The sequence below is a fragment of the Nocardioides coralli genome (genome assembly GCF_019880385.1).
GTDB classification, from domain to species: domain Bacteria; phylum Actinomycetota; class Actinomycetes; order Propionibacteriales; family Nocardioidaceae; genus Nocardioides; species Nocardioides coralli.
This window is the reverse complement of record NZ_CP082273.1, coordinates 899,553-956,018: the sequence shown is the minus strand read 5'-3', so window position 1 is coordinate 956,018 and position 56,466 is coordinate 899,553. Positions and strand designations below refer to the sequence as shown.

General features: G+C 72.5%; 57 protein-coding genes (2 of these 57 running past the window's edge). 34 read left to right on the top strand and 23 right to left on the bottom strand.

Annotated elements, in window-relative coordinates; all coding sequences use genetic code 11:
* From K6T13_RS04655 to K6T13_RS04620, 8 genes are all read left to right on the top strand, one after another.
* Positions 1-1,323, top strand: the 3' portion of a protein-coding gene (locus K6T13_RS04655; RefSeq protein WP_222897363.1) for an acyl-CoA carboxylase subunit beta. 297 nt of this gene lie to the left of the window's left edge; only the last 1,323 of its 1,620 coding nucleotides appear in the window; its start codon lies beyond the left edge, outside the window; it ends in the stop codon at positions 1,321-1,323.
* Positions 1,323-1,586 (top strand): acyl-CoA carboxylase subunit epsilon, encoded by a 264-nt coding sequence (locus tag K6T13_RS04650; protein ID WP_222897362.1) that lies wholly within the window; start codon positions 1,323-1,325, stop codon positions 1,584-1,586. Before K6T13_RS04655 ends, K6T13_RS04650 begins: the two co-directional genes overlap by 1 nt.
* Positions 1,586-2,032 (top strand): methyltransferase family protein, encoded by a 447-nt coding sequence (locus K6T13_RS04645; protein ID WP_222897361.1) that lies wholly within the window; start codon positions 1,586-1,588, stop codon positions 2,030-2,032. Before K6T13_RS04650 ends, K6T13_RS04645 begins: the two co-directional genes overlap by 1 nt.
* Position 2,033: 1 nt before the next feature.
* On the top strand, positions 2,034-3,041 hold the full coding sequence (locus tag K6T13_RS04640; protein ID WP_222897360.1) for a P1 family peptidase: 1,008 nt from the start codon (positions 2,034-2,036) through the stop codon (positions 3,039-3,041).
* 9 nt (positions 3,042-3,050) lie between these two features.
* Positions 3,051-4,727 (top strand): DUF885 domain-containing protein, encoded by a 1,677-nt coding sequence (locus K6T13_RS04635; protein WP_222897359.1) that lies wholly within the window; start codon positions 3,051-3,053, stop codon positions 4,725-4,727.
* Positions 4,724-5,329 carry a Maf family protein gene (locus K6T13_RS04630; RefSeq protein ID WP_222897358.1) on the top strand — a complete coding sequence of 202 codons (606 nt, stop codon included), beginning with the start codon at positions 4,724-4,726 and terminating at the stop codon, positions 5,327-5,329. Before K6T13_RS04635 ends, K6T13_RS04630 begins: the two co-directional genes overlap by 4 nt.
* A gap of 106 nt (positions 5,330-5,435) precedes the next feature.
* Positions 5,436-6,023 (top strand): CDP-alcohol phosphatidyltransferase family protein, encoded by a 588-nt coding sequence (locus K6T13_RS04625; protein WP_249423934.1) that lies wholly within the window; start codon positions 5,436-5,438, stop codon positions 6,021-6,023.
* Positions 6,020-6,484 carry a hypothetical protein gene (locus K6T13_RS04620; RefSeq protein ID WP_222897356.1) on the top strand — a complete coding sequence of 155 codons (465 nt, stop codon included), beginning with the start codon at positions 6,020-6,022 and terminating at the stop codon, positions 6,482-6,484. Before K6T13_RS04625 ends, K6T13_RS04620 begins: the two co-directional genes overlap by 4 nt.
* Here K6T13_RS04620 and K6T13_RS04615 read toward each other — a convergent pair.
* Together K6T13_RS04615 and K6T13_RS04610 are read right to left on the bottom strand one after the other, a co-directional pair.
* Entirely contained in the window at positions 6,428-6,931 is a 504-nt protein-coding gene (locus K6T13_RS04615; protein WP_222897355.1) for a GtrA family protein, read from the bottom strand. The two genes, K6T13_RS04620 and K6T13_RS04615, sit on opposite strands and share 57 nt — an antisense overlap.
* A 68-nt stretch (positions 6,932-6,999) precedes the next feature.
* Positions 7,000-8,196 (bottom strand): acyl-CoA dehydrogenase family protein, encoded by a 1,197-nt coding sequence (locus K6T13_RS04610; protein ID WP_222897354.1) that lies wholly within the window; start codon positions 8,194-8,196, stop codon positions 7,000-7,002.
* Between the two features lie 117 nt (positions 8,197-8,313).
* Between K6T13_RS04610 and K6T13_RS04605 the strand changes: the two genes are divergently transcribed.
* From K6T13_RS04605 to K6T13_RS04590, 4 genes are all read left to right on the top strand, one after another.
* Entirely contained in the window at positions 8,314-9,321 is a 1,008-nt protein-coding gene (locus tag K6T13_RS04605) for an iron ABC transporter substrate-binding protein (protein WP_222897353.1), read from the top strand.
* A gap of 95 nt (positions 9,322-9,416) precedes the next feature.
* Positions 9,417-10,889 (top strand): ABC transporter permease, encoded by a 1,473-nt coding sequence (locus K6T13_RS04600; RefSeq protein WP_249423933.1) that lies wholly within the window; start codon positions 9,417-9,419, stop codon positions 10,887-10,889.
* A complete protein-coding gene (locus tag K6T13_RS04595; protein WP_222897352.1) occupies positions 10,886-11,932 on the top strand; it encodes an ABC transporter ATP-binding protein in 1,047 nt (348 codons plus the stop codon). The genes K6T13_RS04600 and K6T13_RS04595 overlap by 4 nt, the downstream gene beginning before the upstream one ends.
* Before the next feature lie 24 nt (positions 11,933-11,956).
* On the top strand, positions 11,957-14,452 hold the full coding sequence (locus K6T13_RS04590) for an AMP-binding protein (protein ID WP_222897351.1): 2,496 nt from the start codon (positions 11,957-11,959) through the stop codon (positions 14,450-14,452).
* Between the two features lie 25 nt (positions 14,453-14,477).
* Here the strand turns inward: K6T13_RS04590 and K6T13_RS04585 are convergent, their stop codons facing one another.
* Complete coding sequence (locus K6T13_RS04585; RefSeq protein ID WP_222897350.1) at positions 14,478-15,275, bottom strand: S1 family peptidase; 798 nt, start codon at positions 15,273-15,275, stop codon at positions 14,478-14,480.
* A 123-nt stretch (positions 15,276-15,398) separates the two neighbouring features.
* Here K6T13_RS04585 and K6T13_RS04580 point away from each other — a divergent pair, with 123 nt between their 5' ends.
* Positions 15,399-17,171, top strand: a complete 1,773-nt coding sequence (locus tag K6T13_RS04580) for an acetyl/propionyl/methylcrotonyl-CoA carboxylase subunit alpha (protein WP_222897349.1) — start codon at positions 15,399-15,401, stop codon at positions 17,169-17,171.
* A 71-nt stretch (positions 17,172-17,242) separates the two neighbouring features.
* Entirely contained in the window at positions 17,243-17,530 is a 288-nt protein-coding gene (locus K6T13_RS04575; protein ID WP_222897348.1) for a DUF4287 domain-containing protein, read from the top strand.
* 38 nt (positions 17,531-17,568) lie between these two features.
* On the opposite strand, the gene K6T13_RS04570 is transcribed toward K6T13_RS04575, so the two are convergent.
* Positions 17,569-19,326 carry an LVIVD repeat-containing protein gene (locus K6T13_RS04570; RefSeq protein ID WP_222897347.1) on the bottom strand — a complete coding sequence of 586 codons (1,758 nt, stop codon included), beginning with the start codon at positions 19,324-19,326 and terminating at the stop codon, positions 17,569-17,571.
* Between the two features lie 106 nt (positions 19,327-19,432).
* Here K6T13_RS04570 and K6T13_RS04565 point away from each other — a divergent pair, with 106 nt between their 5' ends.
* The 5 genes from K6T13_RS04565 (at position 19,433) to K6T13_RS04545 (ending at position 27,802) form a co-directional block, all read left to right on the top strand.
* Positions 19,433-20,647 (top strand): hypothetical protein, encoded by a 1,215-nt coding sequence (locus tag K6T13_RS04565; protein ID WP_222897346.1) that lies wholly within the window; start codon positions 19,433-19,435, stop codon positions 20,645-20,647.
* 25 nt (positions 20,648-20,672) lie between these two features.
* Positions 20,673-21,155: a PH domain-containing protein gene (locus tag K6T13_RS04560; protein ID WP_249423932.1), complete on the top strand. Its 483-nt coding sequence runs from the start codon at positions 20,673-20,675 to the stop codon at positions 21,153-21,155.
* Positions 21,152-22,705: a PH domain-containing protein gene (locus K6T13_RS04555; RefSeq protein ID WP_222897345.1), complete on the top strand. Its 1,554-nt coding sequence runs from the start codon at positions 21,152-21,154 to the stop codon at positions 22,703-22,705. The genes K6T13_RS04560 and K6T13_RS04555 overlap by 4 nt, the downstream gene beginning before the upstream one ends.
* 128 nt (positions 22,706-22,833) lie before the next feature.
* Positions 22,834-24,342, top strand: a complete 1,509-nt coding sequence (locus K6T13_RS04550) for a SulP family inorganic anion transporter (RefSeq protein WP_222897344.1) — start codon at positions 22,834-22,836, stop codon at positions 24,340-24,342.
* Between the two features lie 73 nt (positions 24,343-24,415).
* Positions 24,416-27,802, top strand: a complete 3,387-nt coding sequence (locus tag K6T13_RS04545) for a pyruvate carboxylase (protein WP_222897343.1) — start codon at positions 24,416-24,418, stop codon at positions 27,800-27,802.
* A gap of 51 nt (positions 27,803-27,853) precedes the next feature.
* On the opposite strand, the gene K6T13_RS04540 is transcribed toward K6T13_RS04545, so the two are convergent.
* Together K6T13_RS04540 and K6T13_RS04535 are read right to left on the bottom strand one after the other, a co-directional pair.
* Positions 27,854-28,369, bottom strand: a complete 516-nt coding sequence (locus tag K6T13_RS04540) for a GNAT family N-acetyltransferase (protein WP_222897342.1) — start codon at positions 28,367-28,369, stop codon at positions 27,854-27,856.
* Between the two features lie 47 nt (positions 28,370-28,416).
* On the bottom strand, positions 28,417-28,845 hold the full coding sequence (locus tag K6T13_RS04535; protein ID WP_222897341.1) for a helix-turn-helix domain-containing protein: 429 nt from the start codon (positions 28,843-28,845) through the stop codon (positions 28,417-28,419).
* 28 nt (positions 28,846-28,873) lie between these two features.
* Here K6T13_RS04535 and K6T13_RS04530 point away from each other — a divergent pair, with 28 nt between their 5' ends.
* Entirely contained in the window at positions 28,874-29,710 is an 837-nt protein-coding gene (locus K6T13_RS04530) for an NAD(P)/FAD-dependent oxidoreductase (RefSeq protein ID WP_222897340.1), read from the top strand.
* A 54-nt stretch (positions 29,711-29,764) separates the two neighbouring features.
* Positions 29,765-29,905 (top strand): hypothetical protein, encoded by a 141-nt coding sequence (locus K6T13_RS04525; RefSeq protein WP_222897339.1) that lies wholly within the window; start codon positions 29,765-29,767, stop codon positions 29,903-29,905.
* Positions 29,906-29,937: 32 nt separating this feature from the next.
* Here the strand turns inward: K6T13_RS04525 and K6T13_RS04520 are convergent, their stop codons facing one another.
* The 12 genes from K6T13_RS04520 to lpdA form a co-directional block, all read right to left on the bottom strand.
* Positions 29,938-30,330 (bottom strand): hypothetical protein, encoded by a 393-nt coding sequence (locus tag K6T13_RS04520; protein ID WP_222897338.1) that lies wholly within the window; start codon positions 30,328-30,330, stop codon positions 29,938-29,940.
* Between the two features lie 32 nt (positions 30,331-30,362).
* A complete protein-coding gene (locus K6T13_RS04515) occupies positions 30,363-30,512 on the bottom strand; it encodes a hypothetical protein (RefSeq protein WP_222897337.1) in 150 nt (49 codons plus the stop codon).
* Positions 30,513-30,578: 66 nt separating this feature from the next.
* Positions 30,579-30,905 (bottom strand): PadR family transcriptional regulator, encoded by a 327-nt coding sequence (locus tag K6T13_RS04510; RefSeq protein WP_222897336.1) that lies wholly within the window; start codon positions 30,903-30,905, stop codon positions 30,579-30,581.
* 116 nt (positions 30,906-31,021) lie between these two features.
* A complete protein-coding gene (locus tag K6T13_RS04505; RefSeq protein ID WP_222897335.1) occupies positions 31,022-31,771 on the bottom strand; it encodes an ABC transporter permease subunit in 750 nt (249 codons plus the stop codon).
* Entirely contained in the window at positions 31,771-32,697 is a 927-nt protein-coding gene (locus tag K6T13_RS04500) for an ABC transporter ATP-binding protein (RefSeq protein WP_222897334.1), read from the bottom strand. The genes K6T13_RS04505 and K6T13_RS04500 overlap by 1 nt, the downstream gene beginning before the upstream one ends.
* Complete coding sequence (locus K6T13_RS04495; RefSeq protein ID WP_222897333.1) at positions 32,694-33,575, bottom strand: ABC transporter permease; 882 nt, start codon at positions 33,573-33,575, stop codon at positions 32,694-32,696. Before K6T13_RS04495 ends, K6T13_RS04500 begins: the two co-directional genes overlap by 4 nt.
* Positions 33,572-34,459: an ABC transporter ATP-binding protein gene (locus K6T13_RS04490; RefSeq protein ID WP_249423931.1), complete on the bottom strand. Its 888-nt coding sequence runs from the start codon at positions 34,457-34,459 to the stop codon at positions 33,572-33,574. The genes K6T13_RS04495 and K6T13_RS04490 overlap by 4 nt, the downstream gene beginning before the upstream one ends.
* A gap of 37 nt (positions 34,460-34,496) precedes the next feature.
* Positions 34,497-34,784 (bottom strand): hypothetical protein, encoded by a 288-nt coding sequence (locus K6T13_RS04485; RefSeq protein WP_222897332.1) that lies wholly within the window; start codon positions 34,782-34,784, stop codon positions 34,497-34,499.
* Positions 34,785-34,868: 84 nt separating this feature from the next.
* Entirely contained in the window at positions 34,869-36,044 is a 1,176-nt protein-coding gene (locus K6T13_RS04480) for a SpoIID/LytB domain-containing protein (RefSeq protein WP_222897331.1), read from the bottom strand.
* A 184-nt stretch (positions 36,045-36,228) separates the two neighbouring features.
* On the bottom strand, positions 36,229-38,634 hold the full coding sequence (locus K6T13_RS04475; RefSeq protein ID WP_222897330.1) for an immune inhibitor A domain-containing protein: 2,406 nt from the start codon (positions 38,632-38,634) through the stop codon (positions 36,229-36,231).
* 154 nt (positions 38,635-38,788) lie between these two features.
* Positions 38,789-40,183: an NAD(P)H-quinone dehydrogenase gene (locus tag K6T13_RS04470; protein ID WP_222897329.1), complete on the bottom strand. Its 1,395-nt coding sequence runs from the start codon at positions 40,181-40,183 to the stop codon at positions 38,789-38,791.
* Between the two features lie 18 nt (positions 40,184-40,201).
* A complete protein-coding gene (gene lpdA / locus K6T13_RS04465; RefSeq protein WP_222897328.1) occupies positions 40,202-41,605 on the bottom strand; it encodes a dihydrolipoyl dehydrogenase in 1,404 nt (467 codons plus the stop codon).
* 69 nt (positions 41,606-41,674) lie between these two features.
* Here lpdA and K6T13_RS04460 point away from each other — a divergent pair, with 69 nt between their 5' ends.
* The 5 genes from K6T13_RS04460 (at position 41,675) to K6T13_RS04440 (ending at position 44,708) form a co-directional block, all read left to right on the top strand.
* On the top strand, positions 41,675-42,127 hold the full coding sequence (locus K6T13_RS04460) for a gamma-glutamylcyclotransferase (protein WP_222897327.1): 453 nt from the start codon (positions 41,675-41,677) through the stop codon (positions 42,125-42,127).
* A gap of 47 nt (positions 42,128-42,174) precedes the next feature.
* Entirely contained in the window at positions 42,175-42,969 is a 795-nt protein-coding gene (locus tag K6T13_RS04455) for a purine-nucleoside phosphorylase (RefSeq protein WP_222897326.1), read from the top strand.
* A gap of 2 nt (positions 42,970-42,971) precedes the next feature.
* Entirely contained in the window at positions 42,972-43,760 is a 789-nt protein-coding gene (locus K6T13_RS04450) for an NAD-dependent epimerase/dehydratase family protein (protein ID WP_222897325.1), read from the top strand.
* A gap of 106 nt (positions 43,761-43,866) precedes the next feature.
* Positions 43,867-44,367, top strand: a complete 501-nt coding sequence (tpx, locus tag K6T13_RS04445; protein WP_222897324.1) for a thiol peroxidase — start codon at positions 43,867-43,869, stop codon at positions 44,365-44,367.
* Between the two features lie 32 nt (positions 44,368-44,399).
* Entirely contained in the window at positions 44,400-44,708 is a 309-nt protein-coding gene (locus K6T13_RS04440) for a hypothetical protein (protein WP_222897323.1), read from the top strand.
* Here K6T13_RS04440 and K6T13_RS04435 read toward each other — a convergent pair.
* Positions 44,684-45,136, bottom strand: coding sequence for an SRPBCC family protein (locus tag K6T13_RS04435; RefSeq protein WP_222897322.1), 453 nt, complete (start codon positions 45,134-45,136; stop codon positions 44,684-44,686). The two genes, K6T13_RS04440 and K6T13_RS04435, sit on opposite strands and share 25 nt — an antisense overlap.
* A gap of 71 nt (positions 45,137-45,207) precedes the next feature.
* Here K6T13_RS04435 and K6T13_RS04430 point away from each other — a divergent pair, with 71 nt between their 5' ends.
* On the top strand, positions 45,208-46,869 hold the full coding sequence (locus K6T13_RS04430; RefSeq protein ID WP_222897321.1) for a phospho-sugar mutase: 1,662 nt from the start codon (positions 45,208-45,210) through the stop codon (positions 46,867-46,869).
* Positions 46,870-46,878: 9 nt separating this feature from the next.
* Here K6T13_RS04430 and K6T13_RS04425 read toward each other — a convergent pair whose 3' ends face one another.
* Entirely contained in the window at positions 46,879-47,688 is an 810-nt protein-coding gene (locus K6T13_RS04425; RefSeq protein WP_222897320.1) for a DNA-formamidopyrimidine glycosylase family protein, read from the bottom strand.
* Positions 47,689-47,758: 70 nt separating this feature from the next.
* On the opposite strand from K6T13_RS04425, the gene deoC reads away from it, so the two are divergent.
* Genes deoC through K6T13_RS04410 form a run of 3 tightly spaced genes read left to right on the top strand, consistent with a single transcriptional unit; the run spans position 47,759 to position 51,044 of the window.
* Complete coding sequence (gene deoC, locus K6T13_RS04420) at positions 47,759-48,733, top strand: deoxyribose-phosphate aldolase (protein ID WP_222897319.1); 975 nt, start codon at positions 47,759-47,761, stop codon at positions 48,731-48,733.
* Between the two features lie 5 nt (positions 48,734-48,738).
* Entirely contained in the window at positions 48,739-50,175 is a 1,437-nt protein-coding gene (locus K6T13_RS04415; RefSeq protein ID WP_222897318.1) for an aldehyde dehydrogenase family protein, read from the top strand.
* Entirely contained in the window at positions 50,175-51,044 is an 870-nt protein-coding gene (locus K6T13_RS04410) for an aldehyde dehydrogenase family protein (RefSeq protein ID WP_222897317.1), read from the top strand. Before K6T13_RS04415 ends, K6T13_RS04410 begins: the two co-directional genes overlap by 1 nt.
* Before the next feature lie 5 nt (positions 51,045-51,049).
* Here K6T13_RS04410 and K6T13_RS04405 read toward each other — a convergent pair whose 3' ends face one another.
* The gene (locus tag K6T13_RS04405; RefSeq protein ID WP_222897316.1) at positions 51,050-51,436 is read right to left on the bottom strand and encodes a hypothetical protein; all 387 of its coding nucleotides are present in this window, start codon (positions 51,434-51,436) and stop codon (positions 51,050-51,052) included.
* A gap of 187 nt (positions 51,437-51,623) precedes the next feature.
* Here K6T13_RS04405 and K6T13_RS04400 point away from each other — a divergent pair, with 187 nt between their 5' ends.
* The 3 genes from K6T13_RS04400 to K6T13_RS04390 are packed head-to-tail and all read left to right on the top strand — an operon-like array spanning position 51,624 to position 53,695.
* Positions 51,624-52,529, top strand: coding sequence for an oxygenase MpaB family protein (locus K6T13_RS04400; RefSeq protein ID WP_222897315.1), 906 nt, complete (start codon positions 51,624-51,626; stop codon positions 52,527-52,529).
* 19 nt (positions 52,530-52,548) lie between these two features.
* Positions 52,549-53,163: a uridine kinase family protein gene (locus K6T13_RS04395; RefSeq protein WP_249423930.1), complete on the top strand. Its 615-nt coding sequence runs from the start codon at positions 52,549-52,551 to the stop codon at positions 53,161-53,163.
* Entirely contained in the window at positions 53,156-53,695 is a 540-nt protein-coding gene (locus K6T13_RS04390; protein WP_222897314.1) for a hypothetical protein, read from the top strand. Before K6T13_RS04395 ends, K6T13_RS04390 begins: the two co-directional genes overlap by 8 nt.
* Here K6T13_RS04390 and K6T13_RS04385 read toward each other — a convergent pair.
* A complete protein-coding gene (locus K6T13_RS04385; RefSeq protein ID WP_222897313.1) occupies positions 53,685-54,773 on the bottom strand; it encodes an adenosine deaminase in 1,089 nt (362 codons plus the stop codon). The genes K6T13_RS04390 and K6T13_RS04385 overlap by 11 nt on opposite strands.
* Before the next feature lie 32 nt (positions 54,774-54,805).
* Between K6T13_RS04385 and K6T13_RS04380 the strand changes: the two genes are divergently transcribed.
* A complete protein-coding gene (locus K6T13_RS04380; RefSeq protein ID WP_222897312.1) occupies positions 54,806-55,258 on the top strand; it encodes a MaoC family dehydratase in 453 nt (150 codons plus the stop codon).
* 7 nt (positions 55,259-55,265) lie between these two features.
* Here the strand turns inward: K6T13_RS04380 and K6T13_RS04375 are convergent, their stop codons facing one another.
* A protein-coding gene (locus tag K6T13_RS04375) for a thymidine phosphorylase (protein WP_222897311.1) crosses the window boundary here: on the bottom strand, positions 55,266-56,466 show its 3' portion. 89 nt of this gene lie beyond the right edge of the window; the window shows 1,201 of its 1,290 coding nt (coding positions 90-1,290); its start codon lies beyond the right edge, outside the window — the gene reads right to left on this strand; its stop codon occupies positions 55,266-55,268.

The following is a 56,466-nucleotide window of genomic DNA, read 5'->3' as shown; positions in this document are numbered from 1 at the left end:
ATCGACGGCCGCCAGGTGTGCGTGTTCTCCCAGGACTTCACCGTCTTCGGCGGCTCGCTGGGCGAGGTCTACGGCGAGAAGATCACCAAGGTCATGGACCTCGCGATCAAGACCGGCTGCCCGATCATCGGCATCAACGAGGGTGCGGGTGCGCGGATCCAGGAGGGCGTGGTCTCCCTCGGGCTCTACGGCGAGATCTTCCGCCGCAACGTCCACGCCTCGGGTGTCATCCCGCAGATCAGCATGATCATGGGCAACTGCGCCGGCGGCCACGTCTACTCCCCCGCCGTCACCGACTTCACCGTGATGGTCGACCAGACCTCGGCGATGTTCATCACCGGCCCCGACGTCATCAAGACCGTCACCGGCGAGGACGTCACGATGGAGGAGCTCGGCGGCGCCCGGACCCACAACACCAAGTCCGGCAACGCCCACTACATGGGCCACGACGAGGACGACGCCATCGAGTACGTCAAGGCGCTGCTGTCGTTCCTGCCGCAGAACAACCTCGACCCGGCGCCTGCCTACGACGAGGTCCCCGATCCCGAGTTCACCGACCTCGACCGCAGCCTGGACAGCCTGATCCCCGACGGCGCCAACCAGCCCTACGACATGCACGACGCGATCACGGCGGTCCTCGACGACGAGGAGTTCCTCGAGGTGCAGGCGATGTTCGCGCCGAACATCATCGTCGGCTTCGGCCGCGTCGAGGGCCACTCGGTGGGGGTGGTCGCCAACCAGCCGCTGCAGTTCGCCGGCACCCTCGACATCGACGCCTCGGAGAAGGCTGCGCGCTTCGTGAGGTTCTGCGACGCGTTCAACATCCCGGTGCTGACCTTCGTCGACGTCCCCGGCTTCCTGCCCGGCACCGACCAGGAGTGGGACGGCATCATCCGCCGCGGCGCGAAGCTGATCTACGCCTACGCCGAGGCCACGGTGCCGCTGGTCACCGTCATCACCCGCAAGGCCTACGGCGGCGCCTACGACGTCATGGGCTCCAAGCACCTCGGCGCCGACATGAACGTGGCGTGGCCGACGGCACAGATCGCGGTGATGGGCGCACAGGGAGCGGTCAACATCCTCCACCGCAAGACGCTGGCGGCGGCCCAGGACGCCGGCGACGACGTGGAGGCGAAGCGGGCCGAGCTGATCGAGGAGTACGAGGACACCCTCGCCAACCCCTACATCGCCGCCGAACGGGGCTACGTCGACGCGGTGATCGCCCCCCACGAGACCCGGCTCGAGATCGTCAAGGCGCTGCGGCTGCTGCGTTCCAAGCGCGAGGTGCTGCCGGCCAAGAAGCACGGGAACATCCCGCTCTGATGTCCGGCGAGGAGAAGGACGCGGCCACCTCGGCCGAGCCTGCCGCGACCCCGCTGCTGCGGATCATCACCCCCGACACCACCCCCGAGGAGGTGGCCGCGATCGTGGCCGTCCTCTCCGCGCTCGGGTCCGGGGAGACCGCAAAGCCGAAGCCGGCCTCGGAGTGGAACAGCCCCTACCGGCAGGTGCGGCCCTTCTACTCCCACGGCCCCGGAGGCTGGCGCTCCTCCGGCCTGCCCAAGCACCGGGGGCGCGGCAACTGATGCCGGTCCTGGTGCCGCCGGTGCAGACCGCCCTCTGGGCGGTCGGCCAGCAGGTCGCGGCCCGGGCACTGGGCGGTCGGCGGCGTCCGGGCCGGCTGTCGGCCGCGGCCGCGGTCACCTGCATCGGCGTGGGGGCGGCCACGGCGGCCACCGCGGTGCGGCGCTTCACGGGGGCCGGCACCACCTACGAGCCCTGGGAGCCGGAGCGGGCCAGCGTGCTGGTGACCGACGGCCCGAACGCCTTCACCCGGAACCCGATGTACCTCGGCCTGACGCTGGTGCTGGTCGGGAACGGGCTGCTGACCGGGCGACCCGCGACCTGCCTGGCCGCGGCCGGGTTGGTGACGACGCTGACGCCGCAGATCCGGCGGGAGGAGGCCGCGCTGGCCGGGATCTTCGGGCCGGAGTGGACGGCGTACTCCGGCCGCGTCCGGCGCTGGCTCTGACATGCGGAACGCGATCACCGACGTACCGGGCATCCGGGTGGGCCACGCCCAGCGGACCGGCGGCGGCTGGCTGACCGGCACCACGGTGGTGGTGGCGCCCGACGCCGGTGCGGTCGGTGGGGTGGACGTCCGCGGCGGGGGGCCCGGCACCCGCGAGACCGACCTGCTCGACCCCCGCAACCTGGTCGACCGCGTGCACGCGGTCGTGCTGACCGGGGGCTCGGCGTTGGGGCTCGCCGCGGCCGACGGCGTCACCCGCGGCCTGCTGGAGCGGGGCATCGGCTTCCCGGTCGACAGCGAACCCGGGCACGTCGTCCCGATCGTCCCGGCCGCGGTGGTCTTCGACCTCGGGCGCGGCGGGGAGTTCGGCAACGTCCCGGACGCCGACCTCGGCCGCGACGCGCTGGCGGCGGCGTCCGCCGACGTCGCGGAGGGTTCCGTCGGCGCCGGCACCGGCGCCCGGGTGGGCGGGCTCAAGGGTGGCGTCGGGACCGCCGCCACCCGGCTCGCGGACGGCACGACGGTCGGCGCCCTCGTGGTGGTCAACGCGGTCGGGTCCGCCGTCGACCCGGAGACGGGGGAGCTCTACGCCGCCCGCCACTGTGTCGTGGGCGACCTCCCCGACCTGCGGCGGCCCGACCCCGAGGACCTCGAGGCCGCGTGGCAACGGGCCCGGGAGCTCCCGGAGCCGCGACCACCGCTGGCCACCACCCTCGCCGTCGTCGCGACCGACGCGACGCTCACCAAGGCGCAGTGCCAGAAGGTCAGCGGCATCGGCCACGACGGCATGGCCCGGGCGCTCAACCCGGTCCACACCATGCTCGACGGCGACACCGTCTTCACCCTCGCCACGGGTGAGCGGGAGGTGCCCGATCCCCCGGTGTTCCACGCGCTGCTGGTGGCCGCCGGCGACGCCGTCACCCGGAGCATCGCCCGGGCGGTGCTCGCGGCGGAGTCCGCGGGCGGGATGCGGGGGTTCCGCGACGCCTTCCCCTCGGCGCTGCCCTAGGGTCGTCGGGTGACCGAACGCCGCGTGGACGCCATCGCCGACACCTATGTCGAGGAGTACGCCGCCCTCGACCCCATCACCGCCACCTACGTGGGCATTCCCGGCCACGAGCACCGCCTCACCGACCTCTCGCCGGACGGGTTCGCAGCGATCGAGGGACTCACCCGCAAGGCCCTGGCGGACGCGCGCGACACGGCCCCCGTCGACGAGCGCGAGCGGGTGGCGCGCGAGGCGTTCCTCGAACGGCTCGGCCTCGAGGTGGAGCTCATGGACGCCGGCGAGAGCCGCCACCAGGTCTCCGTGCTCGCCAGCGCGATCCACGCGGTGCGTCAGGTGTTCGACCTGATGCCCACCGAGGGCGAGCAGGCGTGGGCCGCCATCGACGCCCGGCTCGCCGCCGTGCCCGACACCCTGGCGGGGTTCCGGGCCACCCTGCTCGAGGAGGCGGGCCGTGGCCGGGTCAGCGCGCAGCGCCAGTACCGCGAGGTGGTGGGTCAGATCCGGGGCTGGACCGGTCAGTCCACGCACGGGCGCACCGTGTTCGGCGACCTGGTCGCCGGCTGCCAGGTCGACGCGCTTCGCACCGACCTCGACCGCCACGCCGCGGCCGCCACCGAGGCGATGGCGGAGACGGGCAGGTTCCTGGAGGAGGAGATGCTCCCCCGGGGTCGCGAGAAGGACGCGGTCGGCCGCGAGCGCTACGCCCTGGCGTCGCGCTACTTCCTCGGCGCCGAGATCGACCTCGAGGAGACCTACGCGTGGGGCTGGCGGGAGCTCAAGCGGCTGGCCGACGACATGGCCGCGACCGCCGAGCGCGTGAAGCCGGGGGCGACGTACGCCGAGGCCGTGGCCCACCTCGAGGGCGACGCCAGCCGGCGCGTCACCGGCCGCGAGGCCTTCCGCGACTGGATGCAGCAGCTGGCCGACCGCACCGTCGCCGAGCTCGCCGGCGTCCACTTCGACATCCCGGAGGAGGTCCGCCGGATCGAGTGCATGATCGCGCCCACCAACGACGGCGGGATCTACTACACGGGTCCGTCGGAGGACTTCACCCGGCCGGGCCGGATGTGGTGGTCGGTGCCCGACGGCATCGACGAGTTCCACCCCTGGCGCGAGGTCACGACCGTCTTCCACGAGGGCGTCCCCGGCCACCACCTGCAGGTGGCGCAGACGTCCTACCGCAGCGAGCTGCTCAACCGCTGGCAGCGCCTGATGTGCTGGGTCAGCGGACACGGCGAGGGCTGGGCGCTCTACGCCGAGCGGCTCATGGACGAGCTCGGCTACCTCGACGACCCGGCCGACCGGCTCGGGATGCTCGACGCCCAGAGCTTCCGCGCGGCACGTGTCATCGTCGACATCGGGATGCACCTGGAGCTGGAGATCCCCCGCGACAACCCCTTCGGCTTCCACCCCGGCGAGACCTGGGACCCCGACCTCGCCCTCGCGTTCCTGCGCGACCACTGCGCCATGGAGGACGCCTTCCTGCGCTTCGAGGTGAGCCGCTACCTCGGCTGGCCGGGGCAGGCGCCGTCCTACAAGGTCGGCGAGCGGATCTGGCTCGACGCGCGCGCCCAGGCGCAGGCGCGGGCCGGCGACGCCTTCGACCTCAAGACCTTCCACCGGCAGGCGCTCGACCTGGGAGCCCTCGGACTCGACCCGCTGCAGCGGGCGCTGGCCCGGCTGTGACGCCGCTCGTCCTGGCCTCGCAGTCGCCGGCCCGGCTGCAGGTCCTGCGCAACGCGGGCGTCGAGCCGACAGTGATCGTCTCGGGGGTCGACGAGTCCCAGGTCGACGGCATCGCGCCCGCCGAGCTCGCCCTGCAGCTGGCCGAGCTCAAGGCGGCGGCCGTGGCCGGCCGCAACGAGGTCCCGACTGGTGCGCTGGTGCTCGGGTGCGACTCGGTGCTCGAGCTGGACGGCGACGCACTCGGCAAGCCCGCCGACGCCGACGAGGCCGTACGCCGGTGGCAGGCGATGCGTGGACGCAGCGGGGTGCTCCACACCGGCCACGCGCTCCACGACACCGCCTCCGCGCGGGTGGCTGCCGCCACCGCCTCGACGACGGTCCACTTCGCCGAGGTGGACGACGACGAGATCGCTGCCTACGTCGCGACCGGCGAGCCGCTCCACGTCGCGGGCGCCTTCACGGTCGACGGTCTCGGCGGGGCGTTCGTCACGGGGATCGAGGGCGACCACCACAACGTGGTCGGCCTCAGCCTGCCGCTGCTGCGCGAGCTGGTGACCGAGCTCGGGCACCGGTGGACCTCGCTCTGGCGGGACCCGTCGTGACGGGGACGTCCGCGCAGCCCGAGTCGACCCCGGGCTCCGCCGTGACCAGACCCGGACCGAGCCGGTGACGCGTCCCGCCGACGTCGGTGTCCACGACGAACGTCTGTTGACCTCGGCAACCGTCATCACCGGGGTGCGGACCGTGGCCTCCCTGGCCCTGTGCCTCGCGGCCGCGACGGAGCAGAGCCTCGTGCTGCTGGTCGCCGGCCTCGCGGTCTACTGGGTCGGCGACATCCTCGACGGCGCCGTGGCCCGGTGGCGTGGCTGCGAGACCCGGATCGGCGCGGTCCTCGACATCATGTCCGACCGGCTCAACTGCGCGGCCTTCTACCTCGGCCTGTGCTGGTTGGACCCGGGCGTCGTGGTGCCGGTCGGCGTCTACCTCACCAGCTTCATGGTGGTCGACTCGTTCCTGTCGCTGGCCTTCCTCGCCTGGCCCATCCGGAGTCCCAACTACTTCTACGCCGTCGACGAGCGGATCTGGCGCTGGAACTGGTCGAAGCCGGCCAAGGCCGTCAACTCCTCCCTCTTCGCGGTGCTGCTGCTGGTCGACCAGCTGTGGTGGGTGGCGATGGTCACCGCCGTGGCGCTGCTGGGCCTCAAGCTGGTGTCCCTGCGGTGGCTCGGGCAGCTCGGGCTCCCGGTCCCGGACGCTCCCGTACCGGGCGGGGCCGACCCGCTCACCAGCCGGTGAGGGTGCTGCTGGCGGTCCTGGCCGTCTCCTTCGCCGGCGCGCTCGTCCCCCTGATCAACACCGAGGCCTTCCTCACGTGGGTCGCGACCCAGGAGCGCGGCACCCTCGTGGGCGCGGCCCTGGTGGCGGCGGTCGGCCAGGTCTCGGGGAAGCTGGTCTGGTACGTCGCGGGGCTGCGGACCGTCCAGTCGGGCTGGGTGCACCGCAAGCTGGCGAAGAGCGGGGGCGAGAGGACGCTGGCGCGCTGGCAGGCACGGACCCACGAGCGACCCTGGGTCGCCGGCGGGCTGCTCTTCGTCGCCGCGTTCGTCGGCCTGCCGCCGTACCTCGCCGTGGCGGCGGTGGCCGGGCCGCTGGGCATCGGGGTCCGCCTGTTCGTGCTGACCGGCCTGGTCGGCCGCTTCCTACGCTTCTGGCTGGTGCTCGAGCTTGCCGCGTGGAGCTGGCTCCTGCTCGGGTGAGGTCCGGGCCCGGCGCCGGAACACGAAGATCCGGAACAGCGCGAAGCGGGACACGAAGCCCAGGAACAGGCCGACGACGTTGGCCGCGATGTTGTCGGCGAGGGCGCTGTCGTAGCCCAGCAGGTTGCGACTCACCCACAGGCAGGTGACCGGGATGAGCAGGCTGAGCCCGCTGATGAGGAAGAACGGGACGACGCCTCCCGCGAACCCGACCGGCTCGCGGTGGCGGAAGGCCCAGGACCGGCTCAGCTGGTAGGTCAGCAGCGTCGACAGCACGTTGGCGATCACGAAGCCCGTGATCGCGTGGTCGTTGAGCACCGCGTTGTCGTAGCCCGGGTCCCAGTGGACCAGCAGGTTGAAGAGGACGAAGGCGACGATGGACGCGATCGTCCCGGCCACGGCGGAACGGCCGAACTCCCCCGCGAGCCGCTGCGACCTCTCTCCCATGACAGGAAGCGTATCGAGGCGCAGGAACCCGCCGGCGCCCTCAGTCCCTCCGTCGTCGGCTGTCCGGGTCACTCGACGGGCAGGCCGAGGCCGCGCGCGATGAGCATCCGCTGCACCTCGCTGGTGCCCTCGCCGATCTCGAGCACCTTGGCGTCGCGGTAGAAGCGGACCACGGGGTACTCCTCCATGAAGCCGTACCCGCCGAACACCTGGGTGGCGATCCGGGTGGCGGTGACCGCCGACTCGGTCGCGTAGAGCTTGGCCACGGCCGCGGCCTGCTTGAACTCCTGCATCGACACCGAGCGACCCGCGTCCATGGCGTCCTTCATCGCCGCGGCCTTGTAGACCAGCAGCCGCGACGCGTCGAGCATCACCTGCAGGTCGGACACCTGGAAGGCGAGCCCCTGCTTGCGCCCGATCGGGACGCCGAAGGTCTGCCGCTCACCGGCGTACTGGAGCGAGTGGTCGAGGCAGGCCTGGATGCAGCCGACCGCGAGGGCGGCGATGGCGACCCGGCCGTCGTCGAGCGTGGCGAGGAACTGCGCGTAGCCGCGTCCGCGCTCGCCGAGCAGGTTGGCCTCGGGCACCCGGCAGTCGGTGAAGGTCAGCGGGTGGGTGTCGGAGGCATGCCAGCCGAGCTTGTCGTAGGCCTTCTCGGCCGTGAAGCCCTCGGTGCCGGAGGGCACGATGATCGCCGAGATCTCGGCGCGGCCGTCCTCGCGCTCCCCGGTCCGCGCGGTGACGGTGACGCAGGAGGTGATGTCGGAGCCGGAGTTGGTGATGAACTGCTTGGCACCGTTGACCACCCACTCGCCGTTCTCGAGGACGGCCTTGGTGCGGGTGGCGCCGGCGTCGGACCCGGCGCCCGGCTCGGTCAGGCCGAAACCGGCGAGCCTGTCGCCGCTCACGAGGTCGGGGAGCCAGGACTGCTTCTGCTCGTCGGTGCCGAAGGTGAGGATCGGGTTGATGCCGAGGCCGACCGCCGCCTCGAGGGTGATGCCCATGGACTGGTCGACCCGGCCGATCTCCTCGATCGCCAGGCAGAGGCTCGTGAAGCCACCGTCGTCGCCGGCGAGCCCGGCGCCGCCGTACTCCTCGGGCGCCGTGAGTCCCATCAGGCCGAGCTGCCCCATCTTCTGCACGACGTCGGTGGGGAAGTGGTGGTCGCGGTCCCACTGTGCGGCGTGCGGGGCGATCTCCTTCTCGGCGAAGTCGCGGACCGTGCGCCGGAACTGCTCGTGCTCGGGAGACAACTCGAAGCTCATGTCGCCGATGCTACCGCCGCCGGTTAGCGCTTGTTAACCAGCCGCGTCCCGGATGTGTGAGCCCGGAGGGCCAGCGATAAGGTAAGGCGATCCTAATCCCGTCCCCGGAGGAACGCCGTGAGCAAGCGCGTGATCGCGACCGCCCTCGTCGCGCTGGCCCCTGTCCTCAGCTCCTGCGGCCTGCTCGGCGGGCCCGACCTCGTGGTCTACAACGCCCAGCACGAGGAGCTGATGACCGAGATCGTGCCGCTCTTCGAGGAGGAGACCGGCCTCGAGGTCGAGCTGCGCAACGGCAAGGACCTCGAGCTGGCCAACCAGCTCGTGGCCGAGGGCGACCAGTCCCCCGCGGACGTCTTCCTCACCGAGAACTCCCCCGCGATGAGCATCGTCGACAACGCCGGCCTCTTCACCGCCGTCTCCGAGGACGCGCTGGCCAACATCCCGGACGACTACGTGCCGAGCTCCCAGAACTGGACCGGCATCCTCGCCCGCTCCACCGTCGTCATGTACAACACGGGCAGCTCCTCGGCCGCGGAGATGCCGGAGTCGATCCTCGACTTCGCCGACCCCGAGTGGGAGGGGCGCGTGGGCTTCTCCCCGACCGGCCACGACTTCCAGGCGATCGTCAGCGCGGTGCTCGAGGCCGAGGGCGAGGAGGCGACCCGCGACTGGCTCGAGGGTCTGGCCGCCAACGGGACCGTGCTCGACAACAACCTGGTCGTGATGCAGGCCGTCAACGAGGGAGAGGTCGAGGCAGGCATCGCCTACCACTACTACTGGTACCGCGACCAGCAGGAGGCCGGCGACAACTCCGACAACGTGCAGCTGCACTTCTTCGACGGGCAGGACCCCGGCGCCTTCATCAGCATCTCCGGTGCCGGTGTCCTCGCAGCCAGCGACCAGCAGGAGAACGCCCAGCGCTTCGTCGAGTACCTCACCGCCGCCGAGGCGCAGCAGGCGATGGCCGACTCCTACGCGCTGGAGTACCCCCTCAACCCGGAGGCGAGCATCTCCGGGGACACCGGCGTCAAGCCGTTCGACGAGCTCGAGCCCCCGGCCATCGACCCCGCCACGCTCAACGGCCCCAAGGTCACCGAGCTCATGACCGAGGCTGGCCTGCTCTGACGGTCCTCACCACGCCCGATCCCGCCCGGCTGCAGCGTCCTCGCGCCGGGCGGGCGACGCCCGCCCCCCGGCTGCTGCTGGTCCTGGGAGCGGCGGTGGCCGTGCTGGCGCTGGTGCCGCTCGGCTTCGTGGCGACGTACGCCGTGGCCATCGGGCCGGCCGAGGCCTGGGACCTCGTCGCCCGGCCGCGGGTGGGCATGCTGTTCTGGAACACGGTGCGCGCCGCCGTCGGCTGCATGGTGCTGTGCGCCGTGCTGGGGGTCGGGCTCGCGTTCCTCGTCGAGCGCACCGACGTCCCGGCCAAGGGCCTGTGGCACGGCCTCCTCGTGGCCCCGCTGGCGGTGCCGGCCTTCGTCAACAGCTACGCCTGGGTCTCCCTCGACCGCTCGTGGACGGGGTACGACGGGGTCCTGCTCGTGGTCTCCCTCTCCTACTTCCCGCTGGTCTACCTCCCGGTCGTCGCGTCGCTGCGGGGCCTCGACCCCGCGCTGGAGGAGGCCGCGTGGTCCCTGGGGCACTCCCGGCGCCGCACCTTCCTCACCGTGCTGCTGCCGCAGCTGCGACCGGCCCTGCTCGGCGGCGTGCTCCTCGTGGGGCTGCACCTGCTGGCCGAGTTCGGCGCCCTCCAGCTGCTGCGTTACCCCACCTTCACGACCGCCATCTACGACCTCTACGGCTCCACGTTCAACGGCGCTGCGGCCAACATGATCGCGGGCGTCCTCGTGCTCTGCTGCCTGCTGCTGCTGCTGGGCGAGCTGCGGCTGCGCGGCCACCAGCGCCTGGCGCGCGTGGGCCAGGGCGCGGCGAGGACCCCCGAGCCCGTGCGGCTGGGCCGAGCCCGGGTGCCGGTGACCGGCCTGCTGGCCGGCCTCGTGGCGCTCGCGCTCGGCGTGCCGCTGGTCGCCCTCCTCCACTGGCTGCGGGTCGGGTCGTCCACGGAGTTCCCGGTCGGCGAGCTCCTGGCGGCGGCGGGCTCGACGGTCGGGCTCGCCGCCGGCGGCGCCGTGCTCACCACCCTGCTCGCGCTGCCCGTGGCGTGGCTGGCGGTGCGCCACCGCGGCCGCCTCACCACCCTCATCGAGCGCAGCACCTACGTGGCCCACGCGCTGCCCGGCATCGTCGTCGCCCTCGCGTTCGTCACGGTCAGCCTCCAGGTCGTGCCGATCGTCTACCAGACGACCCTGCTCCTGCTGGCGGCGTACGCCGTCCTCTTCCTGCCCCGCGCGGTGGTCTCCGTCCGCGCCGGCCTGGAGCAGGCGCCGCTGGTGCTCGACGACGTGGCGCGCAGCCTCGGGACCGGTCCGCTCGCGACCGCCCGGAGGGTCACCCTGCCGATGATCGCGCCCAGCCTCGGGGCGGGCGCGGCCCTGGTGTTCCTCGCCATCGCCACCGAGCTGACGGCGACCCTGATGCTGTCGCCCATCGGCACCGACACCCTGGCCACGAGCTTCTGGTCGGCCTCCTCCGACCTCCGCTACGGCGCAGCCGCGCCCTACGCGCTGCTGCTGGTGCTGATCTCGGTGCCGGCGACGGTGCTGCTGATGCGCCGGGAGAGGATCGCCTCGTGAGCCGGGTCGAGCTGGAGGGCGTCGCCTACGCCTTCGGGGAGGTGCGGGCCGTCGACGGGGTCGAGCTGACCGTCCCGCAGGGCTCCCTGACCGCCGTCCTCGGGTCGTCGGGCTGCGGCAAGACCACGTTGCTGCGGGTGGTCGCCGGGTTCCTCGCCCCCCAGGCCGGCACCGTCCGGTTCGACGACCAGGTCGTCGCCGGGCCCGGCACGTTCGTGGCCCCCCAGCGGCGTCGTGTCGGCTACGTCCCCCAGGAGGGCGCGCTCTTCCCCCACCTCGACGTCGCTGCCAACATCGGCTTCGGCCTGCCCCGGGCCGAGCGCCGCTCGGAGCGGGTGGCCGAGATGCTCGACCTCGTCGAGCTCCCGGCTTCGTTCGCGACCCGGTGGCCCCACGAGCTCTCGGGCGGGCAGCAGCAGCGGGTGGCGCTGGCCCGGGCGCTGGCGCCGGGACCCTCGATCGTGCTGCTCGACGAGCCCTTCTCCTCCCTCGACGCGTCGCTGCGCGTGAGCACCGGCCGCGCGGTGGCCCACGCCCTGCAGGCCACCGGCACCACCGCGCTGCTGGTCACCCACGACCAGGACGAGGCACTGTCGCTGGCCGACCAGGTGGCGGTGATGCGCCACGGCCGGGTGATCCAGACCGACGCACCGCGCGAGCTCTACCGGGCTCCCGTCGACCCCGACGTCGGTGCCTTCGTGGGGGGCGCGACCGTGGTCCCGGCCCGGGTGCGCGACGGCCGGGCCACGTTCTCCTTCGGGTCCGCGCCGCTCGCGGCCCACGCCCCCGACGGCGAGGCCCGGGTGCTGCTGCGCCCCGAGCAGATCCTGCTGACGCACGGCGCGGTCGGGGCGCGCGTCGAGCAGGTGCACTTCTACGGCCACGACGCCTCGGTGCGGGTGCTGCTGCTCCCCGACGGACCGGCCCTGGTGGCGCGGGTGTCCGGGCTCGAGGCGCCCGAGCCCGGGTCCGAGGTCGGGGTCGCGGTCACCGGCCCGGTGGTGGCCTTCCCCGCCCATGGACACCCGGATTTACGCAGGTAAGGCTTACCTCATAAACTGCGGCGGGTGACCAGCCTCCTCACCCGTCCCGAGCTCGCCGCGCCGGCCGTGCTCGACCTGGCGCGGCACGGCGACGCGGTCGCCGTCCGCACCCGGGACGAGGTGGTCACCTACGCCGACCTCGGCGACCGGGTGGGAGCAGTGGGCGACGCCCTCGGGCCCACCCGGCGGCTGGTGCTCGTCGAGGGCGCCAACACGCTGGCCTCGCTGACCACCTACCTGGCCGCACTCACCCGCGGCCACGTGGTGCTGCTGGCCCCTCCGGGGCGACCGGCCCGCGCGCTCGCCGAGGCGTGGGACCCCGACGTCGTCGCTGCCGGCGACACCCTCGACGTACGCCGGGAGGGCACCGGCCACGACCTGCACCCCGACCTCGCGCTGCTGCTCAGCACCTCCGGGTCGACCGGGTCACCGCGCCTGGTGCGGCTCTCCCACGACAACCTCCGGAGCAACGCGGCGGCCATCGCCGACTACCTGCGACTGACCGGGGACGACCGGGCGATCACGTCCCTGCCGCTCCACTACTGCTACGGCCTCTCCGTGGTGCACAGCCACCTGCTGGTGGGCGCCCAGCTGGTGCTGACCGACCTGTCGGTCGTCGACGGCTGCTTCTGGGACCTGGCCGCGGACGCCGGCGTGACGTCGTTCGCGGGGGTCCCCTACACCTTCGACCTGCTCGAGCGCTCCGGGTTCAGTGAGCGGGAGCTCCCGTCGCTGCGCTACGTGACCCAGGCCGGGGGTCGGCTCGGGGCCGAGCGCGTCCTCTCCTGGCACGAGCGCGGCCGGCGGGCCGGCTGGGACCTCGTCGTCATGTACGGCCAGACCGAGGCCACCGCGCGGATGGCGTGGCTGCCGCCCGACCAGGCTCCCCGCCACCCGGGGGCGATCGGCGTCCCCGTCCCCGGCGGCTCCTTCCGTCTCGAGCCGGTGCCCGGGATCGAGGAGCCCGACGTGGGCGAGCTCGTCTACACCGGGCCCAACGTGATGCTCGGGTACGCCGAGCGTCCCGCCGACCTCGCCGCCGGCGCCACCCTCGCGGAGCTGCGCACCGGCGACCTGGCCCGGTTCGCCGACGGCGTCTACGAGGTGGTCGGCCGGCGGGGCCGCCAGGTCAAGCTGTTCGGGCTCCGGGTCGACCTCGACCACCTCGAGAGCGTGGTCTCCACGGCCGACGCCGAGGTCCGCTGCGTGGTCGTCGACGACACCCTGCACGCCTTCACGACCACACCGCGCAGCAGCGACCGCCTGCGCGCGGCCGTGGCCGAGGCCAGCGGACTGCCGACGAGCGCGGTGCTGGTCACGGTGTTGGCGGCCCTCCCCCGGACCCGTACCGGCAAGCCCGACCTGGCCGCCCTCGCCGAGCAGGCCCGCCTCGTGCGACGCGACTCCACGGACCACCGCCCGGGGGCCACGCCGGCCGAGCTCCGCGACGACTACGCCCTCGTGCTCGGCCGGCCCGACGCGACGGTCGGCGACACCTTCGTCGGGCTCGGTGGCGACTCCCTCTCCTACGTCGAGCTGGCGACGCGCCTGGGTGACCGGGTCGGCCAGCTGCCGCCGGACTGGCACACCCGCACCATCACCGACCTCGCCCGGCCCGAGCCGGAGCGGGCGGGGAGCCGGGTCGACACCAGCATCGTGCTGCGCGCCGTCGCGATCCTCGCGATCGTCGGCACCCACGCCAACCTGCTCACGGTGGTCGGCGGGGCACACCTCCTGCTGGCGGTGGCGGGCTGGAACTTCGCGCGCTTCCAGCTGGCCGCCCCCACGCGCCGCGACCGGCTGCGCAACGGGTTGGCCTCGCTGGCGCAGCTCGTCGTGCCGGCGAGCCTCTGGATCGGCGGGGTCGCGCTCCTCACCGGCTTCTACGAGCCCGCCACCGCCGTCTTCCTCAACGGCCTGCTCGGCAGCGACACGTGGACGGTCCAGTGGCAGTTCTGGTTCCTCGAGGCGCTGGTCTGGATGACGGCCGGGACCCTCGCCGTGCTCGCGCTGCCGGGCGTCGACCGGCTCGAGCGCCGGGCGCCGTACGCCGTCGCGATCGGGCTCGTGCTCGCCGGGCTCGCCGTCCGGTTCGCCTGGGTGGGCCTGGAGGCGGGGGCGACCGAGCGCTACACGACGGGCGTCGTCGCGTGGTGGTTCCTGCTCGGCTGGGCGGCCGCCCGGGCCGACACCACGGCCCGCCGGGTGACGGTCACGCTGCTGGTCGCCATCGGCACGATCGGCTTCTTCGACGACCTGACGCGTGAGCTCCTGGTCGTGGCCGGCATCGCGCTGCTCGTCCACGTGCCCGCCCTGCGGGTCCCCCGCCGGTGGGTGGCGCCGCTCTCGGTGCTCGCATCCTCCTCGCTCTTCGTCTACCTGACCCACTGGCAGGTCTACCCGCACCTGGAGGACGTGTTCCCGCTGGGCGCGACGCTCGCGTCCTTCGCCGTCGGGATCGGCTACTGGTGGGCGGCACGGCCTGCCCTGCGGCGGCTCGGGCGCATGCTGCACGGCTGAGCCCGCCGCAGGACCGCGCCCGGCGTCAGATGCCGGTGTGCTGGGTGATGAAGCCCCGGATCGAGGGGTTGTTGACCTCGCCGTAGACGCCGGGGAACTGCGGCGTCGCGCAGCCGAGCCCGTAGCTCACGATGCCGACCTGCGTGACGCGACCGGCGACGGTGCCGAACAGCGGGCCCCCGGAGTCGCCCTGGCACGAGTCACCGCCGAGCGTCTCGGCGCAGATCTCCGACTCGGGCCGGAAGCCCATCGCGGCGTTGGTGCGGCACTGCTGGTCGGCCACCGCCTCGACGTCCACGGACTTGAGGCGGGCGGGGATGAACGGGGAGCCGAAGAACTCGGTGCCCCAGCCGGCCACGGTGAGTCGCGCGCCGTGAGCCTCGAGGCTGTCCTCCCCGACGTCGGTCAGCGCGATGCTGGGCGAGGCGATGTCCTGGGTGACGCGCACCAGTGCGGCGTCGTAGGTGTCGGTCGTCTCGTAGTCGGGGTGCACGATGATCCGGTCCACGCTGAGCGTCTGGCCGGCGGAGAGGTCGTCGATGTCGGCCCGTCCGACGCCGACCTGGATCTGGTGGGGCTTGGTGTCGACCAGGCAGTGGGCAGCGGTCAGGACCCACCGCGAGCCGATGACCGAGCCGCCGCAGAAGTGGCCGTCGGTGCCGTCGCGGCCCTTGTCCTGGATCGAGGCCATGAACGGGAACTCCCCCTCCTCGGCGTGGGAGCCGCCGACGATGGCGGTGGCGGGGGACGCCGCGAGGGACCCGCCGGCGAGGAGCACGGCGGCGGCGAGGAGACGGGTGGCGGTGCGGGCGAGGGAGCGCACGAGACTGCCTTTCGGTGGGGGGTGGTGCCCTGTCCAACGAGTTCGGCCCGACCGGGTTACCCCGGCGCGAGCGTCACGAGCGCCCCTCCGCCGCCACCGCGGGGAGGGCGATAGTCTGCCCGGGTGCCTGACTCGAAGCCGCTGACCAAGGTCCTCATCGCCAACCGCGGCGAGATCGCAGTTCGCGTGATCCGAGCCTGCAAGGACGCCGGTATCGGGTCCGTGGCGGTCTATGCCGAACCCGACCGTGACGCCCTGTTCGTGCGCATCGCCGACGAGGCCTACAGCCTCGAGGGAGCAACGCCGGCCGACTCCTACCTCGACATCGCGAAGATCGTCGCGGTCGCGGAGAAGTCGGGGGCCGACTCGGTGCACCCGGGCTACGGGTTCCTCGCCGAGAACGCCGACTTCGCCCAGGCGGTCCTCGACGCGGGTCTGGTGTGGATCGGCCCGCCGCCCAGCGCGATCGAGAACCTCGGCGACAAGGTGCGGGCGCGTCACATCGCCGAGAAGGTCGGGGCACCGCTGGCGCCCGGCACCAAGGACCCGCTCGCCGACGCCGACGAGGCCGTCGCCTTCGCGGAGGAGCACGGCCTCCCGATCGCCATCAAGGCAGCCTTCGGCGGCGGTGGCCGCGGGCTCAAGGTCGCCCGCGAGATGAAGGACGTCGCCGATGCCTTCGACTCCGCGGTCCGCGAGGCCGTCACCGCCTTCGGCCGCGGGGAGTGCTTCGTCGAGAAGTTCCTCGACCGGCCACGGCACGTCGAGACCCAGTGCCTGGCCGACCAGCACGGCAACGTCGTGGTGGTCTCGACCCGCGACTGCTCGTTGCAGCGTCGCCACCAGAAGCTCGTCGAGGAGGCGCCCGCCCCGTTCCTCACCGACGACCAGGTCTCTCGTCTCTACGAGTCCTCCAAGGCGATCCTGCGTGAGGCCGGCTACGTCGGCGCGGGCACGTGCGAGTTCCTGGTCGCCCGCGACGGCACCATCTCCTTCCTCGAGGTCAACACCCGCCTCCAGGTCGAGCACTGCGTCTCCGAGGAGGTCACCGGCATCGACCTGGTGCGCGAGATGTTCCGCATCGCCGCCGGTGAGGAGCTCGGCTACGACGACCCGCCGGTCTCGGGCCACTCGATCGAGTTCCGCATCAACGCCGAGGACGCCGGCAGCAACTTCATGCCCGCCCCCGGCACCCTGACGCGCTGGCACGCGCCCTCGGGCCCCGGCATCCGGCTCGACGGGGGCTACGACCAGGGCGAGACGGTTCCGGGGTCCTTCGACTCGCTGATCGCGAAGCTGATCGTCACCGGCCGCGACCGCACCCAGGCCCTGGAGCGCTCGCGCCGCGCGCTCGACGAGTTCGTCGTCGAGGGGATGCCCACGGTCATCCCGTTCCACCGCGCGGTCGTCGACGACCCCGCCTACGCCGCCCCCGACGGCGACTTCGAGGTCTACACGACCTGGATCGAGACCGACTTCGACAACCAGATCCCGCCCTACGCCGGCGACGCGGCCGAGGGCCCGGAGGCCGAGGATCGCCAGCGCGTCACCGTCGAGGTGGGCGGTCGTCGCATCGACGTGGTGATCCCCGGGGGCCTCGGCGGTCTGGCGGCAGGCGGTGGTGGCGGGGCGAAGAAGCCCAAGCGGGCGGCCGGCAAGAAGGCCGGTGCCGCAGCCTCCGGCGACTCGGTCACCAGCCCCATGCAGGGCACGATCGTCAAGGTCGTCGTCGAGGAGGGCCAGGACGTGGCCGAGGGCGACACCGTCGTCGTGCTCGAGGCGATGAAGATGGAGCAGCCGCTGAAGGCCCACAAGTCCGGCACGGTCACCGGGCTGCAGGCCGAGGTCGGCGCCACGGTCACCAGCGGCGCCGTCATCTGCGAGCTCAAGGACTGACGCCCGGGGCGATGATTCGGAGGAGCGGCGGCGGTCTGTCCCTCCGCCATCCGACGAACAGGAGCACGCCCGTGTCCTTCCAGGCCTACCTCGACACGATCCAGCAGAAGACCGGCAAGATCCCGCAGGAGCTGGTCGACGAGGCCCACGCCCGCGGCTACGGGAGCGACACCAGGGCCGGTGAGATCGTCGGCTGGCTGGCCGAGGCCTACGGGCTCGGACGTGGGCACGCCATGGCACTGGCCCACGTCGTCAGGAACGGCCCGCAGATCAGCGACAAGCACGTCGGGAGCAGCGGCTCCCACCGCGACGAGTCCGCCGTGCTGCGGCTGGACGGCCTGGCCCAGCGGGACCGGTGACGCCGCCCCGCTGAGCCCGGCCCTTCAGCTCTGGCCGTTCAGCTCTGGCCGGCCCGACGGCGTCGGTAGAGCGCGGCCGCGGCGAGCGTCAGCGCGGACACGCCGGCCAGGCCGGCGTTGGTCACGCGGTCGCTGCTCTTGGGCGCCTTGCTCCCCATCGGGTTGGGCTTGCCCGTCCAGCTGACCACGTCGATCCCGCGGTGGATGTCGTTGGTGGCCAGGTAGTAGGTGCGGGTGCCGTCGGGGTTCCTGGTGATCTTGAAGTCCTCCGCGGCCCAGGTGTTCGTGTTGGGCAGGGTGAAGGAGGCCCGCTCCTCGAACTGGAGGTTGCCCTCCCGGTCGACGTAGTAGTCGACGATCTTGATGCCCTGGCTGTAGTAGGCGGCGATGAGGCGCTGCTCGCCGGGCACCTGCTCGATGACGTGGATGTCGCAGAACGTCTCCGCGGGCACCACGGCATCGCTGATGTAGACCGCCTTGTCCCCCGTCGGGGTGGTCGCGTAGTCGATGTTGCGCGGGTCGGAGATGTCTAAGGCGTGCGCGCCGCCGTTGCCGAAGGGGTTGTCGATCCCGGGTGAGCACGACGCGCCCGGAGGCACGATGCCGCCGCCGCGCTCGTCGGTGACGAACATGAATCGCTCGTCCGGCGTGGGGTCGGCCTCGTGGGAGACGGCGACCGCGTCGTCGGAGTGGGCGAAGATGTTGGTGTTGCAGGTGCGGGTGTCGCTGCCGGGAGCGCAGTCGCGGCCGGGGTGCTGGTAGAAGCCGAGCATCTTCCAGCCGGAGGCATGCTCGGTCGACTCCAGGCCCTTGCCGCTGCAGTCGGTGACCTGCGCCCCGGTACCGGTCCCCTCGACGACCTCGCAGTCCAACGCCTGTCCACGGACCCGGCCCTTGCGGTCGGTCAGGCCGGACACGTCGAGGATGACCGTCGCGTTGAGGGCGGCGCAGTAGAGCCGCTTGCGGGCGTAGGTGATGTCGTGGCACGTCGCCGAGCCCGGCTCGAGCTTGCCGGTGTCCTGGTCGCGCTGCTGGGTCCAGTGGTCCTCGAGCTGGATCCGGGAGATGCGCGGCCGGCACTCGGAGCGTCGCTTGTCGGTGCTCCACTTCGCCTTGCCGAAGCAGGAGCGCATGTCCATGACGTCGATCCAGTTGCGCCCGGAGAAGTCCGAGGCGCTGCTGTAGACGATCCAGGGGCGGCGCTGGTCGAGGGTGTTGGTGTGCGAGTAGCCGGGGAAGCGCACCAGGTGCACCTCGCGGGGCTTCTCGGGATCCGAGGCGTCGATGATCTCGATGCCACCGCCCTTCGGGTCGTGGCAGCGGCCGGTGGCGTCAGTGGTGTCGGTGACGAGGGTGACCTTGCCCCGCTCGGCGATCTGGGTGTCGTGCTGGAGTCCCGTGACGCTGGTGCTGGCGGGGGCGCAGTGGGCGCTGCCGTGGTCGGCCCGCCAGGTCGGCTCGACCTTGCCGCCGTCGGTGAGCTGGATGAAGCGCTGGCCCACGGACCCGGCCACGTCCTGCCCCAGGGTCCCGAAGGCGCCCCAGATGTCGGAGCTGCCGGCGGGGGTGAAGAACTCCAGGTCGGTGCCGCCGCCGGTCAGCGCGGGGTTGGCCACGCCGGGGAAGTTGGCCAGGTGCTCCCAGGTGCCCTCACCGCGCTCGATCCCGGAGACGACGACGCCCTCGGTGGGCGCCAGCGGAGTTTGGGGATCGGTGTGGTCGGCCACAGCCGGGGCGCTCACGGCCGTGAGGCCGAGCACGACGAGGACGGACGCTGCGGTGGTGGCAGCCCGCATGAGGCTCTCCTTCGGGGCGAGGGGTGGCCGCGGCTCGTCGCGGTCATCCGGTCCCGGCTCAACGAGCGACTGTGCCATGGGTCACGCCGGGGCCTAGGGTGTGCCGGTGCTCCGCGCCACGTACGACCTCACCGAGGCGGTGCCCAGCGCGCATCCCGTCCAGGCCCACCCCCACGTCGAGGTGCCGCTGCTCGTCGTCGTGGTCGGTGTCGCGGTGGTCGTGCTGCTGCTGGCGACGCTGGTCCGGTTCGGTCCGGTCGCGACCGGGGACGACCCGGTCGCCTGGTCGTGGCAGGACCCGGTGCGCGGCCGCGAGCTGCCCGGCCGGGTCCTCGGCGTCACCGCGCTGGTGGCCGCGGTCGTGGCGGGCCGGTTCGGGAGCCCCGAGGAGCTCGACAACCTCGCGTCGTCCCTGGTGGTCGGCGCGGGCTGGCCGCTGCTCGTGCTGGGGTGTCTCGTGGTGGGCCGGCTGTGGCGGTGGCTGGACCCCTGGGACAGCCTGGCGCGCCTGCTGACCCGAGGTGAGCGGTCCCAGCCCGCCGAGCACGTGTGGCCGGCGGTCGGGGTGGCGGTGGGGCTCCTCTGGTTCCTCTCGGTCTACCCGCGTCCCCTCGACCCGCGCGCCGTGGGTCTGGTCCTGGCTGGCTACACGGTCCTGACGCTGGCGGGCTGCCTGGCCCTGGGCCGGGCACGCTGGCTCAGCTCGGGCGAGCCGGTCGGGCTGGTGCTCTCCTGGGTCGGCCTGCTGCCCCGTCGCCGGCTCCGGCAGTGGCACCCGCCCGCCGGGGCCGGCGTGCTGCTCGCGGTGGTGACCGCCGCAACGCTCTTCGGCGTCTTCAGCCGTACCGAGCTCTGGACCACGATCGCGCCTGACACCTGGCCCGTCTGGTCGGGCACCGTCGGGCTGCTGGCCAGCTGCGGGCTGGCCGCCGGGGTGGTCGTGCTGAGCGGTCGGGTGTCGCGGTCGGCGGAGCAACGCGCGGCAGTCGTGCGGGCGCTGGTGCCGGTGGCGGCGGCGGTCGTCCTGGCCGTGGCGCTGGAGCGCAACCGGTTCTTCACGAGCGTGCAGCTGCTGCCGCAGCTTCTCGGTGACCCGCTGGGGCGCGGGTGGGAGGTCCTCGGCCTCTCCGGCATGACGTTGAACCCGGACCCGTTGGGAGCGGCCGGGGTCGTCTGGTTGCAGCTGGGACTGGTGACGGCCGGTCACGTGGTGAGCGCGGCCGCCGCGCCCCGACCGCTCGAGGGCGACGACCGGTTGCCGGTGATCGCGGTGCTGGCGGTCAGCGTCGTGGTCTCGGTCTCGGCGCTGGCCCTCCACTGACCCCTCACCGCCTAGGCTCGGGAGCGTGACCACCCTGCGAGAGCCCTCCGAGCGCGTCGACCGGCGCGCCGTCCTGATGTGGACCCTGGGCGCGCTCGGCAACAGCGTGTTCACCTACGTCGTGCTGCTCGTCGTGGCCCTGGTCTGGGACGCCGTGCCGTTCCGGTGGTGGGCGGCGGTGCTGGTCGCGCTGGCCTTCGCCGTCTACAGCGTCCTGATGCCGCGGTGGCGCTACGCCGTGCACCGTTGGGAGGTCACCGACACGGCAGTCCACACCCAGGTCGGCTGGTGGAGCATCGAGCGGCGGATCGCGCCGATGTCGCGGATCCAGACCGTCGACTACGAGGAAGGCGCTTTCGCCCGTCTCTTCGGGCTGGCTGCGGTCACCGTCACCACGGCCTCGGCCGCCGGGGCGATCGCCATCGAGGGCCTCGACAAGCACCTGGCCCGTCGGCTGGTCGACCAGCTGACGGTCCGGGCCGACGCCGTGGCGGGGGACGCCACGTGACGGAGGGCGAGCAGGCTCAAGCGCCCGTCCCTGCACCGCCGCCACCCGAGACCGAGACCGAGTGGCTCCGTCTGGACCCCCGGATGCTGCTGGTGCACCCGGTCCGCGAGGTCCTCCGCTTCCTGCCCGTGATCATCGGGCTGTTCGTCGCCGGGGCAGCCACCCGTGACGGCACCGGCCGCCTGCAGCTGCTCGGGATCCTGGTGCCGGTGGCGCTCGGCCTCGTGCGCTACTGGACCACCTCCTACCGGATCCACGCCGACCGGGTGGAGCTGCGTCGAGGGCTGCTGTCGACCAGCACGCTGGCCACGCCCCTGGACCGGGTGCGGACGGTGGATCTCACCGCCTCGCCCATCCAGCGGGTCCTCGGGCTGTCGACGGTCCGAATCGGGACCGGCACCGCGGCCCGGCTCGACGACGGCGGGCTCGACCTCGACGGCCTCCCCACCCCGCGGGCCCGGGCGCTGCGCCAGCAGCTCCTCACCTCGATCGCCACGCCTGCCGCGGACCCGGAGGGCACCGGAGGCGAGCGGCTCGTGGCCCGCTTCGAGCCCGGCTGGCTGCGCTTCGCGCCCTTCACCTCCGCGGGCTTCGTGATCGCGGCCGGCCTGATCGGCGTCGGCAGCCAGGTGCTGGACCAGGTCGGGTTCTTCGAGGACGTCGACGAGGCCGCGTGGGAGGGGCTGTGGGCCCGCGTGGGCGTGGTCGCGGTCCCGGTGGTCGTGCTCGGCCTGGGGGTGCTGGTGGCGGCTTTCGCGGTGCTGGGCTACCTGCTCACCAACGGCAACTTCGCGGTCAGCCACACGCTGCCCGACGGGTCGTGGCACGTGCGGCGGGGGGTGCTGACGACGCGGGAGACCAGCCTCGACGACGACCGCCTGCGCGGGGTGTCCCTCGGGGAGCCGCTCGGCCTGCGACTGGTCCGTGGCGGACGGCTGAGCGCCATCGTCACCGGCCTCGACCGGAGCGAGTCCGGCAGCTCGGCGCTGCTGCCACCGACACCGCGGGCTCTGGTGCAGCGGGTGGCCGCCGAGGTGGTGGGCACGGCCGAGCCGGTGCACGCCCGATTGGTCGACCACGGGCCCCGGGCCCGGGCCCGGCGCTACGTCCGGGCGATGGTCCCGGCGGTGGCGGTGGCGGCGGTGCTCGTCACGGCGGCCGCCGTCGACGGGCTGGTGTGGCCCGCGGTCCTCGCCGCGGTCGTGGTGCTGGCGGCCCTGGGTCTCGGTCACGACCGGGCCCGGTCGCTCGGACACGCGCTCGTCGACGGCTGGCTGGTGGCCCGCTCGGGCAGCCTGACCCGGCGTCGCGACCTCCTCGCGACCGAGGCGGTCATCGGCTGGAACCTGCGCTCGACCTGGTTCCAGCGGCGTGCCGGTCTGGTCACCCTGGTAGCCACCACGGCCGGTGGCCGCCAGTGGGTCGCGATCCCCGACGTGCCCGAGCCGGTCGCCGTCGAGGTGGCAGTGAACGCGGTCCCGGGGCTGGTCGACCAGTTCCTGGCGACGGATCGGGGATTACCAGCCGGGGGAACGGCGCCGGTACGGTGAGGGCAGACTTCACGCCGGGCTGAGCACCGGCGTCGCCCGCCTCGACGGGCCCCTCCCCCGACCATCTCCGGCCGGACCGTCCTCACGCAGTGACACCGCGGCCGACGTACGCCGAACGGAGCCCTGCCGTGAGCACGACCGTGCCCGCCACCGCCCCTGACCACCCGACCGTCCGTGCTGCCCTGCGCTCCCCCGGGCTGCTGCGCACCGAGGTCCTCGCCGGCCTCGTCGTCGCGCTGGCGCTGATCCCCGAGGCCATCTCCTTCTCGATCATCGCGGGCGTCGACCCCCGGGTGGGCCTGTTCGCCTCCTTCACCATGGCCGTCTCGATCGCCTTCCTCGGCGGCCGGCCGGCGATGATCTCCGCCGCGACGGGCGCGATCGCCCTGGTGATCGCGCCTGTCGCCCGCACCTACGGGCTGGACTACCTGATCGCCACGGTGCTGCTCGCCGGCGTGCTCCAGGTCGTCCTCGGACTCGCCGGGGTGGCCCGGCTGATGCGCTTCGTGCCGCGGTCGGTCATGGTCGGCTTCGTCAACGCTCTCGCGATCCTGATCTTCCTCGCCCAGGTGCCGCACCTCGTCGACGTGCCGCTGCTGGTCTACCCGATGGTGGCGGTCGGGATCGCGACGATCGTGCTGCTGCCACGGGTCACGCGGGTGATCCCCTCCCCGTTGGTGGCCATCGTGGCGCTCACCGCGTTCACCCTCGTCGGCGCGGTCGCCGTGCCCGACGTCGGTGACGAGGGCGAGCTGCCCGAGAGCCTCCCCGCGCTGGTGGTCCCGGACGTCCCGTGGACCCTGGAGACGCTGCGGATCATCGCGCCGTACGCCCTGGCCATGGCGCTCGTGGGGCTCCTCGAGTCGCTGCTCACCGCTCGGCTCGTCGACGACGTCACCGACACGCGGTCCGACAAGAGGCGCGAGGCCTGGGGCCAGGGGGCGGCCAACGTCATCACCGGCTTCTTCGGCGGCATGGGCGGCTGCGCCATGATCGGCCAGACGATGATCAACGTGAAGACGTCGGGGGCCCGCACCCGGCTCTCCACCTTCCTCGCCGGCATGTTCCTGCTGCTGCTCGTCGTCGGCGCCGGCGACCTCGTGGCACAGATCCCGATGGCGGCCCTGGTCGCCGTCATGATCATGGTGTCGGTCGGCACCTTCGACTGGCACAGCATCCGCCTCTCAACCCTGCGACGGATGCCCCGCTCGGAGACCCTCGTCATGGTGACGACCGTGGTCGTCGTCGTCCTCACCCACAACCTCGCCGTCGGCGTCGTCGCCGGCGTGATGGTGGCGATGACGCTGTTCGCCCGCCGGGTCGCCCACGTGACCCGCGTCCGCCGCGAGCTGGTCGAGGACACCCGGGGCGGCGCGTCCGCCCGCTACACGGTCACCGGCGACCTGTTCTTCGCCTCCAGCAGCGAGCTCGACGGTCACTTCGACTACGCGGGTGACCCGGAGCGCGTGGTCATCGACCTCTCCCGCTCCCACGTCTGGGACGCCTCGACCGTGGCGGCCCTCGACGCCATCACCACGGCGTACGCGCGGCGCGGCAAGCGGGCAGAGATCGTCGGGCTCACCACCCACAGCGCCGAGCGCCACCAGCGGCTGAGCGGCTCGATGCCTCCCGCCTGACCCCTCGCCCGCCCCGCGCCCGGCCAGCGGACGCGTGGGCGTGGGCGGCGACGCGGCTCGATAGCGTGAGCCCATGTTCTCCAAGGTGCTCGTCGCCAACCGCGGCGAGATCGCGATCCGCGCCTTCCGGGCGGCCTACGAGCTCGGCGCGCGGACGGTGGCGGTCTTCCCCTACGAGGACCGCGGGTCGGAGCACCGGCTCAAGGCCGACGAGGCCTACGAGATCGGCGAGCGCGGGCACCCGGTCCGGGCCTACCTCGACCCCGCGGCCATCGTCGACGTGGCGGTGCGCTGTGGAGCCGACGCCGTCTACCCCGGCTACGGCTTCCTGTCGGAGAACCCGGCGCTGGCCGAGGCCTGCGCCGACGCCGGCATCACGTTCGTGGGCCCCCACGCCGACGTGCTCACGCTCACCGGCAACAAGGCCCGTGCCATCGAGGCCGCCAAGGCGGCCGGCGTACCGACCCTCCGGTCGGTGGCTCCCGGCACCGACGTCGACACGCTGGTGGCGGCGGCCGAGGACATCCCGACCCCGCTCTTCGTCAAGGCGGTCGCCGGTGGCGGCGGGCGCGGCATGCGCCGCGTCGACGAGCGGGACCAGCTGCGCGAGGCGGTCGAGACCTGCATGCGCGAGGCGGAGGGCGCCTTCGGCGATCCCACCGTCTTCATCGAGCAGGCTGTCGTCGACCCCCGACACATCGAGGTCCAGATCCTCGCCGACGGTCACGGTGAGGTGATCCACCTCTTCGAGCGCGACTGCTCGGTGCAGCGACGCCACCAGAAGGTGATCGAGCTGGCACCCGCGCCCAACCTCGACCCGGGGCTCCGCGACCGGATCTGCGCGGACGCCGTCAGCTTCGCCCGGGAGATCGGCTACCGCAACGCCGGCACGGTCGAGTTCCTGCTCGACCCCGAGGGCAACTACGTCTTCATCGAGATGAACCCGCGGATCCAGGTCGAGCACACGGTGACCGAGGAGGTCACCGACGTCGACCTGGTCCAGTCACAGCTGCGGATCGCCTCCGGCGAGACCCTCGCCGACCTCGGGCTGTCGCAGGACACCGTGCGACTACGCGGCGCCGCGCTGCAGTGCCGCATCACCACGGAGGACCCGTCCAACAACTTCCGGCCCGACACGGGCAGGATCACGACCTACCGCTCCCCCGGCGGCGCCGGGATCCGGCTCGACGGCGGCACCACCTACACCGGCGCCGAGGTCTCCGCCCACTTCGACTCGATGCTGGCCAAGCTCACCTGCCGCGGCCGGGACTTCACGATGGCGGTCGACCGGGCGCGCCGAGCGGTCGCCGAGTTCCGGATCCGCGGGGTGTCCACCAACATCCCCTTCCTGCAGGCGGTGCTCGACGACCCCGACTTCCGGGCCGGCCGGGTGACCACGGCCTTCATCGAGACCCACCCGCAGCTGCTCACCGCCCGCGGGGTCGGCGACCGCGGCACCAAGCTGCTGCGCTACCTCGCCGACGTGACCGTCAACCAGCCGCACGGCGCCGCGACGGTCGACCTCGACCCCGCCACGAAGCTGCCGCCGCTCGACCTCCGCGTGCCCGCCCCGGACGGCTCACGCCAGCTGCTGCTCGACGTCGGGCCGGAGGAGTTCGCCCGCCGGTTGCGCGCCCAGGAGCAGGTGGCGGTCACCGACACCACGTTCCGTGACGCCCACCAGTCACTGCTCGCGACGCGGGTCAGGACCCGCGACCTCGTCGCCGTCGCCGGCCACGTGGCCCGGATGACCCCGCAGCTCTGGTCGCTCGAGACGTGGGGCGGGGCGACGTACGACGTGGCGCTGCGGTTCCTCGCCGAGGACCCGTGGGAGCGGCTGGCGGCGATGCGCCAGGCCGCGCCCAACCTCTGCCTGCAGATGCTGCTGCGGGGCCGCAACACGGTCGGCTACACGCCCTACCCCACGGCGGTCACACGCGCCTTCGTGGAGGAGGCCGCCGCCACCGGGATCGACGTGTTCCGGATCTTCGACGCCCTCAACGACGTCGAGCAGATGCGCCCGGCGATCGAGGCGGTGCGCGAGACCGGCACCACGGTCGCGGAGGTGGCCCTGTGCTACACCGGCGACCTCTCCGACCCCGCGGAGTCGCTCTACACCCTCGACTACTACCTCGCCCTCGCCGAGCGGATCGTCGACGCCGGTGCCCACGTGATCGCCATCAAGGACATGGCGGGTCTGCTGCGCGCTCCGGCGGCGCGGACGCTGGTCACCGCGCTCCGGGAGCGGTTCGACCTGCCGGTCCACCTGCACACGCACGACACCCCCGGTGGCCAGCTGGCCACCCTGCTCGCGGCCATCGACGCAGGTGTCGACGCCGTCGACGGCGCCAGCGCCCCCATGGCGGGCACCACCTCGCAGCCCTCGCTGTCGGCCCTGGTGTCGGCGACCGACCACGCGGCGCGCGAGACCGGCCTCTCGCTCGAGGCGCTGTGCGAGCTCGAGCCCTACTGGGAGGCCGTGCGCCGCGTCTACGCGCCCTTCGAGTCCGGCCTGCCCTCGCCGACCGGGCGGGTCTACACCCACGAGATCCCCGGCGGCCAGCTCTCCAACCTGCGCCAGCAGGCGATCGCGCTCGGCCTGGGCGAGAAGTTCGAGCAGATCGAGGACATGTACGCCGCCGCCAACGACATCCTCGGCAACGTGGTCAAGGTGACGCCGTCGTCGAAGGTGGTCGGCGACCTCGCCCTCCACCTCGTCGCGGTCGGCGCCGACCCGCAGGAGTTCGCCGAGTCGCCGGGGAAGTTCGACATCCCCGACTCGGTCATCGGCTTCCTCAACGGCGAGCTCGGCGACCCGCCGGGCGGCTGGCCGGAGCCGTTCCGCAGCCGGGCCCTCGAGGGCCGCAGCTGGGAGTCGCGGACCGAGGAGCTCACCGACGAGCAGACGGAGGCGCTGGCCGGGAGCGAGGCCACCCGCCGACGTACGCTCAACCAGCTGCTGTTCCCGGGCCCGACCCGCGAGTTCGAGGAGTCGCGCGAGCAGTACGGCGACACCTCCGTGCTCCCGACGCTCGACTACCTCTACGGGCTGCGCAACGGTGAGGAGCACCGTGTCGACATCGAGGAGGGCAAGACCGTCCTCTTCGGGCTCGAGGCGATCGGCGACCCGGACGAACGGGGCTTCCGCAGCGTGATGGCGACCATCAACGGTCACCTCCGGCCGGTGTCGGTGCGCGACCGCTCGGTGTCCGCGGAGGTCGCGGCTGCGGAGAAGGCTGACGCCTCCCGGCCGGGCCACGTGGCCGCGCCCTTCCAGGGCGCGGTGACGCTCGTGGTGTCCGAGGGCGACGCGGTCGCAGCCGGCGACACGGTGGCCACGATCGAGGCGATGAAGATGGAGGCCGCGATCACGGCACCCGTGGCGGGCACCGTCGAGCGCCTGGCCATCGCCGGCACGCAGCCGGTGGACGGCGGGGACCTCATCCTCGTGATCGGCTGACCGCGACGACCTGCGGCCGACCGTGGCCGCACCTCCGTTCGCGCGGCTTCCTCAGGCCGGGTGGTCGGCCAGGGCGGCGGCAGTGAGCTCGTACAGATCAGCGTCGAGGCGGCGTACGCCGGGCACCTTCGCCAGCGCTCCCATGGACCGCGTGTTGTCCGGGTCCACCCCGATGACCACCCGCTCGTGGCCGCCGCGGCCGAAGAGGTCGCGGGCGGCTGCGAGCCCGGCCTCGACCGCGAAGCCGCTGCCCCAGTGGTCGGGGTGGACCACCACGCCGATCTCGAGGACGTCGGGATCGACACCGCTCCCCTCACCGATGGGCGCCACCTCCACGAGGGCGACCGGCTCACCCTCGTGCAGCACCAGCCACGAGCCGACGCCGTGGTCTCGCCAGCTCGCCAGCCGCCGCGCAAGCCGTTCCGCCATCCGCTCGCGTGGCAGTGCCTCGCCCGTGCCGGTGGTCGGGACGACGGCCGGCGCGTTCCGGATGGCCAGCAGCACGTCGAGGTCCCCAGCGAGGACAGGGCGCAGCACCAGCCGGTCGGTGGTGAGGCGGAGCGTCACAGCCGGAGCCTAGGACCGCCGCCGCGTGCGCCGCACCCGCATTCCGCTCACGCCCAGTCGCGGTGCTCGCGGCCCGCCACCAGGTCGGCGACGCCCTCCTGGAACCGCGGGCAGGTGGCGATGTCGTGAGCCCGGCAGCGCATCGCGTGCTCGGTCATCGCCCGGGAGCGCTCCATGTCGGCCATCCGGCGGTCCAGGTCCACGAGATGTGCCTCCAGCACCCGGTGCCGGTCCTCAGCCCCGGAGTCGAGCAGCACCAGGATCTGGTCGAGGTTCATGCCGGCTGCCTTGCTGCGGACGACCACGGCGATCCGCACCAGGTCATCGTGCCCGTAGCGTCGTCGACCTCCCGCGTCACGGCGCGGCGCCAGCAGGCCGACGTCCTCCCAGTGCCGCAGCACGTGGGTGTCCAGGCCGAAGCGGGCGGCCATCTCGCCGATCGACGACAGCTCGGGCTCGCCAGCACTTGACTTCATGTTGACATGAAGTCAGATCCTCCTGTTCATGGCAATGTCTCCTCTCACCCATGACGCGGTGGTGATCGGCGGTGGACCCGCCGGCCTCCAGGCGACCCTCACTCTCGCCCGGGTGCACCGACGGGTCCTGATGCTGGACTCGGGCCGCTACCGCAACGACCCGGCGGCCCACCTCCACAACTTCCTGACCCAGGACGGCACCCCGCCGGCGGAGCTCCGCCGGGTCGCGCGGAAGGAGCTGACGGCGTACGACACGGTGGAGGTGCGCGACACCGCGGCCGCCGTGGTCGAGCCCGTCGACGGCGGCTTCCGGGTGGAGCTCGACGACGGGCCGGTCGTTGCCCGCGGGGTGGTGCTCGCCACCGGCCTGCGCGACGTCCTGCCGGAGATCCCCGGCGTGCAGGGGCTCTGGGGCGGCGTGATCGCCCACTGTCCGTTCTGCCACGGCCACGAGCTCGCCGGACAGGACGTCGCCGTGGTCGGGGCCGCCGCCCACATCGGCGCGATCATGGCGCCGGTCGCCTCCTCCGTCACGATGCTGGAGGAAGTGGCGATCGAGCGCGTGGAGCCCAGCGCGGTGGGGGCGCGGGTCGTCCTCGCCGACGGCACGACGCCCGAGTTCGGCGGGGTCTTCGTGGCGACCCGGACCGTCCAGGCGGCGCCGTTCGCCGAGCAGCTGGGGCTCGCGATGCTGCCCTCCGGGTGCGTGGAGGTCGACGCCATGGGGCGCACCAGCCTCCCCGGTGTCCATGCCGCCGGGGACATGGCGCACGTGGCCGCCATGCCCATGCCCATGGCGTCCGTCCTCGCTGCGGCCGCCTCCGGACAGGTCGCGGGCGGGGCGATGGTCGCACACCTGTTGTGAAGAAAGGACGCCCGGTGGCGTGACAGAACGTGCCTGGCCGGGTACGACCTGGACATGAACAGCGGTCTCTTCGGGGTGATCCTCACGATCGTCGTGATGCTGGCGATCGCGGTGTTGATCCTGCTCTTCGAGAAGCGCCGAGCGCGCGAGATCCAGCGCGACCTGGGCCGCCGCGACGGCGACGAGCAACCCTGAGCAGGACGCGCCCGTGGGCCGGGACCCAGCGGCTAGCCGGAGGTGCCGCCGGCGCCCCCCAGCCAGTGGCCGGGCTCGTCGTAGGTCTGCTCCTTGCGACACCGGGCGCACCGGCGGAACCGGTAGGACCCGTCCTCGCTGCTGGCCACCCGCCACCGGTGCAGCGAGAGCCGGCAGCGCAGCGGTCTACGCACGGACGGTTCCCCGACGACCCGGTCACGTGCCGTGACCGCGGCCCGCAACGCGGGCGCGCACCAGACCACGCCGAGGGTGTGGCGCACCTGTTCACGCGGCGAGAGCCCGTAGAGCTCCGCCACCAGCTCGCGCCGCCACCGGTCGCGGGCGGGACCCCGGGGCAGCAGCCACGACGCCACCCCGGTGGCCCTCACCGACCACCGGGCAGGTCGTCCCGCCACCGGTTCCATGACGACTCCTCGTCGCCGGCTGACTGTGCGCCTCAGAAGTCGACGAACCCGAAGCGGGGCTCGTCGTAGTCCTGCTCCTTGCGGCACCGGACGCACCGGCGGAACCGGTAGGACCCGTCATCGCTGCTGGCCACGCGCCACCGGTGCAGTGAGAGCCGGCAGCGGATTGCCTTGTTCGTCATCGTCTTCCCCCTTCGGTGCCGTCCCGGCGCCGCGACCGCGGCCCGGGATGCGGGACTCGCGCCCGCTCACGACGGCTCCGGCGACGGCCAGGGGCGCCCGAGCCCGACCTGGCGTGGGCGATGCGCTCGCGCCAGTGCGGCACGGGCGCTCGCGACGCCGGTTGCTGTCACGCGGTAGTAGCGACGAGCCGGACGGCCGGCCTCGCTACCGTCGACGTCCTCCCAGCGCGACTCCACCCAGCCAGCGCCCTCCAGGCGCGCCAGGATCGGGTGGACCGTGCCGCTGGCCAGCCCCGCCGCGGTACCGATCTCGTAACCGTGGACCTCGGCGTCCGGGTCGGAGAGCAACACCTGCAGCACGAGCTGGGTCGGGATCGTCATGCGCAGTCCCATGGCTCGTACTCTACCTAGGGGCTAGGTAGAGGACAACCCAACACGGATCGCGATTTTGCCGTGGTCGCGCCCCGACGCTGCCCCGCACCTCCCCCGCCGGACCAGGACGGCACCGCTCAGGTCTCACCGCCGAGGCGCAGCGTCTGCAACCGCCGGCCGGCGTACGCCGTGGCGCCGACCGCGACCACCAGCAGCAGCACGACCGCCGTCGACAGGTCGACGGCCGAGGAGACCCCGAGCGCCGGCGCGGAGTCACCGAGCACCCGTTCCACGACCGCCAGCGACCATTGCTGCACGCTCAACGCCTGGGCGCCGGGGACCAGCCCCCCGACGAGGGTCTCCCAGATCAGGGCGTAGATCAGCCCGACCACGACGGCGTTGCGCGTCAGCACCGCGAGGGCGAGGAAGAGGGCGGCATAGGTGGCGCCAGCCGCGGTGACCCCGAGCCCGAAGGCCAGGACCACGGTCCCGGATGCACCGAGCACCGCCCCGGCCGCCAGGGTCGGCAGCACCCCGAACGCGGCGATGACCCCTACGGCGACCGCGAGCTTGGTCACCACGATGCTGTAGCGGTTGAGCGGCTTCGCCAACAGGTAGACGATCGAGCCCTCGTCGATCTCCGGACCGATGGCGCCGGTCCCGGCGATCAGCCCGAGCAGGGGCATCATGACCGCCAGGGCGAACCCGCCCAGGAGGTTGGCCGCCAGCACGGTGCCGAGCTCGGCCTCGAGGTCGGGCTCGAACCCCGCCAGCACCCGCGCCAGGGTGCACAGCGCCAACAGGGCCAGGGGGAGCAGGGTCAGCAGCAGCGTCCGCTTGCGACCGAGCAGGGTGCGCGCGGTCAGCCGGGCGACGGTGGGGTTCATCAGCGGCTCACCAGGTAGGCGAAGACGCTCTCGAGCGACTCGTCTGCGGGGTGGACCTCGAGCAGCCGGATCCCCTGGCGCGACGCCACCCGGGGCAGGGCCCGGACGAACGCCGCGAAGTCGGTCGCCTGCACGTGGACCGCGGTCGCTCCGTCCCTCCCGGTGACCAGCTCGACCCCGGAGGTGCTCGGCTCGGCGATCACGGCCGAGGCCAGCGCGCGGTCGTCGTCGGAGCGGATCGTGTACTGATGCGGTCGCTGCGTCATCAGCCGGCGGATCTCCCGGAAGTCACCGGAGGCTGCGTGCCTGCCGGCCACCATCACCTCGATCCGCCCCGCGATCTGCTCGACCTCCTCGAGGATGTGCGAGCTGAACAGGATGGTCCGGCCCTGCTCCCCCAGGTCGTGCAGCAGGTCCATCAGGTGCAACCGCTGGCGGGGGTCCATCCCGTTGAACGGCTCGTCGAGCAGCAGCACCGCGGGGTCGTGGACCAGCGCGGTGGCCATCTTGATCCGTTGCTTCATGCCCTTGGAGTAGGTCCGGATGTCCCGCTCCTGCGGCTCGGTCATCTCGACCGTCGCGATCGCCCGCGCGGCCGCGGCCTCCGGGTCGCGCAGCCGGTGCAGGCGAGCGTTGGCCAGCACGAACTCCCACCCGCTCACCGCGTCGTACATCTCCTCCCGCTCGGGCACCAGCCCGATGTCGCGGTAGATCTCGGGATCGCGCAGCAGCGGCCGCCCGTCGAGCGTGACGGTGCCGGCCGACGGCGCGAGGAACCCCGCCATCATGTGGATCAGCGTCGACTTGCCCGCCCCGTTGGGCCCGAGCAAGCCGGTCACCCCGGCGTCGAGGCGCATCGTCACGTCGTTGACCGCGACCACGTTGCCGAACCAGCGCGAGACCTGGTGCAGGTCGACCGTGCTCACGACAGGGCCCTGCGGTAGCGGGCGACCAGCGCGCCGTACGCCGCGGCGACGAGCGCCGCCCCGGCCAGGCAGAAGACCGCCCCCGTCAGGGCTCCCTCGGGTGGCGTCGCCATCACCGACTCCCCGCCCAGCGGCCCCGCGACCACGCCGTCGACCAGCGTGAAGGGCGAGATCAGTCCGACGTAGCCGGCAGCGGTGTCGCTGCCGAACTCCTCCACGAGGGCCCGCACGGTTCCCTGGATCCCCGTGAGGACCAGCAGTACCCCGACGACCGCGGCCACGCCGAGCCCACGGCGGGGGGTCATCGCGGCCACGACCAGGCCGATCCCCGCCAGGACCAGGGACAGCACGACCGCGCCGCCCAGGGAGCGGAGGTAGTCGGGCAGCTGGTCGCGCAGCGGCAGCTCGGCGAGGAGGGCGCCGGCGAGCAGCATCGTGAGCGGCAGTGCCGTGACGACCAGCAGCGCAGCCGTCATGCCGGCGTACTTGGCCTGCACGTACTGCTGGCGGCTGAGCGGCCGGGAGAAGTAGAGCGGCGCCACCCGGAACCGCAGGTCGCGGGACATCGCGGCCGGCGCCTGCGAGCCGAGGAACACGATGACCGCGACCTGGAGGGTGAAGACGTAGTCCGTGTAGCCGAGTGGCAGGTCCCCGAAGCCGAAGTAGCCGGTGACGATGCCGATGATGACGGCCGGCAGCACCATCACCCCCAGCAGCAGGAACGGCATCACCTTCGAGCGTGCCGAGCGGCCCAGCCCGAAGGCACCGCGGAAGGTGTCGACGAAGAGGGACCGGCGGACGTAGGACGCGCCGTGGCGCGGCCCCTCGTAGTGGCGGTAGCCGATGTCGTGGATCGCGCCCGCGGGCTGCTCGTTCACGACGAGAACAGCTCCGTCATCCGGTGTCGCTGCCGCTCGAGCCGGACCAGCCCCATCCCCAGCCCGGCGACCGCGTCCCGCACCAGGTCGTACGTCGCCGGCTCGCTCACCTCGACGAGGACGAGCCGCCCGTCGACCGAGGCCCGCACCCCGGCGCCGGTGAGCCGGTCCAGCAACGTCTGCGGGTCGCCGTCGACCTCCACCGCGACCGTGGCGGTGGCCGCGGTCACCGAGGCCGTGGTGTCGTGCCGCAGCAACCGGCCCCCGTCGATGACGACGACGCCGTCGCAGACGCGCTCCAGCTCACCCAGCAGGTGGGAGGTGACCACGACCGAGATGCCGAACTCGGTGCCGATCCGCCGGACCAGCTCGAGCATGTCGTCGCGTCCGGCCGGGTCGAGCCCGTTGGTGGGCTCGTCGAGCAGCACCAGGTCGGGGTCGTGGACCAGTGCCTGGGCGAGCTTCACCCGCTGGGCCATCCCCGTGGAGTAGCCACCCATGGGGCGGTAGCGCTCCTCGTAGAGGCCGACGTGCCGCAGGGTGTCAGCGGTGCGTTCCCGGGCCGCCGTGGTCGGCAGCCCGGACATCCGGCCCAGGTGGACGACGAACTCGGTCGCCGAGACGTCCGGCGGGAGGCAGTCGTGCTCGGGCATGTAGCCGACCCGGGTGCGGATCGCCGCACCGTCGGTGGCGACGTCGAGTCCGAGCACGCTGGCGGATCCCGTGGTGGCGGGGAGCAGGCCGAGGAGGATCTTGAGCAGGGTGGACTTTCCCGCACCGTTGGCGCCCACCAGGCCGGTGATGCCGGGCCCGACGTCCACGCTGAGGTCGTCGAGCGCGGTCACGCGACCGAACCGCATGGTCAGCCCCGCGGTCCGGATCACCGGTGCTCCTGCGGGGCCATCTCCCGATGGTCGGGGCCTAGCTGCCCGCTGTCCACCGACCGCGGAGGTTCTGCACGGGGTCTTCACGGACCGCGGCTGCCAGCGTGCTCCCGGCGAGCCACAACGGCAGCGCACCCAGACCTGCGTAGCAGACCAGGACCGCGGCGCCGAGGGTCCAGGCGGCGCTGCCCGACGTCTGGGCGAGGGCGACGGCGACGACCGCGACCGACAGCAGCAGCGCGAGCAGGGCGGCCCGCAGGTGGCGCGTCGTGATCGGGGGCGCGGGTGGTGCGGCGACGAGGGTCGCACGGGGGGCGGCGTTCATGGTGCCTCCTGGGGGTTCAGGCCCGTTCACCGTAACCCCACCGGGCCGGGCACGGCAGGGAAACCGCCCACGTTCCGGGACTGCTCACCGCACCCGGAACGTGAACCAGGTCGACTTCAGCCCGAGCGTCCAGCGGAAGGTGTCGCCGCTGACGGTGACCGTGCGCTTGCTGCCGACGAGCCGCAACGACCTGACCCGTCCGCCCCACTGGCCGTTGCCGTCCCGTGCCGTGACCTCGATCCGCCGCAGGTTGCCCAGGGCCGGCCAGGCGCCCTCGATCCGGCGGTCGTCCACCGTCACCGCCCAGTCGTGGTTGGGGTTGCCGGACCAGCCGTCGTACGGGTCGGCCTTCGCCACCTGGTAGGGCACCGCGCCGGCGACGGTCCAGCCGCCGTTGCTCGAGCTGAACTGGGTGAACGCCGGCCCCTTGCCGTGCCGGAGGATCCGGCGTCGGGTGGCGCGGATCGCGGCGTCCGAGGCGGGGTGCTCCGCGGCCACGCCGCCGTAGACCTGGCTGGCCGTGGTGTCGTAGACGTCGAAGGCCGAGCCGCGGGGGTGTGCCCGCTCGTACGCCGCGTAGGTGCGAGCCGCAATCGACTGGGCGCGGACCGCCTCGGGATGCCAGAGCGCGGGCATCTCCAGGGGGACGACCCCGCGCAGGTAGGCCTCCAGCCCGACGGAGTTCACGGTGACCCGGTCCCGCGAGCCGGCGCTGGGGGGCAGTGCCGCGAGCCGTCCGCGGTAGGCGCGCTCCCCGGCCGGGGAGACCAGGGTGACCGTGCCGCCGCTGACGGAGAAGGCGCCGTGGCCCGCGAGCTTGCGCCACGGCCGCCACCGCGTCCCCCTCAGCCAGGAGACCAGGGTGCGGCCGTCCCGGGCCACGGTCGTGCGCCACCGGGTCGTGCTCTTGTCGGGCAGGGTGAGCGACTCGCCCGTGCCGAGGTCGGTGACCCGCAGACCCGAGGTCTTCCGCACGACGAGGTCGTCGGTGGTGTCGGCGGTGAGCAGCACCTCGATCCGGCCGCGTGCCTTCCCCCAGCGCGTCCCCGGGTAGTAGAACTCGGCGATCTCGCGGTGGTCGAGGCCGGCGCGCGCGGCTCCCTCGGCGCCGTACTGCGACATGCCGTGACCGTGGCCGTACCCGTGGCCGCGCACCGTGATGGTGGCCGACTTCGGGACCCGCCAGTCCTGGGCGTGGGCGACGGGCGTGCCGAGGAGCACCGACGCGAGGGCGAGCGTGACGATCACGAGGGGGCGCATGGACGGGTCTCCGGGGCGAGAGTGACGGGTGTTACTGCCGTGACATGGCATCACGATCCCCCCGGCCCCGACAGGGGTTCGCCTGAACTACCGGCGTGTAGTTACCCGTACGAGGAACGACCCCGCCGGCCGCACCGGGCGTGCCCGGGCGGCCGACGGGGTCGATCGTGCTGCTGGGTGAGCGTCAGCTCACCTTGACCCAGATGAAGCCCTTCTTGGTCACCTTCTGGATCTTGATCGTCGTGCCCGTCTTGGGCACGTCGACGCCGTACCAGCCCGGCCGGTAGCGCTCGCCCGCGTGGTCACCGTGCTCGTCGCTGTCGAACCACCAGTCCTTCGTGTCGTCGAAGGTGGCGACACCCCGGTTGCCCGGGAGCCGGAAGTCCTCGCCCTGGAAGTGCAGGGTCTGGCCCTTCATGCGCCGCGGCGTGAACGTCGAGTTCCAGGCGTTGATCCTGGGCCGCGCCAACGCGCCGTTCGGCGTGTGGACGAAGCTCGGGTTCGCGTCCACCGGGAGGATCAGGCCCTGGCCCGGGTGGACCCCGACGTTGTTGTCGCTCTGCGAGGTGTCGTAGTAGTTGATGAGCGCACCGGGCTGGTTCCGGAAGAACTCCACCCAGTCACCGCTCTTCTTCTTGGTGCCGCCGAAGTTGTAGAGGTGGCTCAACGGCTTGTCCAGGCCCTTGTACTGCCGGTTCTCGACCATGTACGCGTGCAGGAACTCGTTGGTCTCCGAGCCCGTCGTCACGCGGAACCCGTCGAGGGTCCAGCCGTCCGCACCACCTTCGGCGGTCCCGATGGGGGTCCCGTCGAGCGTGATGTTGTCGACCTGGAAGCCCGGCAGCACGTAGGCGCCGTCGGTCTGGTAGCGCCAGCGGATGGCGTCGGCCGCGGCCGGGACGGTCGCGGTGAGGTCGACCCAGTCACCACCGGTGGTGCCCGAGATGCCGTGGCCGCTGCTGTTGAAGCCGCTCTGGTCCTCGCCGGCGTAGGCCTCGCTGTTGTCGACCTCGACCCAGCTGCCGTCGACCCGGGCCTCGAGGAAGGCGTAGTCCCACCCGTCCTCGATCTCGTAGCGGACCTTGGCCGTCAGGTCGCCGCCACCGGCGACGCCCTTCGCCATCCAGTTGTTGAGGTCGTCACCGGAGTCGCTGTAGTAGTACTGCTCCCCGCAGGTGGCACAGGGGGCCCCCAGCTCGAGCGGGACCTCCTTGTCGGGCAGCAGCGCGATGACCGCGTTGACGCCCCGCTTGGTCGCGGCCTGGCTCGGACGCATCTTGAAGCGGCCCGACCGGTTCGGCATCACGGTGCGGTAGTCCAGCCAGCCCAGGTAGAACTTGTCGTAGGCCCCGAACGGCATGGCCTGGTCGCCGATGCCACCGTCCTCGGGCAGGGTCCCGCGCGACTGGCTCATCAGGGACCACCAGCCGACGCTGTTCTCGGCGCCGGAGGTGTCGTAGTGGTCGGGCAGGCCCAGGTCGTGGGCGTACTCGTGGGCGAAGACGCCCAGGCCACCGTTCTCCGGCTGGATGGTGTAGTCACCCACCCAGACACCGGTCTTGTTGTCCGGCACCATGACGGCGCCGCCGTCGGACGGTCCGCCCTCGCCGATCTCGACCCCGCCGAAGGGCGCGTAGCCCTCGGGGCCGTCGGTGCCGAAGCCGTGGATCTGGGCGTACCAGCGGTGGCTCCAGATCGAGTCCGAGGCGTAGATCGGGTCACCGTCGGCCTGGTCGCCGCCGGCGTGCACGATCTGGAAGTGGTCGATGTAGCCGTCGCGCTCGTCGAAGTTGCCGTCGCCGTCGTGGTCGTAGCGGTCCTGCTGGTCGAACGTCTCCAGGTAGCTCCGGATCTGCTCGTCGGTCCAGCCGGACTCCTTCTTGCCCTCGACCCAGTAGGCCAGGGCGTCACGGATCAGCCACCAGGTGTTGGTGCACACGTTGTCGCCGCAGTAGTCACGGCCGTAGCGCGCCTGGTTGAAGGGGACCTTGACCCACTCGGTCACGTCCCCGTCGAAGGTGTACCGCCCCAGCGACTGGTTCTCGTAGAACTTCCGCATCCGGTTGAAGTACATGTCCTGGTAGTGCGCCCGGTCGTAGTCGGGCTGCCAGTTGGTGCTGTTGTCCAGCTTGCGGTTGGGCTTGGGGATCTCGTTGTGCATCGGCCCGTCGTACTTCTGCGGCGTCCCGTCGGAGGGGTACTTGCACCCGCTCGAGTCGGTGTCGTCGCAGAAGGCCGAGTGGCGGGTGTTGCCGTACTCGACGATGACGGCGAAGATCCGGTCCTTGCCGGTGACGGCCGACCGCGCGTACTGACCCTCGGCGACCCGCTGCACCGTGGCCTTGGAGCCGGTGCGCAGGCGCTTCTGGACCGCGCTGTCGCGCAGGCCCTCGTACTTCCGCTGCCAGGGCATCGACAGGTCGTGCCCGTGCTGGTCACCGCCGACTCGGTCGGGGGCGGCCTGCTGGGGTGCCTGCACGTCGCTGGGAGCGGGTGCCGCTGCGTTCACCGAGCCCGCGGTGAACGGTTGCATCAACGCCGCACTGGTCAGGATGGCTGTCCCGAGCGCAGCTATCTTCTTGCGTTGCATCAATCTCCTCCGAGGAGTTGTCGAGCGGAGGACCTGAGACGTGTGGATCCCCCGTGGATCGTGCGTGTGACGCACCTCCGGCATCCGACAACCTTTTGTTGCAAACGCAAAGCACCCCGGCCCATCGTTACTGGACCGTTACCGGTAACGGACCTCAGACGTGGTGCAGGCGACGGGCGGCCTCGGCGATCGACCCGCTCATCGACGGGTAGACCGTGAACGCCTGCGCGAGCTGGTCGGCCGTCAACGACTCGGCGACCGCGATCGACACGGGGTGGATCAGCTCACTGGCGCGCGGACCGACCACGACACCCCCCACCACGATGCCCGTCCCGGGCCGGCAGAAGAGCTTCACGAAGCCGTCGCGGACGCCCTGCATCTTCGCCCGGGCGTTGCCGCTCAGCGGCAGGGTCACCACTTCGGCGTTGATGCCGCCCTCGTCCACGGCCTGCTGCGACCAGCCGACCGTGGCGATCTCCGGCGAGGTGAACACGTTGGCCGAGACCTGCTTGAGGTCGAGCGGCGCGACGGCGTCGCCGAGCGCGTGCCACATCGCGATCCGGCCCTGCATCGCCGCCACCGATGCCAGCATCAGCACCCCGGTGCAGTCGCCGGCGGCGTACACGCCCCGCGCGGTGGTGCGCGAGACCCGGTCGGCCCGGATGAAGCCGCCCTCGTCGGTCTGGACCCCCGCCTCGGCCAGCCCGAGGTCGTCGGTGTTGGGGACTGAGCCGAGGGCCAGGATGCAGTGCGACCCCTGGACGGTGCGGCCGTCGGTGAGGGTCACCGTCACCGCGTCACCCTCCCGGGTCACCGACTCCATCCGGGACTGCGAGAGCACGTTCATGCCACGCCGGGTGGCCACCTGCTGGAGCACCTCGGCGGCGTCGGCGTCCTCCCCCGGCAGCACCCGGTCGCGCGAGGAGACCAGCGTGACCTCGATGCCGAGCGCGAGGTACGCCGAGGCGAACTCCGCCCCCGTCACGCCCGACCCCACGACGACGAGGTGCTCGGGAACCTCGTCCATCCCGTAGACCTGCTCCCAGGTCAGGATCCGCTCGCCGTCGGGCTGCGCCGTGGGCAGCACCCGCGGCTGGGCGCCGGTGGCGAGCAGCACCACGTCCGCCTCGAGGGTCTCGGTGCCGCCGTCGGGCAGGGTCACCTCGACCCGGTCGGGTGCGGCGAGCCGTCCCCGGCCGATCACGACCCGGACCCCGTCACGCTCGAGCCGGCGGGCGATGTCGGCTGACTGGTCGGCGGCCAGCGCCAGCACCCGCTCGTTGACCCGGGCCAGGTCGACCGAGACCGAGGTGGCCGGGTCGCCCTCGAGGTCGCGGAACCCGATGCCGAGCTCGGCCGCCTCCGACATCTCCGTCATGAGCTCGGCGGTGGCGATCAGCGTCTTGCTGGGGACGCAGTCGGTGAGGACGGCCGAGCCCCCCAGTCCGTCGGTGTCGACGACCGTCACCTCGGCCCCGAGCTGGGCGGCGACGTGGGCGGCCTCGTAGCCGCCCGGGCCTCCCCCGACGATGACGACGCGGTCAGACATGGAGCTCCGTCCGCCTCATCACAGGTTGATCATGTGGCCGGCGATGCCCTCCACGGCCTCCTTGACCGACTCCGACAGGGTCGGGTGCGCCCAGACGTTGCGGGCGACCTCGTCGGCGGTGAGGTCCCACTTCTGCGCCAGCGTCAGGGCCGGCAGCAGCTCGGTGACGTCGGGACCGATCATGTGGGCGCCGACGATCTCGTTGTGCTCGGCGTCGGCGACGATCTTCACGAAGCCGACCGCGTGGCCCAGGCCCATCGCCTTGCCGTTGGCCGAGAAGGGGAAGGAGGCGGTCTTGACGTCGTACCCCTTCTCCTTGGCCTGTGCCTCGCTGTAGCCGAAGGAGGCGATCTGGGGCTGGCAGTAGGTGGCGCGGGGGATCATGTCGATGTCGACCGGCATCGTTTCGGCGCCGGCGATCACCTCGGCCACGACCACGCCCTGCGCCTCCGCGGTGTGGGCCAGCATCAGCTTCCCGGTCACGTCACCGATCGCGTAGACGTTGTCGACGTTGGTGCGCCCGTAGTCGTCGGTGGCGATGGCGCCCCGCTCGGTCGTCTCGACGCCGGTGTTCTCGAGCCCGTAGCCCTCCAGGCGCGGCGCGAAGCCGAACGCCGCCAGCATCTTGTCGGCCTCGAGCACCTGCGACTCGCCGCCGTCGGCGGGGCTGACGGTGACCTTGACCCCCGAACCGGTGTCCTCGACGTTCTCGACCTTGGTGGAGGTCATGACCTTCACGCCGAGCTTCTTGTAGTGCTTGGCCAGCTCCTTGGACACGTCGGCGTCCTCGGTGGGAACCATCCGGTCGAGGAACTCCACGATCGTCACATCGACGCCGAAGTTCTTCATCACGTAGGCGAACTCGACGCCGATGGCGCCGGAGCCACCGATGATCACCGAGCCGGGGAGCTGGTCGTCGAGGATCTGCTCCTCGTAGGTGACGACGTTCTCACTCGTCTCCATGCCCGGCAGCAGCCGCACGGTGGCTCCCGTGGCGAGGATCAGGTTGTCGAAGGTGTAGGAGGAGGTGTTGCCCTCGCCGTCCTTCACGTCGATCCCGGTCGGGCCGGTGAGGGTCCCCCAGCCGTTGATCTCGGTGATCTTGTTCTTCTTCATCAGGTAGTGGACGCCCTTGACGATGCCCTCGCTGACCGAGCGGCTGCGTGCGTGGGTCGTCTTGAAGCCCATCGTGGGCTCGCCCTCGATGCCGAACTTGTCGCGCTCGTGGGTGAGGGTGTAGGCGAGCTCTGCGTTGCGGAGCAGCGCCTTGGACGGGATGCAGCCCACGTTGAGGCACACCCCTCCCCAGTACTTCTCCTCCACCACGGCGACCTTCTTGCCGAGCTGGGAGGCGCGGATGGCCGCGACGTAGCCGCCGGGGCCGGCGCCGAGGACCAGGACATCGAAGTGGTTGTCGCTCACGCGCGCCAGCGTAGTCGGGGCAGTCCTCGGGCCGCGAATGCGGCGTCCGGGGCGGCTACCCTGCTGCCCGTGACGCTGTACGCCGCCTACGGGACCAACCTGAGTCCCCAGCGCATGGGTGAGCGCTGCCCGCACTCGCCGTTGCGGACCACGGGCTGGCTGACCGGGTGGCGACTCACGTTCGGTGGCGAGGAGCACGGGTGGGACGGCGCGCTCTCCACGATCGTCGAGGACCCCCTCGAGCAGGTCTTCGTCGCCGTCTACGACATCACCCGCGAGGACGAGGCGTCCCTCGACGGGTGGGAGGGCGCCGACCTCGGCCTCTACCGCAAGACCAAGGTGCGGGTGGCGACGATGACCGGCGAGCTGGTCGTGTGGACCTACGTCCTCGACGCCTACGAGGGCGGGCTGCCCTCGGCGTCCTACCTGGGCATCCTCGCCGACGCCGCCGAGGCCGCCGACGCGCCCGCCGACTACGTCGCCGCGCTGCGGCGTCGGCCGTGCCGCTCGACCGGCCTGTGACCGACCGACCTGTGATCCGGCACCGGACGGCGTTCTAGAGTCACTCCGTGACCGAGACGCAGCAGCTGGCCCAGGACGCGGCCGACACCCTCGCAGACCTCACCGGCGTACGCCGCCACGACCTCGCCCTCGTCCTCGGCTCCGGCTGGCTGCCCGCCGTCGACGCGCTCGGCGAGGCCACGGCCGAGGTCTCCACGACTGACCTCCCGGGCTTCCACGCCGCCGGAGTCGCCGGTCACAGCGGCACGATCCGCAGCATCCGCTCAGGCGACAAGAACCTGCTGGTGTTCCTCAGCCGGACGCACTTCTATGAGGGCAAGGGGGTCCGATCGGTCGTCCACCCCGTGCGGACCGCCGCGGCAGCCGGCTGCCGGGCCATCGTGCTGACCAACGGCTGCGGCGGGCTGAAGGAGACCTGGTCGCCGGGCACGCCGGTGCTCATCGCCGACCACATCAACCTCACGGCCACCTCGCCGATCGAGGGCGCCAACTTCGTCGACCTCACCGACCTCTACAGCGCCCGCCTGCGCGAGCTGTGCCGGGAGGTCGACCCGACCCTCGACGAGGGCGTCTACGTGCAGTTCCCCGGCCCGCACTACGAGACCCCGGCGGAGATCGCGATGGTCCGCGCCATCGGCGGCACCCTCGTCGGCATGAGCACCACCCTCGAGGCGATCGCCGCGCGCGAGGCCGGCATGGAGGTGCTCGGCATCAGCCTGGTCACCAACCTTGCCGCCGGCATCTCCGGCGAGCCGCTCAACCACGAGGAGGTCCTCGAGGCGGGGAAGGCGGCCGCGGCGAGGATGGGCGGGCTGCTCTCGCAGGTCGTGGACCGGATCTGAGCATGCGGGTCCTCCTCACCGGCGCCGCCGGGAGCATCGGCCGCGTCGTGACCGCCGGCCTGAGCGACCGGGGCCACGAGGTGACCGGCCTCGACCTCGCACCCGCCCCGGTCGACCACGACGGCCCCTGGCACGTCGCCGACTGCACCGACCCGGCGGAGACGGCGGCGGTGGTCGCCGAGGCACGCCCCGACGGGGTGGTCCACCTGGCCGGCAACCCCGACGAGGCCGACCTGGCGGGATCGCTGGCCTCGCACGCGCTCACCACCGCGGCCCTGCTCGACGCGATGGTCGGCCAGGGCGTGCGCCGCATGGTCTACGCCAGCTCCAACCACGCCGTCGGGTGGACGCCGCGCAGCGAGCTCGTCGGCACCGACACCCGGCCCCGCCCGGACACGTTCTACGGCGTCGCGAAGGTCGCCGCCGAGGCGCTGCTGTCGCTCTACGCCGACCGCCACGGCCTCGACGTGGTCTCGTGCCGCATCGGCTCCTTCCTCGACCGCCCCGAGACCACGCGCCATCTCTCCACCTGGCTCTCCCCGGCCGACTGCGTGCGGATGGTGGAGGCCGGGCTCACCGCGCCGGCGCCCGGCTACGCCGTGCTCTACGGGATCAGCCGCAACACCCGGGCGTGGTGGGACCTGGCGCCCGGCCGTGCCCTCGGCTACGAGCCGCAGGACGACGCCGAGGACTGGGCCGACCGCGTCGAGACGCGCCCGGAGGACGAGGTCGAGGGATCGGTCGTCGGGGGCCCGTTCGCGGGCGCCCGGTTCCACCGGCCCGCGTTCTGACCCGGCCCGCGTTCTGACGATGAGAGTCGGTTGCGCCTCCCGGCCACGCAGGGTCGTCGACTGGCACCACCGCCGGAGCGCTGGGCCGGTGCGGTAGGAAGTTCTCATGGCCCAGACCGCACTCGGCGGCACCCCCGCCCGCACCGACGGCGAGCTGCCGGCCGTCGGCACCCCCGCCCCTGACGCGCTGGTGACGCGCGCCGACCTGACCGAGTCCCGGGTGCTGCCCGGCGACGGTCGCCGTCTCGTCCTCAGCATCTTCCCCAGCGTCGGCACCGGCGTCTGCGCCGCGAGCGTGCGACGCTTCAACGAGCTGGCGGCAGGCCTCGACGACACGTCCGTCGTCTGCGTGTCCCACGACCTGCCCTTCGCCCAGGTCCAGTTCTGCGGTGCCGAGGGGATCGACGGCGTCGAGGTGGTGTCGGCGTTCCGCACCGACTTCGGTCAGCAGTACGGCGTGACGCTCCTCGACGGCCCGTTCGCGGGCCTGCTCGCGCGGGCGGTCGTCGTGGTCGACCGGGACGGGACGGTCCTCCACACCGAGCTCGCGCGCGACATCGACGACGAGCCCGACTACGACGCCGCCCTGGCCGCTCTGGACCGTTGACACCCCCGCGGCCCGCGGGTTTGGGTGGCGCCATGAGCGAGAGCGACTTCCAGGAGCAGCACAGCGACGAGGTCGAGGCCGAGCTCCACGCCGACGACGTCGACCGCGAGGCCACTGCCGACCACGCCCCCGGGAGCCTGCCGGACCCCGAGGACGTCGACCAGGAGGAGATCGACGAGATCGAGGAGGAGCGGGAGGAGCGCCTCGCCCCGGACAACCGCCCCGACGGCGCCGAGGTGGACAACACCCAGCGCGACTTCGACACCGAGGTCGGCATGTTCACCGACCACGACGACTACGGCCAGGCCGACAAGCGCTACTCGCCCGACGACGAGGCCTGAGCCAGCCGGGACCTGAGCCCGGCGAGGCCGCCGGCCATCATCTGCTCGTGGTTCCACCGGAGCGGCCGGCCGGTGACGTACGCCGCCAGAGCCATCAGCCGGCCGGTGACGACGACCTCCTGCTCGAGGACGAGCCGGGTGCCGGCGGCGTCAGGTCCGATCCGCCACCGTACGAAGCCCTCGAGGTCGCCGTCGAGACGGGTCTCGAGCAGGTGTGGACCACGCTCCACGGCCGTGAGCACCAGGTCGAGGGTGTAGGGCAGCGACGCGCGGCACAGCACCCTGGCGTGGTCGTCGTCGATCTTCGCCACCGCCCGCACCTGGGGCCACCAGTCCGGGTAGTGCTCGAGGTCGACGAGCACGGCGTGCACCCGGCCGGGCGGGGCCGCGACCAGCCAGGACCCGCCGAAGACGAAGCGGCGGCTCACGCGGGCACCGGTGCGGCCGTTGGCTGGTCCCCCATGCTGCCATTGTCCCGGTCCGGGTCTACCGTGCCGACATGACCACGGCCGCCTCCGACGACCTGCTCGACCGCGCCCGCGCCTGGGCCGCCGACGACCCCGACCCGGAGACCCGGGCGGAGCTGGAGCAGGTGATCGCCGAGGTGGCGGCCGGGGGGGACGATGCCGACCGGGCCGACCTCGCCGACCGGTTCGCCGGCACCCTCGAGTTCGGCACGGCCGGGCTCCGCGGCGCGCTCGGAGCCGGACCCAACCGGATGAACCGGGTGGTCGTGCTCCGCGCCGCTGCCGGGCTGGCGGCCTACCTCGTCGACGAGGGCGCGCGCCCGGGCAGCCCTGTGGTGATCGGGTACGACGCGCGGCGCAACTCCGACGTGTTCGCCCGCGACACCGCTGCGGTGATGACCGGTGCCGGGCTGCGGGCGCTGGTGCTGCCCCGGCCCCTGCCGACGCCGGTGCTCGCCTTCGCGATCCGCGAGCTGGGGTGCGTGGCCGGCGTGATGGTGACCGCCAGCCACAACCCGCCGCAGGACAACGGCTACAAGGTCTACCTGGGAGACGGCAGCCAGATCGTGCCGCCTGCCGACGCCGGCATCGCCGAGCGGATCGCCGCCGTCGGGGCGGTCGCCGACATCCCGCTCGGGGAGGCCGGCACGGTCCTCGACGACGAGATCGTCGACCGCTACCTCGACACGGTCGCCGGCCTCGCCGGCGACGGTCCGCGCGACCTGCGCACCGTCTACACGCCCCTGCACGGGGTCGGCGGCACCTCGGTGCTCCAGGTCCTCGAGACGGCCGGCTTCGAGTCCCCCGCCGTCGTGGAGCAGCAGGAGCACCCCGACGCGACCTTCCCCACGGTCGCCTTCCCCAACCCGGAGGAGCCGGGGGCCATGGACCTCGCGATGCAGCTCGCGGAGCGCACCGACGCCGACCTCGTGGTCGCCAACGACCCCGACGCCGACCGGTGCGCAGCCGCCGTGCCGGGGCCCCACGGCTGGCGCATGCTGCGGGGCGACGAGGTGGGAGCGCTGCTCGCCCACCACCTGCTGACGCGGGGCAAGGAGGGCACCTACGCCGCCTCCATCGTCTCCTCCTCCCTGCTCGGCCGGATGGCCGAGGCCCACGGGCAGCCCTACGCCGAGACGCTCACGGGCTTCAAGTGGATCAGCCGCGTCGACGACCTCGCCTTCGGCTACGAGGAGGCGCTCGGCTACTGCGTCGACCCCGAGCACGTGCGCGACAAGGACGGCGTGTCCGCGCTGCTGCTCCTGTGCGAGCTGGCCGCGGAGGCCAAGGCCGAGGGCAGGACGCTCGTCGACGTCCTCGACGACCTCGCCACGGAGCACGGCCTCCACGCCACCGACCAGCTCTCGGTGCGGGTCACCGACCTCGCCGAGATCGAGCGGGCGATGGACACCCTGCGCCGTACGCCGCCGACCGAGCTCGGCGGCCTGGCGGTCGAGTCCGTCGACGACCTCAGCGAGGGCAGCGGCGACCTCCCCCCGACCGACGGGCTGCGCTACCGGCTGGCCGAGGGCGCCCGGGTGGTCGTGCGTCCCAGCGGCACCGAGCCGAAGCTCAAGTGCTACCTCGAGGTGGTCGTCCCCGTCGGGGACGAGGACGTCGACGCCGCCCGGATCGCGGCGGCGGGACGTCTCGACGCCATCCAGGGCGACCTGCGGTCCAGGCTCGGCCTCTGATCGTCGGGGTCAGTCGGGTGGTTCCGGGCCCGGCTGGCAGTGCGGGCACCACCAGGTCCGCCGCCGGGACGGGTCGCCCGCCACCTCCTCGACCATCCGCACCGTCGTGCCGCACCGCAGGCAGGGGCGACGCTGCCGACCCGCCACCCAGTGGCTCTCGCCCCGCCGGGCGGTGCCCGTCGTCACCTGGTAGGCACCGGGCACGGTCACGGAGTGCCGCAGCGCCGTCGCCGCCAGCTCGACGAGGCGGTCGACGTCGACGTCCCCCACGGGTGTCCACGGGCTCCGCCCGAGCAGGAACGCCAGCTCGTTGACCCACAGGTTGCCGAGCCCCGCCAGCCTCGTCTGGTCGAGCAGGGCGGCGACGAGGGGCGTCTGCGGGTCGGCGCGCAGCCGGCGTACGGCCTCGGCGGCGTCCCAGTCGGCGCGCAGCGGATCGGGACCGAGGTGGCCGACCAGCCGGGCCTCCTGCGAGGTGGGCACGAGGTCGAGCTGGTGCAGGCGCAACCCCCACAGGGTCCGTCCGCCGTCGAGCTCGAGCACGATCCGGACCTCGGGCAGGATCCGCCGCGGCAGCTGCCGGCCGGGGCGCGTGACCGACCACTCCCCGTCCATGAGCAGGTGGGAGTGGAGGGTCACGTCACCGGAGAACCGGGTCAGCAGGTGCTTGCCGTGCGTCGCGTGCTCGAGCAGGGTGCGGCCGGCGAGGTCGCGGGTCGCGAGGCGCGGCACGCGAAGGTCGGAACGGACCACCACCTGCCCCCGCGACCACCGGTCCAGACGGGTGGCCAGCAGCCGGACGCTGTCTCCCTCGGGCACGGCTCAGCGGGACGCCGGCCGGGGCTGTGCGGATTGTCGGGGGAACACCCTGCGAGCCTATGCTGGCGGGGTGACAGCCACTGCTCTCAGCACCCCTGCGGACGTCACCGAGATCACCCGTTCCGACGCCTCGCTGCGGCGCTTCCTCCACGGCCTCCCCGGGGTCGACCAGGTGGGCGCGGAGCAGCGTGCGGCCGGGCTCGGCACCCGCTCCATCAAGACCACGGCCAAGGAGTACGCCCTCGACCTGGCGATCCGCATGGTCGACCTGACCACCCTCGAGGGGCAGGACACCCCGGGCAAGGTGCGCGCCCTCGCCGCCAAGGCGATGCGCCCCGACCCCGCCGACCCGACGTGCCCCGCGGCCGCCGCCGTCTGCGTCTACCCCGACATGGTGGCCACTGCCAAGGAGGTCCTCGGCGACAGCGGCGTCAACGTCGCGGCCGTCGCCACGGCGTTCCCCAGCGGCCGCGCCGCCATGGACATCAAGCTCGCCGACACCCGCGACGCCGTCGAGGCCGGGGCCGACGAGATCGACATGGTCATCGACCGCGGCGCCTTCCTCGCCGGCCGCTACCTCCAGGTGTTCGAGGAGATCGCCCAGGTCCGGGAGGCGTGCGCCCGCCCCGATGGAGGCAGCGCCCACCTCAAGGTGATCTTCGAGACCGGCGAGCTGCAGACCTACGACAACGTCCGTCGTGTCAGCTGGCTGGCGATGATGGCCGGCGCCCACTTCATCAAGACCTCCACCGGCAAGGTGCAGCCCGCCGCCACGCTGCCCGTGACGCTGGTCATGCTGGAGGCCGTGCGCGACTGGCGCGAGGCCACCGGGCAGATGATCGGCGTGAAGCCCGCCGGTGGGATCCGCGCCGCGAAGGACGCCATCAAGTACCTCGTGATGGTCAACGAGGTCGCCGGACCCGACTGGCTCGACCCGGACTGGTTCCGGTTCGGCGCCTCCACGCTGCTCAACGACCTGCTGATGCAGCGCACCAAGATGAAGACCGGCCACTACTCCGGTCCCGACTACTTCACGCTGGACTGATCGCGATGAGCAACGTGTTCGAGTACGCACCCGCCCCGGAGTCGCGCAACATCGTCGACATCAAGCCGTCCTACGGCCTGTTCGTCAACGGTGAGTTCGTCGACGGCCACGGCAAGAGCTTCAAGACCATCTCCCCCGCCACGGAGGAGGTGCTGTCCGAGGTCGCCGAGGCCGACGCCTCCGACGTCGACGAGGCGGTCAAGGCCGCCCGCCGGGCCTACACCCGCACCTGGTCGAAGCTGACCGGCCGCGAGCGCGCCAAGTACCTCTTCCGGATCGCCCGCATCCTGCAGGAGCGCGGCCGCGAGATCGCGGTCCTCGAGTCCATCGACAACGGCAAGCCGATCAAGGAGACCCGCGACGTCGACGTCCCGATCGCCGCCGCCCACTTCTTCTACTACGCCGGCTGGGCCGACAAGCTCGAGCACTCCGGCTACGGCACCACCCCACTGGGCGTGGCCGGACAGATCATCCCGTGGAACTTCCCGCTGCTCATGCTGGCGTGGAAGATCGCCCCTGCCCTGGCCTGCGGCAACACCGTCGTGCTCAAGCCGGCCGAGACCACCCCGCTGACCGCGCTGCTGTTCGCCGAGATCTGCCAGCAGGCCGACCTGCCCCCGGGCGTCGTCAACATCATCACCGGCGCCGGCGAGACGGGCGCGGCCCTCGTGGGCCACCCTGACGTCGACAAGGTCGCCTTCACCGGCTCCACCGCCGTCGGCCGTGCGATCGCGAAGTCGGTGGCCGGGACGGACAAGAAGGTCACCCTCGAGCTGGGCGGCAAGGCCGCCAACATCGTCTTCGACGACGCCCCGCTCGACCAGGCGGTCGAGGGCATCGTCAACGGCATCTTCTTCAACCAGGGCCACGTATGCTGCGCCGGCTCCCGCCTCCTGGTGCAGGAGTCGGTGGCCGAGGAGCTGCTCGACAAGCTCAAGCGCCGGGTGTCGACGCTCCGCGTCGGCGACCCGCTCGACAAGAACACCGACATCGGCGCCATCAACTCCGCCGAGCAGCTGGCGCGGATCCGCGAGCTCTCCGACATCGGTGAGTCCGAGGGCGCCGGCCGCTGGTCGCCCGCGTGCGAGCTGCCGACCAACGGCTTCTGGTTCCCGCCGACCATCTTCACCGGCGTCTCCCAGGCCCACCGGATCGCCCGGGAGGAGATCTTCGGCCCGGTGCTCTCCGTCCTCACCTTCCGCACCCCCGCCGAGGCGGTCGAGAAGGCCAACAACACCCCCTACGGCCTCTCCGCCGGCATCTGGACCGAGAAGGGCTCGCGCATCCTCAAGATCGCCAACCAGCTGCGCGCCGGAGTGGTCTGGGCCAACACCTTCAACAAGTTCGACCCGACCAGCCCGTTCGGTGGCTACAAGGAGTCCGGCTACGGGCGTGAGGGCGGGCGCCACGGCCTCGCGGGGTACCTCAAGGAGGGCGTGTGATGTCGCGGATCGACGTGCGCAAGACCTACAAGCTCTACATCGGCGGCGCGTTCCCGCGCTCGGAGTCGGGACACTCCTACGTCGTCGAGGACAGCAAGGGGAAGTTCGTGGCCAACGCCGCCAAGGCGTCGCGCAAGGACGCTCGTGACGCCGTGAAGGCGGCCCGCTCCGCCTTCTCGGGCTGGGCCGGCCGCACCGCCTACAACCGCGGCCAGATCCTCTACCGGATCGCCGAGGTCATGGAGGACCGGCGCCCCCAGTTCGTCGAGGCGGTCCGGCAGTCGGAGGGTCTCACCGCGGCCAAGGCCAACGCCGTGGTCGACGAGTCGATCGACCGCCTCGTCTGGTACGCCGGGTGGGCCGACAAGCTCGCCCAGGTGGTCGGCAACGCCAACCCCGTGGCCGGACCCTTCTTCAACCTCTCCACCCCGGAGCCGACGGGCGTCGTCGCCGTCGTCGCGCCGGAGGAGTCGAGCCTGCTGGGCCTGGTGAGCGTGGTCGCTCCCGTGATCGTCTCCGGCAACACCGTCGTGGTCATGTCGTCCTACGCCCGACCGCTTCCCGCGGTGACCTTCGCCGAGGTGCTCGCGACCAGCGACGTTCCCGGGGGTGTGGTCAACATCCTGACCGGGGACGCCGCTGTCACCGCGCCCTGGCTGGCGGCCCACATGGACGTCAACGGCCTCGACCTGACCGGCGTCGCCGGCCAGCCGGAGCTCGCGGCGTCGCTGGAGGAGGCGGCGGCCGAGAACCTCAAGCGGGTGCGGCGCGCGCCAGCAGCCGAGCCGGACTGGTCGGTCGACCCAGGACTGGAGCCGATGACCACGTTCCTGGAGACCAAGACGGTCTGGCACCCGATCGGGGTCTGAGACCCTCAGGTGCCGCGGGAGAAGCTGATCACCACGACCGGCCCGTCCTCCCACTCCTCGGTCAGGCTGGCCACGTAGGTGCGGTCCGAGCCGTAGACACCACCTCCGACCGCGTCGTCGGGCAGCCATCCCCGCTCGGCGAGGTGCGCGATCAGGTCGGCGCGGCTCGGGGGGTCGGGGAGCTCGGCCACCAGCGTCGCCCGCGGTTGCCCCCACTCCTCGCACGTGCTGCGTCGCCGCGTGGAGTGGTCGAGGCCGGCCAGCGTCTGGGTGGCCAGCGACTCCAGCTCCGGGAAGTCGTCGGCCTCGAAGTAGGCGCACAGCTCGCGGTGCAGCTCGGCCTCGGACGTGCTGCACGCCGCGAGGGGGAGGGCCAGGAGGGCCGCTCCCACGACCCGCAGGCTCGTGCCCCGGAGGGCGGGTCCGCTCTGACGGCGCATGTCTCCCCTCGCGATCCGGCGTGGGGGGCTGGTGGGTGTCGCTGGTCCCGACCGTAGGCAGGTCGGGTCATGCCGGCATCGCCCGAATGGGGCATGTGGGGTGGTTGCCGGGGCCCACCGTGACAGCGACACTGTCACCATGGCCCGGACGCGGCGCCTGCCCCGCGACCACTGGCTCCGGCGGATCGGTGAGCTCGACCCGCAGGGCGACGCCGAGCGGATCAACGCGATCACGGCGCGGCACGAGTTCCCCTGGGACGTCAACCAGGCCTTGTCCTTCGCCCTGTTCCGGACCTTCGCCGTCCCGAGCATCGGGGTGCTGCTCCACGAGACCGGCGAGTTCACCCACCGCACCCAGAAGCGCTACGACGACACGGCCCTCCTGCTCGACGAGATGGGTGAGCACGGTCTCGGCTCGGACCGGGGCCGGGCGGCGCTGCGACGGATGAACCAGATGCACGCGATGTACGCCATCAGCGAGGACGACCTGCGCTACGTCCTGAGCACCTTCGTGGTGGTGCCGGCCCGGTGGCTCGACCAGCACGGGTGGCGGCCGCTGTGCGAGGCGGAGCGGGTCGCGACCACGCACTACTACCGCGAGCTCGGGCACCTCATGGGGCTCCGGGGCCTCCCCGGCAGCTGGGAGGAGTTCGCCGCCTCGATGGACGCCTACGAGGCGCGGCACTTCGGGTACGACGCGCGGGCCCGCGAGGTCGCCGACGCCACGCTGCGGCTGCTGGCGACCTTCCCCCCGTTCGACCGGCTGCCGTCACGCGTGGTGACCAGGCTGTCCCTCGCCCTGCTGGACGAGCCGCTGCTCGACGCCCTCGGCTACCCCCGCCCCACGCTCCCCGAGCGCCGGCTGGCCAGCACGGTGCTGCGGCTGCGGGCTGCCTGGCTGCGCCGCCGGCCGCCGAGGCTGACCCCAGTCCACGCCCGCGACCTGGGCAACGTCCGGTGCTATCCGGACGGCTACGACGTGGCCGCCCTGGGCACGTTCGCGCCCACCTGTTCCAGGGAGCACCGGCGTTCACGCCCGGCGTGACGCGGGGCAGAATGGGCCGGTGCCTCCGCCGACCGCCCGCGTGATCGTCCTCGCCGGCCCCTCCGGCGCCGGCAAGTCCCGGCTCGCCGAGCGGCTCGCGCTCCCCGTGCTGCGGCTCGACGACTTCTACCGCAACGGCGGCGACCCGGCACTCCCCCGGATCAGCAGCGGCCCCAACGCAGGGCTCACCGACTGGGACCACCCCGACTCCTGGCTCCCGGACGACGCGATGGCGGCCATCCGCCGGCTCTGCACGGAGGGCCGCGCACGCGTCCCCGTCTACGACATCGCGCACGACGGCCGCTGCGGCGAGCAGGACCTCGACCTCGACGGGTCGCCGCTCTTCGTCGCCGAGGGCATCTTCGCCCAGGAGGTCGTGCCGTCCTGCCACGACGAGGGCCTGCTCGCGCTCGCCCTGTGCGTCACCCAGAACCCGGCCGTGACCTTCTGGCGGCGGCTCACCCGCGACCTCCGCGAGCGCCGGAAGCCACCGCTGGTGCTGCTGCGCCGGGGATGGGCCCTGATGCGGGCCCAGCGCGACGTCGTCGGACGTGCCGTCGAGCTCGGGTGCCTGCCCGTCCACCCGGACGATGCCCTCGCGGCCGTCCACGAGCTGGAGCCGGCGCATGGCTGACTTCCCCGACGGCCTGCGACAGCCCGACCAGCGCTCCTGCGGAGCCGCCTGCCTGGTGGCGGCACACGGGCTGCGCAACCCCGGCTACGAGGAGCAGGTGGACTCCCAGACCCGCTTCAGCGCCGAGGTGCTGGCGATGCACCGACGGGTCACCTCGCCCAGCGACGTCGCCGGGCGGATGCAGCTGCCGTGGCCGCGGATGTTCGGCACACCGCCCTGGGCCGTCGAGCGCCAGCTGGCGGCGAGCTGGGACCGGCCCTACGCGACGCAGCTGGTCCGCGGCACCGACCGGGCCGCCACCTTCGCGCGGCTCGCCGGCGCGGCGGCTCCGGCCGGGCTCTACGTGGGGTCGGGCTGGCTTCCCCGCCACGTGGTGCTCGTGCTGGACGGCGACGACGAGGCGCTCCGCGTCTACGAGCCCGCGGGCGGCCGGGTCGAGCGGGTCGACCGCGACCGCTTCACGGCCGGCGAGCTGTCGCTGGGCGGCTGGGACGTCGCGTGGTTCGTGATCGTGCCCGACGTCACTCGCTGATCAGCGCGGCGTAGCCGGGCTTCACCACGTCGTCGATGATGCCGAGCCGCTCGTCGAAGGGCAGGAACGCCGACTTCATCGCGTTGATGGTGAACCACCGCAGGTCCTCGAGGCCGTAGCCGAACGCCTCGACCAGCGACCACATCTCGTCGGTCATCGAGGTGCCGCTCATCAGCCGGTTGTCCGTGTTGACGGTGACCCGGAACCGCAGCCGGGTGAGGAGGCCGATCGGGTGTTCGGCGATGGAGGTCGCCGCCCCGGTCTGCACGTTGGAGGCCGGGCACATCTCCAGCGGGATCCGCATGTCCCGGACGTACGCCGCCAGCCGCCCGAGCTTTGCCTCGCCGTCCTCGCTCACCGTGATGTCGTCGACGATCCGGACGCCGTGGCCGAGCCGGTCGGCCCCACACCACTGGATCGCCTCCCAGATCGAGGGGAGCCCGAAGGCCTCCCCGGCGTGGATCGTGAAGTGGGAGTTCTCCCGCTGCAGGTACTCGAAGGCGTCGAGGTGGCGGGTCGGCGGGAACCCCGCCTCGGCCCCGGCGATGTCGAAGCCGGCCACCCCGCGGTCGCGCCAGGCCACGGCGAGCTCGGCCACCTCACGGCTGCGTGCCTGGTGGCGCATCGCCGTGAGGAGCTGTCGGACGACGATCCGGCCCCCGGCCGCCGTCACCCCCTCGTCGAACCCGGCCTGCACCGCGGCGACCACCTCGTCGAGGGACAGTCCGGTCTCCACGTGCTGCTCGGGGGCATAGCGGACCTCGGCGTAGACCACCCCGTCGTCGACGAGGTCCTCGACGCACTCGCGGGCCACCCGGGTGAGCGCTTCCTCGGTCTGCATGACGGCGACCGTGTGGTCGAAGGTCTCGAGGTAGCGCACCAGCGACCCGGAGTCGGCCGAGTCGGCGAACCACTGGCCCAGCGACGCCGCGTCTCCGGTCCCCTCGGGCAGATCGTGGCCACAGGCCTCGGCCAGCTCGAGGACCGTGCGGGGCCGCAACCCGCCGTCGAGGTGGTCGTGGAGCAGCACCTTCGGGGCGCGGTGCACCTGGTCGCGGGTCGGCAGGGAGGTCGTCATGGCGACATCCTTCCACCCGTAGGGTGAGCGCCATGCGGACCTTCACCACCTTCGACGAGCTGGCCGGCGCCGTGGGCGAGGAGCTCGGCACCAGCGACTGGCTGACGATCGAGCAGGACCGGGTCGACCTCTTCGCCGACGCGACCGGGGACCACCAGTGGATCCACGTCGACGTCGACCGGGCCAAGGCCGGCCCGTTCGGTGGGACCATCGCCCACGGCTACCTGACGCTGTCGCTCGTGCCCTTCCTGGGCAACCAGGTCCTGGCCCTGGAGACGCCCGGGGCCAAGCTCAACTACGGCGTCAACAAGGTCCGCTTCCCCGCCCCGGTCCGGGTCGGCTCCCGGGTCCGCGACACCGTCACGGTCAAGGAGGTCACCGACCTCGCCTCCGGCAAGCAGCTGGTGCTCGGCCACGTCGTCGAGATCGAGGGCGAGGACAAGCCGGCCTGCGTCGCCGAGACGGTGGTGCTGCTCCTCCCCTGAAAAGGCCTCAGGGAGCGACGCGGTCGATGACCAGCGGTGTGGTGTCGAGGTCGGAGGCCTCGCCGATGTCGAACCCGCCGGCCAGGGAGGCCAGCGCCCGCTCGAACCGTGCCTCGTCGTCGGTGTGGAGGGTGAACAGCGGCTCCCCCTCCGTGACGTCGTCGCCCGGCCGGGCGTGCCAGACCACCCCGGCCCCGGCCTGCACCGGGTCCTCCTTGCGGGCGCGGCCCGCACCCAGGCGCCAGGCCGCCATGCCGACCGCCATGGCGTCCAGCCGGGTGAGCACCCCGCTCGCCGGGGCCGGCACCTCGTGGGTGTGGCGGGCGGTCGGCAGCTCGGCGTCGGGGTCGCCGCCCTGGGCCGCGATCATCGCCTTCCAGGTGTCCATCGCCGACCCGTCGGCCAGCTTGTCGGCCGGGTCGACGTCGTCGCGGCCGGCCCCGGCGAGCATCTCGCGGGCCAGCGCGAGCGTCAGCTCGACGACGTCGTCGGGACCGCCACCGGCGAGCACCTCCACCGACTCGGCGACCTCGACCGCGTTGCCGGCCGCGTGCCCGAGCGGTGTGCTCATGTCGGTCAGCAGCGCCACGGTCCGGACGCCCGCGTCGGTACCGAGCCCGACCATCGTCTCAGCGAGCTCGCGGGCCGTGTCGACGTCCTTCATGAAGGCGCCGGTGCCGACCTTGACGTCGAGCACCAGCGCGCCGGTGCCCTCCGCGATCTTCTTCGACATGATCGAGGAGGCGATCAGCGGGACCGCCTCGACGGTGCCGGTCACGTCGCGCAGCGCGTAGAGCTTCTTGTCGGCGGGGGCCAGGCCGTCACCGGCCGCGCAGATGACGGCGCCCACCGACTCGAGCTGGGCCATCATCTCGTCGTTGGACAGCCCCGCTCGCCAGCCCGGGATCGCCTCCAGCTTGTCGAGGGTCCCGCCGGTGTGGCCGAGACCGCGGCCGGACAGCTGGGGCACGGCGACGCCGCAGGCGGCCACCAGCGGCGCCAGCGGCAGGGTGATCTTGTCGCCCACGCCGCCGGTCGAGTGCTTGTCTGCGGTGGGCCGCGACAGCGCGGAGAAGTCCATGCGCTCGCCGGAGGCGATCATGGCGTCGGTCCAACGCGAGATCTCCCGCCGACTCATGCCGTTGAGGAGGATCGCCATCGCCAACGCCGACATCTGCTCGTCGGCGACGTCACCGCGTGTGTAGGCG

Excerpts from the sequence above, each read along its gene's own strand:
- K6T13_RS04650 (WP_222897362.1), top strand. The coding sequence starts at position 1,323 with ATGTCCGGCGAGGAGAAGGACGCGGCCACCTCGGCCGAGCCTGCCGCG.
- K6T13_RS04645 (WP_222897361.1), top strand. The coding sequence starts at position 1,586 with ATGCCGGTCCTGGTGCCGCCGGTGCAGACCGCCCTCTGGGCGGTCGGC.
- K6T13_RS04640 (WP_222897360.1), top strand. The coding sequence starts at position 2,034 with ATGCGGAACGCGATCACCGACGTACCGGGCATCCGGGTGGGCCACGCC.
- K6T13_RS04615 (WP_222897355.1), bottom strand. The coding sequence starts at position 6,931 with ATGGGAGAGAGGTCGCAGCGGCTCGCGGGGGAGTTCGGCCGTTCCGCC.
- K6T13_RS04610 (WP_222897354.1), bottom strand. The coding sequence starts at position 8,196 with ATGAGCTTCGAGTTGTCTCCCGAGCACGAGCAGTTCCGGCGCACGGTC.
- K6T13_RS04570 (WP_222897347.1), bottom strand. The coding sequence starts at position 19,326 with ATGCGGGCTGCCACCACCGCAGCGTCCGTCCTCGTCGTGCTCGGCCTC.
- K6T13_RS04545 (WP_222897343.1), top strand. The coding sequence starts at position 24,416 with ATGTTCTCCAAGGTGCTCGTCGCCAACCGCGGCGAGATCGCGATCCGC.
- K6T13_RS04535 (WP_222897341.1), bottom strand. The coding sequence starts at position 28,845 with ATGAAGTCAAGTGCTGGCGAGCCCGAGCTGTCGTCGATCGGCGAGATG.
- K6T13_RS04530 (WP_222897340.1), top strand. The coding sequence starts at position 28,874 with ATGGCAATGTCTCCTCTCACCCATGACGCGGTGGTGATCGGCGGTGGA.
- K6T13_RS04525 (WP_222897339.1), top strand. The coding sequence starts at position 29,765 with ATGAACAGCGGTCTCTTCGGGGTGATCCTCACGATCGTCGTGATGCTG.
- K6T13_RS04520 (WP_222897338.1), bottom strand. The coding sequence starts at position 30,330 with ATGGAACCGGTGGCGGGACGACCTGCCCGGTGGTCGGTGAGGGCCACC.
- K6T13_RS04515 (WP_222897337.1), bottom strand. The coding sequence starts at position 30,512 with ATGACGAACAAGGCAATCCGCTGCCGGCTCTCACTGCACCGGTGGCGC.
- K6T13_RS04510 (WP_222897336.1), bottom strand. The coding sequence starts at position 30,905 with ATGGGACTGCGCATGACGATCCCGACCCAGCTCGTGCTGCAGGTGTTG.
- K6T13_RS04505 (WP_222897335.1), bottom strand. The coding sequence starts at position 31,771 with ATGAACCCCACCGTCGCCCGGCTGACCGCGCGCACCCTGCTCGGTCGC.
- K6T13_RS04485 (WP_222897332.1), bottom strand. The coding sequence starts at position 34,784 with ATGAACGCCGCCCCCCGTGCGACCCTCGTCGCCGCACCACCCGCGCCC.
- K6T13_RS04480 (WP_222897331.1), bottom strand. The coding sequence starts at position 36,044 with ATGCGCCCCCTCGTGATCGTCACGCTCGCCCTCGCGTCGGTGCTCCTC.
- K6T13_RS04475 (WP_222897330.1), bottom strand. The coding sequence starts at position 38,634 with ATGCAACGCAAGAAGATAGCTGCGCTCGGGACAGCCATCCTGACCAGT.
- K6T13_RS04470 (WP_222897329.1), bottom strand. The coding sequence starts at position 40,183 with ATGTCTGACCGCGTCGTCATCGTCGGGGGAGGCCCGGGCGGCTACGAG.
- K6T13_RS04450 (WP_222897325.1), top strand. The coding sequence starts at position 42,972 with ATGCGGGTCCTCCTCACCGGCGCCGCCGGGAGCATCGGCCGCGTCGTG.
- tpx (WP_222897324.1), top strand. The coding sequence starts at position 43,867 with ATGGCCCAGACCGCACTCGGCGGCACCCCCGCCCGCACCGACGGCGAG.
- K6T13_RS04440 (WP_222897323.1), top strand. The coding sequence starts at position 44,400 with ATGAGCGAGAGCGACTTCCAGGAGCAGCACAGCGACGAGGTCGAGGCC.
- K6T13_RS04430 (WP_222897321.1), top strand. The coding sequence starts at position 45,208 with ATGACCACGGCCGCCTCCGACGACCTGCTCGACCGCGCCCGCGCCTGG.
- K6T13_RS04415 (WP_222897318.1), top strand. The coding sequence starts at position 48,739 with ATGAGCAACGTGTTCGAGTACGCACCCGCCCCGGAGTCGCGCAACATC.
- K6T13_RS04410 (WP_222897317.1), top strand. The coding sequence starts at position 50,175 with ATGTCGCGGATCGACGTGCGCAAGACCTACAAGCTCTACATCGGCGGC.
- K6T13_RS04400 (WP_222897315.1), top strand. The coding sequence starts at position 51,624 with ATGGCCCGGACGCGGCGCCTGCCCCGCGACCACTGGCTCCGGCGGATC.
- K6T13_RS04390 (WP_222897314.1), top strand. The coding sequence starts at position 53,156 with ATGGCTGACTTCCCCGACGGCCTGCGACAGCCCGACCAGCGCTCCTGC.
- K6T13_RS04385 (WP_222897313.1), bottom strand. The coding sequence starts at position 54,773 with ATGACGACCTCCCTGCCGACCCGCGACCAGGTGCACCGCGCCCCGAAG.
- K6T13_RS04380 (WP_222897312.1), top strand. The coding sequence starts at position 54,806 with ATGCGGACCTTCACCACCTTCGACGAGCTGGCCGGCGCCGTGGGCGAG.